The 57671-nt window shown below is 63.1% G+C and carries 52 protein-coding genes (2 of these 52 cut by a window edge); 26 read left to right on the forward strand and 26 right to left on the reverse strand.

All coding sequences use genetic code 11. The features are described from left to right. On the reverse strand, positions 1-1123 hold the 5' portion of the coding sequence (locus INT29_RS04910) for a siderophore-interacting protein (RefSeq protein ID WP_193070903.1). Its footprint begins 749 nt before the window's first position; 1123 of the gene's 1872 nt are visible here — the first part of the coding sequence; its start codon is at positions 1121-1123; the stop codon falls past the left edge of the window. Positions 1124-1288: 165 nt separating this feature from the next. After that, positions 1289-1939 (reverse strand): TetR/AcrR family transcriptional regulator, encoded by a 651-nt coding sequence (locus tag INT29_RS04915; protein WP_226841629.1) that lies wholly within the window; start codon positions 1937-1939, stop codon positions 1289-1291. A gap of 145 nt (positions 1940-2084) precedes the next feature. Here INT29_RS04915 and INT29_RS04920 point away from each other — a divergent pair, with 145 nt between their 5' ends. The 6 genes from INT29_RS04920 (at position 2085) to INT29_RS04945 (ending at position 8352) form a co-directional block, all read left to right on the forward strand. Continuing rightward, a complete protein-coding gene (locus tag INT29_RS04920; RefSeq protein WP_226830795.1) occupies positions 2085-2690 on the forward strand; it encodes a hypothetical protein in 606 nt (201 codons plus the stop codon). A 140-nt stretch (positions 2691-2830) separates the two neighbouring features. Further along, positions 2831-3937: a pyruvate dehydrogenase (acetyl-transferring) E1 component subunit alpha gene (gene pdhA, locus INT29_RS04925; protein ID WP_101570050.1), complete on the forward strand. Its 1107-nt coding sequence runs from the start codon at positions 2831-2833 to the stop codon at positions 3935-3937. Beyond that, positions 3934-4953: an alpha-ketoacid dehydrogenase subunit beta gene (locus INT29_RS04930; protein WP_101570049.1), complete on the forward strand. Its 1020-nt coding sequence runs from the start codon at positions 3934-3936 to the stop codon at positions 4951-4953. The genes pdhA and INT29_RS04930 overlap by 4 nt, the downstream gene beginning before the upstream one ends. Next, positions 4953-6356 carry a dihydrolipoamide acetyltransferase family protein gene (locus INT29_RS04935; protein ID WP_101570048.1) on the forward strand — a complete coding sequence of 468 codons (1404 nt, stop codon included), beginning with the start codon at positions 4953-4955 and terminating at the stop codon, positions 6354-6356. Before INT29_RS04930 ends, INT29_RS04935 begins: the two co-directional genes overlap by 1 nt. A 170-nt stretch (positions 6357-6526) precedes the next feature. After that, positions 6527-6853, forward strand: coding sequence for a DUF3311 domain-containing protein (locus INT29_RS04940; protein ID WP_193070904.1), 327 nt, complete (start codon positions 6527-6529; stop codon positions 6851-6853). Further along, positions 6850-8352, forward strand: a complete 1503-nt coding sequence (locus tag INT29_RS04945) for a sodium:solute symporter family protein (protein WP_193070905.1) — start codon at positions 6850-6852, stop codon at positions 8350-8352. Before INT29_RS04940 ends, INT29_RS04945 begins: the two co-directional genes overlap by 4 nt. Before the next feature lie 39 nt (positions 8353-8391). Here INT29_RS04945 and INT29_RS04950 read toward each other — a convergent pair whose 3' ends face one another. The 4 genes from INT29_RS04950 to INT29_RS04965 all read right to left on the reverse strand — a co-directional run bounded on the left by INT29_RS04950 (position 8392) and on the right by INT29_RS04965 (position 14253). Next, complete coding sequence (locus INT29_RS04950) at positions 8392-10020, reverse strand: amidohydrolase (RefSeq protein WP_193070906.1); 1629 nt, start codon at positions 10018-10020, stop codon at positions 8392-8394. Positions 10021-10126: 106 nt separating this feature from the next. Next, positions 10127-11332: an acyl-CoA dehydrogenase family protein gene (locus INT29_RS04955; protein ID WP_193070907.1), complete on the reverse strand. Its 1206-nt coding sequence runs from the start codon at positions 11330-11332 to the stop codon at positions 10127-10129. A 75-nt stretch (positions 11333-11407) separates the two neighbouring features. Further along, positions 11408-12733 carry a beta-ketoacyl-[acyl-carrier-protein] synthase family protein gene (locus INT29_RS04960; protein ID WP_193070908.1) on the reverse strand — a complete coding sequence of 442 codons (1326 nt, stop codon included), beginning with the start codon at positions 12731-12733 and terminating at the stop codon, positions 11408-11410. After that, positions 12730-14253, reverse strand: coding sequence for a class I adenylate-forming enzyme family protein (locus INT29_RS04965; RefSeq protein WP_193070909.1), 1524 nt, complete (start codon positions 14251-14253; stop codon positions 12730-12732). Before INT29_RS04965 ends, INT29_RS04960 begins: the two co-directional genes overlap by 4 nt. Before the next feature lie 733 nt (positions 14254-14986). On the opposite strand from INT29_RS04965, the gene INT29_RS04970 reads away from it, so the two are divergent. The 4 genes from INT29_RS04970 to INT29_RS04985 all read left to right on the forward strand — a co-directional run bounded on the left by INT29_RS04970 (position 14987) and on the right by INT29_RS04985 (position 17353). Further along, positions 14987-15736, forward strand: coding sequence for an MFS transporter (locus INT29_RS04970; RefSeq protein ID WP_193070910.1), 750 nt, complete (start codon positions 14987-14989; stop codon positions 15734-15736). 161 nt (positions 15737-15897) lie between these two features. Further along, entirely contained in the window at positions 15898-16566 is a 669-nt protein-coding gene (locus INT29_RS04975) for a TetR/AcrR family transcriptional regulator (RefSeq protein ID WP_193070911.1), read from the forward strand. Continuing rightward, positions 16563-16904, forward strand: coding sequence for a DUF6204 family protein (locus tag INT29_RS04980; protein ID WP_101570040.1), 342 nt, complete (start codon positions 16563-16565; stop codon positions 16902-16904). The genes INT29_RS04975 and INT29_RS04980 overlap by 4 nt, the downstream gene beginning before the upstream one ends. Beyond that, on the forward strand, positions 16901-17353 hold the full coding sequence (locus INT29_RS04985; RefSeq protein WP_101570039.1) for a hypothetical protein: 453 nt from the start codon (positions 16901-16903) through the stop codon (positions 17351-17353). The genes INT29_RS04980 and INT29_RS04985 overlap by 4 nt, the downstream gene beginning before the upstream one ends. On the opposite strand, the gene INT29_RS04990 is transcribed toward INT29_RS04985, so the two are convergent. From INT29_RS04990 to INT29_RS05010, 5 genes are all read right to left on the reverse strand, one after another. After that, positions 17328-18629 carry an MFS transporter gene (locus INT29_RS04990; protein ID WP_226830798.1) on the reverse strand — a complete coding sequence of 434 codons (1302 nt, stop codon included), beginning with the start codon at positions 18627-18629 and terminating at the stop codon, positions 17328-17330. The two genes, INT29_RS04985 and INT29_RS04990, sit on opposite strands and share 26 nt — an antisense overlap. A 200-nt stretch (positions 18630-18829) precedes the next feature. Continuing rightward, entirely contained in the window at positions 18830-20224 is a 1395-nt protein-coding gene (locus INT29_RS04995; protein ID WP_193070912.1) for an NAD-dependent succinate-semialdehyde dehydrogenase, read from the reverse strand. Positions 20225-20520: 296 nt separating this feature from the next. Beyond that, complete coding sequence (locus INT29_RS05000) at positions 20521-21999, reverse strand: alanine/glycine:cation symporter family protein (RefSeq protein WP_193070913.1); 1479 nt, start codon at positions 21997-21999, stop codon at positions 20521-20523. Between the two features lie 151 nt (positions 22000-22150). Beyond that, entirely contained in the window at positions 22151-24646 is a 2496-nt protein-coding gene (locus INT29_RS05005; protein WP_226830799.1) for a transketolase-like TK C-terminal-containing protein, read from the reverse strand. Positions 24647-24703: 57 nt separating this feature from the next. Continuing rightward, the gene (locus tag INT29_RS05010; protein WP_101570035.1) at positions 24704-25720 is read right to left on the reverse strand and encodes a 1-aminocyclopropane-1-carboxylate deaminase; all 1017 of its coding nucleotides are present in this window, start codon (positions 25718-25720) and stop codon (positions 24704-24706) included. Between the two features lie 103 nt (positions 25721-25823). On the opposite strand from INT29_RS05010, the gene INT29_RS05015 reads away from it, so the two are divergent. The 5 genes from INT29_RS05015 (at position 25824) to INT29_RS05035 (ending at position 31052) form a co-directional block, all read left to right on the forward strand. Then, positions 25824-26477: a GntR family transcriptional regulator gene (locus INT29_RS05015; protein ID WP_101570204.1), complete on the forward strand. Its 654-nt coding sequence runs from the start codon at positions 25824-25826 to the stop codon at positions 26475-26477. Positions 26478-26599: 122 nt separating this feature from the next. After that, entirely contained in the window at positions 26600-27640 is a 1041-nt protein-coding gene (locus tag INT29_RS05020; RefSeq protein WP_193070914.1) for an alpha/beta hydrolase family esterase, read from the forward strand. Positions 27641-27804: 164 nt separating this feature from the next. After that, positions 27805-28527, forward strand: a complete 723-nt coding sequence (locus tag INT29_RS05025) for a FadR/GntR family transcriptional regulator (RefSeq protein WP_101570033.1) — start codon at positions 27805-27807, stop codon at positions 28525-28527. Then, entirely contained in the window at positions 28524-29315 is a 792-nt protein-coding gene (locus tag INT29_RS05030) for a creatininase family protein (protein WP_193070915.1), read from the forward strand. Before INT29_RS05025 ends, INT29_RS05030 begins: the two co-directional genes overlap by 4 nt. Before the next feature lie 204 nt (positions 29316-29519). Continuing rightward, on the forward strand, positions 29520-31052 hold the full coding sequence (locus INT29_RS05035) for an AbgT family transporter (RefSeq protein ID WP_193070916.1): 1533 nt from the start codon (positions 29520-29522) through the stop codon (positions 31050-31052). Positions 31053-31198: 146 nt separating this feature from the next. Here the strand turns inward: INT29_RS05035 and INT29_RS05040 are convergent, their stop codons facing one another. The 5 genes from INT29_RS05040 to INT29_RS05060 all read right to left on the reverse strand — a co-directional run bounded on the left by INT29_RS05040 (position 31199) and on the right by INT29_RS05060 (position 36215). Continuing rightward, positions 31199-32002 (reverse strand): hypothetical protein, encoded by an 804-nt coding sequence (locus INT29_RS05040; RefSeq protein WP_193070917.1) that lies wholly within the window; start codon positions 32000-32002, stop codon positions 31199-31201. Beyond that, complete coding sequence (locus INT29_RS05045) at positions 31999-32667, reverse strand: DUF6114 domain-containing protein (protein WP_226841668.1); 669 nt, start codon at positions 32665-32667, stop codon at positions 31999-32001. Before INT29_RS05045 ends, INT29_RS05040 begins: the two co-directional genes overlap by 4 nt. Then, complete coding sequence (locus INT29_RS05050; RefSeq protein ID WP_101570029.1) at positions 32667-33281, reverse strand: DUF6230 family protein; 615 nt, start codon at positions 33279-33281, stop codon at positions 32667-32669. The genes INT29_RS05045 and INT29_RS05050 overlap by 1 nt, the downstream gene beginning before the upstream one ends. 294 nt (positions 33282-33575) lie before the next feature. Next, positions 33576-35357, reverse strand: a complete 1782-nt coding sequence (locus INT29_RS05055) for an alanine/glycine:cation symporter family protein (RefSeq protein ID WP_226841669.1) — start codon at positions 35355-35357, stop codon at positions 33576-33578. Between the two features lie 141 nt (positions 35358-35498). Then, positions 35499-36215, reverse strand: coding sequence for a type 1 glutamine amidotransferase (locus tag INT29_RS05060; protein ID WP_193070918.1), 717 nt, complete (start codon positions 36213-36215; stop codon positions 35499-35501). Between the two features lie 161 nt (positions 36216-36376). Here INT29_RS05060 and INT29_RS05065 point away from each other — a divergent pair, with 161 nt between their 5' ends. After that, complete coding sequence (locus INT29_RS05065) at positions 36377-36907, forward strand: MerR family transcriptional regulator (RefSeq protein ID WP_193070919.1); 531 nt, start codon at positions 36377-36379, stop codon at positions 36905-36907. A 219-nt stretch (positions 36908-37126) separates the two neighbouring features. On the opposite strand, the gene INT29_RS05070 is transcribed toward INT29_RS05065, so the two are convergent. Further along, the gene (locus INT29_RS05070) at positions 37127-37585 is read right to left on the reverse strand and encodes a DUF2871 domain-containing protein (RefSeq protein ID WP_193070920.1); all 459 of its coding nucleotides are present in this window, start codon (positions 37583-37585) and stop codon (positions 37127-37129) included. Positions 37586-37730: 145 nt separating this feature from the next. Between INT29_RS05070 and INT29_RS05075 the strand changes: the two genes are divergently transcribed. Further along, entirely contained in the window at positions 37731-38216 is a 486-nt protein-coding gene (locus tag INT29_RS05075; RefSeq protein ID WP_101570026.1) for a hypothetical protein, read from the forward strand. A 135-nt stretch (positions 38217-38351) separates the two neighbouring features. Continuing rightward, complete coding sequence (locus INT29_RS05080) at positions 38352-39776, forward strand: IS1380 family transposase (RefSeq protein ID WP_193070921.1); 1425 nt, start codon at positions 38352-38354, stop codon at positions 39774-39776. Positions 39777-40002: 226 nt separating this feature from the next. Here INT29_RS05080 and INT29_RS05085 read toward each other — a convergent pair whose 3' ends face one another. Then, entirely contained in the window at positions 40003-41382 is a 1380-nt protein-coding gene (locus INT29_RS05085; RefSeq protein ID WP_193071099.1) for an 8-oxoguanine deaminase, read from the reverse strand. A gap of 535 nt (positions 41383-41917) precedes the next feature. On the opposite strand from INT29_RS05085, the gene INT29_RS05090 reads away from it, so the two are divergent. Beyond that, positions 41918-43513: a nucleobase:cation symporter-2 family protein gene (locus INT29_RS05090; protein ID WP_101570025.1), complete on the forward strand. Its 1596-nt coding sequence runs from the start codon at positions 41918-41920 to the stop codon at positions 43511-43513. A gap of 121 nt (positions 43514-43634) precedes the next feature. Here the strand turns inward: INT29_RS05090 and INT29_RS05095 are convergent, their stop codons facing one another. From INT29_RS05095 to INT29_RS05105, 3 genes are all read right to left on the reverse strand, one after another. Next, positions 43635-45557 (reverse strand): HNH endonuclease signature motif containing protein, encoded by a 1923-nt coding sequence (locus tag INT29_RS05095; protein ID WP_101570024.1) that lies wholly within the window; start codon positions 45555-45557, stop codon positions 43635-43637. Between the two features lie 221 nt (positions 45558-45778). Next, entirely contained in the window at positions 45779-46456 is a 678-nt protein-coding gene (locus INT29_RS05100; RefSeq protein WP_193070922.1) for an HAD family hydrolase, read from the reverse strand. Between the two features lie 100 nt (positions 46457-46556). Next, positions 46557-47306 carry a M50 family metallopeptidase gene (locus INT29_RS05105; RefSeq protein WP_193070923.1) on the reverse strand — a complete coding sequence of 250 codons (750 nt, stop codon included), beginning with the start codon at positions 47304-47306 and terminating at the stop codon, positions 46557-46559. A gap of 229 nt (positions 47307-47535) precedes the next feature. On the opposite strand from INT29_RS05105, the gene INT29_RS05110 reads away from it, so the two are divergent. Further along, complete coding sequence (locus INT29_RS05110; RefSeq protein WP_193070924.1) at positions 47536-48216, forward strand: LysE family translocator; 681 nt, start codon at positions 47536-47538, stop codon at positions 48214-48216. 117 nt (positions 48217-48333) lie between these two features. On the opposite strand, the gene INT29_RS05115 is transcribed toward INT29_RS05110, so the two are convergent. Next, positions 48334-49428 carry an ABC transporter ATP-binding protein gene (locus tag INT29_RS05115; protein ID WP_193070925.1) on the reverse strand — a complete coding sequence of 365 codons (1095 nt, stop codon included), beginning with the start codon at positions 49426-49428 and terminating at the stop codon, positions 48334-48336. Positions 49429-49688: 260 nt separating this feature from the next. Here INT29_RS05115 and INT29_RS05120 point away from each other — a divergent pair, with 260 nt between their 5' ends. The 3 genes from INT29_RS05120 to INT29_RS05130 are packed head-to-tail and all read left to right on the forward strand — an operon-like array spanning position 49689 to position 52934. Continuing rightward, on the forward strand, positions 49689-50930 hold the full coding sequence (locus tag INT29_RS05120; protein ID WP_193070926.1) for an extracellular solute-binding protein: 1242 nt from the start codon (positions 49689-49691) through the stop codon (positions 50928-50930). Then, a complete protein-coding gene (locus INT29_RS05125; protein ID WP_319020839.1) occupies positions 50927-51994 on the forward strand; it encodes a sugar ABC transporter permease in 1068 nt (355 codons plus the stop codon). The genes INT29_RS05120 and INT29_RS05125 overlap by 4 nt, the downstream gene beginning before the upstream one ends. Before the next feature lies 1 nt (position 51995). Continuing rightward, the gene (locus INT29_RS05130) at positions 51996-52934 is read left to right on the forward strand and encodes a carbohydrate ABC transporter permease (RefSeq protein ID WP_193070927.1); all 939 of its coding nucleotides are present in this window, start codon (positions 51996-51998) and stop codon (positions 52932-52934) included. On the opposite strand, the gene INT29_RS05135 is transcribed toward INT29_RS05130, so the two are convergent. Next, entirely contained in the window at positions 52927-53076 is a 150-nt protein-coding gene (locus INT29_RS05135) for a hypothetical protein (RefSeq protein ID WP_193070928.1), read from the reverse strand. The two genes, INT29_RS05130 and INT29_RS05135, sit on opposite strands and share 8 nt — an antisense overlap. A gap of 254 nt (positions 53077-53330) precedes the next feature. On the opposite strand from INT29_RS05135, the gene INT29_RS05140 reads away from it, so the two are divergent. Together INT29_RS05140 and INT29_RS05145 are read left to right on the forward strand one after the other, a co-directional pair. After that, positions 53331-54170 (forward strand): PhzF family phenazine biosynthesis protein, encoded by an 840-nt coding sequence (locus tag INT29_RS05140; RefSeq protein ID WP_101570011.1) that lies wholly within the window; start codon positions 53331-53333, stop codon positions 54168-54170. Further along, positions 54167-55222, forward strand: a complete 1056-nt coding sequence (locus INT29_RS05145; protein ID WP_193070929.1) for a methyltransferase family protein — start codon at positions 54167-54169, stop codon at positions 55220-55222. Before INT29_RS05140 ends, INT29_RS05145 begins: the two co-directional genes overlap by 4 nt. A gap of 3 nt (positions 55223-55225) precedes the next feature. Here the strand turns inward: INT29_RS05145 and INT29_RS05150 are convergent, their stop codons facing one another. Then, positions 55226-55594 (reverse strand): VOC family protein, encoded by a 369-nt coding sequence (locus INT29_RS05150; protein WP_193070930.1) that lies wholly within the window; start codon positions 55592-55594, stop codon positions 55226-55228. A 73-nt stretch (positions 55595-55667) separates the two neighbouring features. Here INT29_RS05150 and INT29_RS05155 point away from each other — a divergent pair, with 73 nt between their 5' ends. Further along, positions 55668-56138 (forward strand): MarR family winged helix-turn-helix transcriptional regulator, encoded by a 471-nt coding sequence (locus tag INT29_RS05155; protein WP_193070931.1) that lies wholly within the window; start codon positions 55668-55670, stop codon positions 56136-56138. 47 nt (positions 56139-56185) lie between these two features. Here the strand turns inward: INT29_RS05155 and INT29_RS05160 are convergent, their stop codons facing one another. Next, entirely contained in the window at positions 56186-56653 is a 468-nt protein-coding gene (locus tag INT29_RS05160) for a VanZ family protein (protein WP_226841631.1), read from the reverse strand. A 116-nt stretch (positions 56654-56769) separates the two neighbouring features. After that, a protein-coding gene (locus INT29_RS05165; RefSeq protein WP_193070932.1) for an NAD(P)-dependent alcohol dehydrogenase crosses the window boundary here: on the reverse strand, positions 56770-57671 show its 3' portion. 184 nt of this gene lie beyond the right edge of the window; 902 of the gene's 1086 nt are visible here — the last part of the coding sequence; its start codon lies beyond the right edge, outside the window; its stop codon occupies positions 56770-56772.

Here is a 57671-nt window from a genome sequence, read left to right on the forward strand (position 1 = left end):
GCAGGCCGAGTGCACACAGGGCGGTGAGGACTACGCGTGCACCATCGGGATCGATGCCCGCCTGGGCGGCGATCGCCTCGGCGGTGGTGGCTCCCCCTGCGATGAGATCGCCGATGCCGAGGGTGACTGCGATACGGGTGATGATCGGGGGCAGGATCTCGGTCATCTCATGGACGTCACTGACGATGTTCTGGCTGCTATCGGAAGCCTCTGGGGAACCGACTGATTCGCCTGCGGCAACCTCGGCATTCTCGCCCTTCTCACCTGCGGCAGCCTCAGTGTTCTCGTGCGCTGCGGGCTCGGAGTCCTTCACCGTGGAGACCTTGCGCCAGTACCCGAGGACTTCGACGTCTTCCTTGGGCAGCCCGAGGTCACGTCGCAGGTGACGCCGGATGGGTGCAACGGTCAGCGCCTCACCCGCGCACCATGCGTAAGTTCGGCCTGGGGGCAGAGCGATGTTCTGCACGGCTTCGTACAAGAGGGTGGACTCCCCCGGCGCGGTGGAGCCTCGGACCAGCCAGTCGATTTCGACTTCGGCTTCCGTGCGGATCTCCTGAATATCAGTGGTGCTCGCGACCTCGACGATGATATGTCCCCTGGTGCCTGCGGGAGCGGTCTCGAGCCAGCGCCCCACTGCGGGCAGGGCGGTTTCGTCGGCGACGAGCAGGTGGAAATCGATTCCTTCGCTGATGCCGGAGCAGGTCTTGGGTCCGGCGAAATTGAGGCTGTCGCCGACAGCTGCGTCGAAGGCCCAATCAGAGGCGAGTCCCGAGTCGTGGCGGACGACGTCGAAGGTGAAAGAGCTGGAGTCCGCGGCGATGCTTCGAACCGTGTAGTCGCGGGTGAAGTTCAGAGCCTCGCGATTCCAGTTGAACCGGAATTCTCCCTGCTCACCGATGTCGATGGATTCGGTTTCGGGCGTCGGGATGACGAGTTTGACGTGATCGTCGAAGCCCTCGGAGCGGAATTGCGGCCGTGGCATCCCGTTCACCATGCACGCCGACAAGTCGTCGCCTGCCACTGTCAGGCGTCGCATGTTCGGCGTGATGTCCGTGATGTCCGTGACTTCCACCTCGCGCAGGACGATCGGCAATACCTGCATAGGCCTGGAAGTTCGCGGCATGGATTCAGCTCCGAGGGTCTCTTGACGGATGAAACGTCGAGACCAGGAGTTCGCCGCTTCGAGCAGGTGTGTCAACTGCCAGAGGCATACGAATGCTCCTTCTGTCTCAAAGGTCAGCCTAACCTAACCGATGGAAACCCTACAAGTGCCGACGCCGAGGTTGCCCTAGGTTGGGCTCAGAGTCTTCCTGATCGCTCGGATCGTCAGCTCCAGAGCGGCCGCGCGACCGCTCTGGTCGCGATCACCGGAGCGAGAGCTCACGTCGTAGAGGTGCCCCGATCCGATTGTCAGGAACACGTACATCGCCGCCCACTCGACAGGCACATCCCGGGCAATGGAGCCGTCGCCCTGGCCCCTCCGGATGATCACCTCAACGGGGTCGCCTTCCCCCGGGCCACCCTCGCCAGTCGCGTCGTCACCGCCCGTCGAGGCGGCTCCCGGCCCGGCACTCTGCTCACGCTCCACCTCGGCGAAGACATCGTCTGTGATGATCGGATTGTCGGCGAACATGAGCGTGAGGACATCCGGAACGGTGAACAGCTGCGCGCAGACTCTCTCGACGGCCTCGAGGCCGAGACCCGCGTGCAGGCGAGCGCCCTGCAATGCGTCGGTGAACATGCGCGCCCCCTGCCGAGCCACCTCGGCAATCAGGGCCTCACGGTCACCGAAGTGCCGGTAGAGAGTCGTCCGCCCAACACCGATGGAATTCGCGATATCCGCCATCGACGCCCCCGAATCCTCGGCGAGCACGGCCAGCGCCTCCGTGACCAGGGCGCCCTTCCCCAGCCGACGCATTCCGCCGTTCACCTCACCCATCAACGCCCTCATTCCTTCGGCCAGTCTCTTCCTTCCGTCAATCATGCCTGATCACATTTATGGTGGTACACCATTGTTCCAGTTTGGTACACTCATATACCACTTGGTTCGCTGACCCCTACGCGAACCATCGACATTGACGCGAATGCCCGACGATTCCCCACAGATCGTCGTCGCAGCAAGGCTCGGAGAGACCATGGCAGACAGGGAACCCCACACCAACCGCACACATTCGATCGAGACGTCCGAGCCAAACGGCACTTCAGGAAGTCCCGCACCCGACGACGCCTCGGTGTTCGCCCTCGGCTGGACCGAGGTCATCGTCATCGGCGCAGTCTGCGTGGGGGTCGGCATCGCCCTCGGATTCTTCCTTCCCGCGCTGGGTGCCTTCGCCGCGAGATTCCCGATCCCTTTCGGAGATGCCGTCGAAAAGCTCAGCCAATTCGACCAGGCCTGGGTCGTCATCGCCCGACCCATCATCGGTGCGGTAATCGGCGCGATCGCCACCGTTGTCATCACCGTCTCGACGACTCCCTTGCGCATCAGCGATGACGACATCCTCATCGGGCGCCCCGACGACCATCCGCTGCGGATCTCGCGAGCCTCTTTCTCCACTGCCTATTTCGACGGCGGCAAACTGACGGTCCTCACCGCAGGCGGTCACCAGGCGTACAAGGGAGACGTCGAAGGCAAGAAGGATGAGGTCGCCGAAGCGTTCACCTCGCGCGGCTATCGGTGGGGCGAAATCTGAGCTCCGCACCCCGGCCAAACGTCCCTCCGCCCACACGACAACCGAGCACTTCGTCCACACTTCTCAACACAATCGGCATCGGCGTCCGGGGCTGCTCGCAGACCCTGGATCGGTGACTCGGCTCACGCCACGATGGGGTCATGACCATTGACGTTCCCACCTCTCGCCGCGCACTGCCCCAGCTGCAGCCCGTCAGCTTCATCGGTGCAGACGGGCAGCCCGCCGATGTCCCTGCCGATGGGCTCACGATCCCCAGCGATCGCACCCTCTTGGGGCTCTATCAGAAGATGGTGCAGGTCCGTCGATTCGAGGCACAGGTTACGCATCTGACCAGACAGGGACGCCTGGCGACCTACCCCTCCGCCGCCGGCCAGGAAGCCATCGAGGTCGGTGCGACCACCGCACTGGCACCCAACGACTGGCTGTTCCCCACCTACCGCGACTCCGCGTCGCTGCTGACCCGCGGTGTTCCTGTGACAGAGATCCTCGCGGCCTTCCGCGGCGACTGGCATTGCGGGTTCGATCCGAACGAATATCACACCTCACCTGCGGCGACACCCCTGGCAACGCAGACCCTGCACGCGACCGGCTTCGCCATGGCCGCGAAGCTCAAGGGCGAAGACGCCTGCACCCTGACCTTCCTCGGCGATGGCGCCAGCAGCGAGGGCGACACCCATGAGGCCTTCAACTTCGCCTCGGTGTGGCAGACCCCGACCGTCTTCGTGCTGCAGAACAATCAGTATGCGATCTCGACTCCGCTGCGTGAGCAGTCGAACGCGACCATGCTCGCCGACCGCGCCGCCGGCTATGGAATGCCGGGACTGCGCGTTGATGGCAACGACATCGCCGCCGTGTTCGCCGCCGTTACGGCAGCCCTCGAACGCGCCCGCAACGGTGAGGGGCCGACCCTCATCGAGTGCCTGACCTACCGGATGGAGTCGCACACGAACTCCGACGATCCCACGAAGTACCGTGACGCCGAGGAGGTCGAGCATTGGAAGCAGTTCGATCCCATCGACCGCCTCGAGAAGCACCTGCGCACAGCCGGGGTCCTCGATGACGAGACCGCCGCTGAGATCACGGCGAGCGCAGAGGAGCTTGCCACCTCGGTCCGTGACGCCATGAACACCGAGGCCGAGGTCGATCCGAGCGAACTCTTCGCCTACGTCTATGCGAATCCGCGTGCGAACCTCATCGCCCAGCAGGGCAAGCTCGAAGCCGAGCTGGCAGCGGCGGCTCAGTCATGACCGTCACCGCGCTCACCACGGCAGAAGACGTTCCGGCACCGGCCTCGGTGACGATGACGAAGGCACTCAACCAGGCTCTGCGCGACAGTCTGGCCGAGGACGACACCGTCCTGGTCTTCGGTGAAGATGTCGGTCGCCTCGGCGGGGTATTCCGTGTCACCGAAGGTCTGCGGAAGGAATTCGGACCCGAACGGGTCTGGGACTCGCCGCTGGCGGAGTCCGGCATCGTCGGCACCGCGATCGGTATGGCGATGGCCGGGATGCGCCCGGTCATCGAGATGCAGTTCGATGCCTACGCCTATCCTGCCTTCGAGCAGATCGTGTCCCACGTGGCGAAGATGCGCAACCGCACGAAGGGCCATGTCAGCCTGCCGATCACCATCCGGATTCCCTACGCCGGTGACATCGGCGGCGTCGAGCATCACTCGGATTCCTCAGAGGCCTATTGGTGTTCGACTCCGGGCCTGACCGTCGTCACGCCCTCGAACCCAGCCGATGCCTACTCTCTGCTGCGCGAGTCAGTCGCCTCCGAGGATCCGGTCATCTTCATGGAGCCGAAGTCCCGGTACTGGATGAAGGACAAGCTCAGCCTGCCCGTGCAGACCGCACCGATGGATCGAGCGCAGGTTGTCCGCGAAGGCTCGGACGTGACCCTGCTGACCTACGGTCCCACCGTGCGCACCGCCCTGGCCGCGGCCGAGGACGGTGCAGAGCATGGACTGTCGATCGAGGTCATCGACCTGCGGTCGCTCTCGCCCTTCGACGATGAGACGGTGTCCGCGTCGGTGCGAAAGACGTCTCGTGCCGCGATCATCCATGAGGCTGCCCAGTTCGGTGGCTACGGCGCCGAGGTGGCTGCCCGGGTCACCGAGGCTAATTTCACCCACCTCTCGGCTCCGATCCTGCGGATCACCGGCTTCGATGTGCCCTATCCGTCGCCGAAGCTTGAGGAGTACTTCTTGCCGACCGCCGAACGCATTCTTGATGCCCTCGAATCCTGGGATTGGGAGCTGTGATGGGTGCCGAGACGAGTTCCGCGCGCGCGACGAACGCCCGCGATTTCATCCTCCCCGACCTGGGTGAGGGACTGACCGAGGCCGAGCTCATCAGCTGGCTGGTCAACGTCGGCGATGAGGTCCATGTCGATCAGATGGTCGTCGAGGTCGAGTCCGCCAAGTCCGTCGTCGAGTTGCCGTGCCCGTTTACGGGGCGAATCGAGGCGCTGCACGCGAACGCCGGTGACACCGTGTCCGCAGGTCAGCCCCTGCTTTCCGTCGCCGAGGCAGGTGCCGGTTCGAGTGCGAACGCGGACTCTGGTCCCGGTTCCAGTTCCGATTCCGGTGCCGGTTCAGATAGCAGCGGCGCGAACCTCATCGGATACGGCACGTCCGAGCCCAAGACGCGGTCGACGAAGAAACGGTCCTTCGGTGCGAAGACCGGCGGCTCAACGGCTGCTCACAGTGCAGTCCCGGCGGCCACTCCCCCGGCCGAACCTTCAGTCTCTCCGGTCTCCTCCCCGATCGTGCGCAAGCTCGCAAAAGACAACGGACTCAGCGCCAAACATCTCCCGGGTACCGGCGCTGGCGGTATCGTCACCAGGGCGGACGTGCTCAAGGCCATCGAGTCCGGCACGACGACCTCCGTCCCGAACAACACCGTTCTGGCCAGTGACGGCCACGTCGGCACTACCACCTCGGCGAACGTGGCCCCTTTCGGGTCACCCGCCGACCGCGATACCAGGACTCCGATCACGGGACTGCGCAAGGTCGTATCCGAGCGTCTGACGCGGTCGCGGCAGGAGATTCCCGAAGCCACGATCTGGCTCGACGTCGACGCCACCGAACTGCTCAATACCAAACGCGCCCTCGAGTCGAGGACCGGGGAGAAATACTCCCTGCTCTCACTCGTGTCCCGTTTCGTCGTCGCGGGGTTGAAGAAGCACCCGATCATCAACTCCTCGATCGACACCGAGAACAACGAGATCGTCACCCACGGGGACATCAACCTCGGCCTGGCCGCGCAAACGCCACGTGGCCTCATGGTTCCCGTCGTCCATGGCGCAGGCGAGATGAGCCTGCGGCAGCTGCGCGACTCGGTATCCGAGACCGTCGGCAAGGCCTCGACCGGCAAGTTCAGCACCCAGGAACTGACCGGCGGGACGTTCACGCTCAACAACTACGGCGTGTTCGGAGTCGACGGCTCTGCGCCGATCATCAACCTGCCCGAGGTTGCGATGCTCGGCCTCGGACGGATCAAGGATCGCCCCTGGGTCGTCGACGGCGAACTCACCGTCCGCAAGGTCATGTTCTTATCATTCGTCTTCGACCACCGCGCCTGCGACGGTGCCGAACCGAGCCAGTTCCTCACCTTCATCGCCGACTGCATCGAAAACCCGATCTCGCTGCTGCCGGAGCTGTAGTCGCCTGGGGCCAATTGAGGGAGCAGATCTTCAGCTCTCTCCTTTGAGGATTGTGCGCGGCGCACCCCGATTCCACATTTCGGACTGACTTTCACCTCCCGTGACGCGCAGCACTAACCTGGCGCAGTCCGCTCACCTGCGGTGTCCATTCGATGGGGAAGAGGTTGCGCATGTCGGGAGTTCACGATTCATCACCGCCGTCGAGGCCACCTCGGCGGCGGTTCTCGTTGCTTTTCCTCATCGTGCCGGTCGTTCTCTACCTGCTCACCCCGTTCGTGGCGAACACGATCGAACCGCGTATCTTCGGGATGCCGTTCATTCTCACCTACACAATCGTCGTCACGATCCTCACCTGGTTCTTCGTGTGGATGGCCGCACGCGGTGATCATTACTACCGCAGCGACAAGGCCGAATACGTCCCAGCCGACGTTGCCTTCGGTGAGGACTATGCGATCGATAGCACCCCCGCAGCCGGTGGAGAGGAGACCGAGAAATGAGCTCTTCAGCGATCATCGCCTGCATCATCTTCGGCCTCAGTATGCTCGCGACCATCGGCATCGGCATCTGGTCAGGCAGGGGCCGTGAGAAGTCACTCGACGAATGGTCGGTCTCCGGACGCGGCCTCGGATTCATCTTCATCCTCCTCCTCATGGCGGGCGAGACCTATACCTCGTTCTCGTTCCTCGGCACCGCCGGCTGGTCGTATTCCTACGGTGTGCCGATCCTCTACCTCATCGGCTACCTCAGCGTCGGGCTCGTTGTCGCCTACCTCGTCGGACCGCTGTTCTGGACCTATGCGGCCAGGCACAAACTCGTCAGCCTCTCCGACATCGTCGAGCACCGTTTCCGCTCGCGAGGTCTGGCGATCCTCGTGGCCGTGCTCGCGACCGTGTTCATCGTCCCCTACATCCAGCTGCAGATTCAGGGCATGGGCGCCGTCGTCAACGCCATGAGCTACGGGGCCATCGACCTCAATGTCGCCGCCATCATCTCCTTCATCGTCGCCGAGGCGTTCATCCTCTTCTCCGGTCTGCGCGGTTCCGCCTGGGTCAGTGCGCTCAAGGATGGGCTCGTCATCCTCGCCGTGGCCTTCCTCGCGATCTATGTTCCGTTGCACTACTTCGACGGTCTGGCCCCGCTGCTCGACCGGCTCGTGGTCGAGAAGTCACAGTGGCTGACCTTCCCGGGTGCGGGCGAGGGAACGTATGGAAGCGCCTGGTTCATCTCGACGATCATCCTCAACGGGATCACGATCACCGTCTTCCCCACGTCGATCGCTGGTTACCTCTCGGGCACCTCGGCGAACACTCTGCGCCGCAACTCCATCATCCTGCCCTGGTACCAGCTGCTGCTTCTCGTGCCGATGATGGTCGGTGTGGCAGCGCTCCTCGTCATTCCCGCTCTCAAGGATGCAGACTTGGCGCTGTTCTCCGTGGTCATCGACTCGCTGCCGGCCCCGCTCGTCGCTGTCATCGGCGTCGCCGGTGCACTCTCAGCCATCGTGCCGATGAGCGTGTACATGCTCTCGATCGGCTCGATGTGGGGACGCACGGTCCTCGGCGGAGGACTGTCTGGACCGAAGAACTCCGCGACGATGACGAAGGACCAGCTGGCTGCGCGGGGTCTGCGGCAGAAGACACTGTCCCAGTGGGTGTGTCTCATCGTCGGTGTGATTGCCCTGGTGATGAGCCTGCTCATGCCCGACGCACTGGTTGAGCTGTCCGTGCTCAGTTACGAAGGTCTGGCACAGGTCGTGCCCGCCGCGCTCCTCGCCCTCTATTGGCCGCGGATGAGCAAGCAGGCTGCTGCCGCCGGACTCATCGTCGGATCGGTGACCATGGTGGCCCTGCACTACACGGGCAACGATCCGCTGCTGGGCATCAACGGCGGCCTGTGGGCCGTCGCCGCCAACCTCATCGTCGTCGTGGTTGTCACTCTCGCTAAGCCGGACCCGCGTTGGGTTCCGGCGGCGGAGCGGGCGAAGGTGGGCACCTGAGGCACGGCAGCGGCACCTGCACGCACGGCGCCGGAGGCCTCAGCCCGCGTACACCTCGTCCCCACCGACATAGGTCGCTCGCACGTCGATGTCCGCGATTCCGTGCGGGTCGATGCTCAGTGGGTTGTCTCCGAGGACGGTGAAGTCGGCGAGGTAACCCGGCGCCAGCCTGCCTTTGTAAGACTCTTCCCCTGAGGCTTCGGCGGATCCGAGCGTGAAGATCGACAGCGCCTCGGTTGCTGTGACCTTCTGCGAAGCTCCGACGGTGGTCCCATCGTCGGCGCCGGTGCGGGTGATCAGTGACTGCAGTCCGAACAGCGGCTGGTAGGGCCCGCACGGATAGTCCGAGGAACCTGCCACCGTCACACCCTTGTCGAGGAACGAGCGGTGAGCGAACATCCTCTCCATCCTCTCCTCCCCGTACCAGGAGTTCAGCGCCCCGCCGTGATAGCCGGGATATCCGGCGAAGGGGACCGCAATGGCGCCGAGGCGGTTCATCCGCTCGAGGATGTCGTCGTCGATGAGGCTGCAGTGTTCGATCCGATGACGTAGGCCCGGGCGTGGAATGCGCTGGGCGACGTCTTCGAACGCGTCGAGGACGAGACGGATCGCGGCGTCCCCGTTGGCGTGGACGCCGATCCTGTTGCCGTCGGCATGGACGCGTTCGACGTTTGCCCGCAGCTCCTCGGTCGAGGTGGTCTGCACACCCTGATAGTTCGGGTCGGTGAAGGGTTCGGAGAGGAGGCAGGTTCGTCCCCCGATCGCTCCGTCGAGGAAGGCTTTGACGCCGATGAGCTTGAGCCGATCATCACCGAATCCACTGCCCACTCCGAGCTCGACGGCCTTGTCATAGTGGTCGATGGACAGGAGCATTCCGATGCGCAGGTTCAGCGCATCGGCATCGCGCACGGCGGAGAGGATCCCGATGTCCTGGGGGCTGATGAGTGCGTCGCAAATCGAGGTCAGGCCCGCGGCGCTCCACTTCGCGATCGTCCGCGCGGCACCGAGCTGCAGATCTTCAACCGTGTCACCGGGGATGAAACGGTCACCGCGGGCAGTGGCCGGCATCAGCACGTTCATCAGCGCCCGCTCGATGAGCTTCCCGTTGAGTCGACCGTCGGAGTAGCGGTCGAAGCGGCCACCGTCAGGGTCGGGAGAGGACTCCTCGATCCCGAGGAATCGCAGTCCGGCAGAGTTGAGAACGCCCCAGTGCCCGGCGACGTGGTTGACGATCACCGGGGTCTCGGGCGCGATCCGGTCGAGTTCGTCGCGGAGGACGATCCCGGTCTTTTCGTCGTCATAGCGACTGCCTTTGACCCATTCCCCCGGCGAGGTGGTGCTGACCTCAGCGGCGATCGTGTCCAGAAGCGTGGGAACATTTCCCACCGCTTCATGGGACAGGTCGAGGTGAAGGGCATCACCGGCGGTCATGGCGAGGTGGATGTGGGCGTCGTTGAGGCCCGGGATGATGGTCGAGTCACCGAAGTCGAGCACCTCGGCGGCGGGGAACCGCTCCCGCAGTTCGGCCAGCGTCCCGCTCGCGCTGATGGTCTCGCCGGTGATCGCGAGCGCTTCGGGTTCGGGGGCGCCTGCTTGAGTCCCTGCTGGGGTCCCTGCCTGCGACACGATCGAATCCGCGCGCACGATCGTCGGTGTTCTCTCCTCCATGGGGTGCTCCGTCTCTGCAGCTGGTGTGAGTTGCTCACCATCGTGCCACGTCACAACCTTCAGCGGTCGGACGTCTTTCGCCGCTGAGACCAGCAGACAATTCTCCTCAGCCGTCGAGCAGTGCCGCCGCATACATCGGGCGGGCGGCATCGGCGCTCGGCGGATGGAACAGGCCGGCGGTCGCATCCCGGTAGAGGCGGGAGAGTTCGTGACTGTTGTCGAAGCCGCTGCCACCGCTGCACATGAGTGCTGTCTCGGCCGCGTTCCGGGCCGCATCGGAAGCCTTGATCCGGGCTCCGACCAGGCGCAATGGCCAGCCTGCCCCGTGGTCGACGAGGGCGTCGAAGTCCCTGGTGTAGGCATCGAGCATGGCGGGCACGGCGAGGTAGTCCAGGTGCGCGTCTGCGAGGCGAGCGCGAGTCTCGGGCACCTCGGCGAAAGTGGTTCCGGCCTTCGCAGACTTGCGCTTCTTCAGACCAGCCGCGCCGAGTTCGAGCGCTCGGGCGGCGACACCGGCGTAGACGGAGGCGATGAGCAGCTGGAAATTGCTGGTGATGGCAAAGGTCAGCGGGTCGGGGTGTTTGCCGGCCGGGATGATGCGCGAGACCCGTTCGGGTCGCATGAACACCTCATTGAGGATCGTCGCACGCGACTGCGAGGCCCGCATCCCCATGACGTCCCAATGATCGGAGATCGTGATGCCCTCGGTGCCGCGTTCGATGAAGCCATAGACCAACTGGCCTTCGGCCGGCTGCTCCGCATTGGGGCCTGCGATTCCCTCCTCATCGGTAGCGATCTCTCCGTGGACGATGAGTCGGGTCCACACCGGGGACAAGGAGGTGAAGATCTTCACTCCGGTGAGCAGGTAGCCGCCGTCGGAGGTCGGCTGGGCCACCGTGTCCGACCCCTGCATCACCCAGTCGTTGGAGGGTTCGGAGATGCCGAAGGCGAAGATCTCTCCGGCCATCACCTCCTCGAACACCCAGTTCAGGGAGGCATCGCCGCGATCGTTGAGGGCCTTGACGACACCTGTGCACATGAGGTGCATGTTGATCGCCAAGGCCGTGGCCGGGGCCGCTGCAGCCAATCGCTGCTGCAGGAGCGAGACCTCGTGCAGGCTCAGTCCGGGACCGCCGTAGGCGTCTGGAACGAACAGCGTGAGGTAGCCCAGCGACTTCAGCTCGGCGAGGTCCTCGTCGAAGAAGCGATTCTCGCGGTCATAGACGCCAGCGCGTTCGCGGAAGCGCTCGAGCACCTCGTCGGGGAGGTATTTTTCGGCAAGTTCGCCGAGGTGGGTCTCACGGTCAGACATTATGTCTCCTTGTTCACGGGGTCCGTTGCTCATGGAGTCGATTGCTCATTGGGTCGGTCTCACCACAGCGGGCGATCAGTCGGTGCGGACTCGGCGCAGGATGATTGCACCGTTGTGTCCGCCGAATCCGAACGACGTCGACAAGACGGTGTCGATCGGCTTCTCAGAATGGTCAACTGCACGGGCCTGATCAGTGACGATGTCCCAGCCGTCGAATTCGCAGTTCTTGAGATTGAGTGTCGGCGGAAGCCTCTGATCTGCCATCGCACGAATGGCGATGATGGCTTCGACGACACCGGAGGCACCAAGGAGGTGGCCCGTGGACGACTTCGTGGCGCTGATCGGAATCGAGTGCGCGGTCTTTCCAAGCGCCGCGTCGAAGGCCTTGAGCTCGGCCGCATCGCCGGCGGGGGTACCGGTGGCATGGGCGTTGATGTGATCGATATCGGCGGCCCTCAGGTCCGCGTCGGCCAGGGCTTCTCGCATCGCCGAGGCAGCACCGCGACCATCGGGGTGCGGATTCGTCGGGTGGTGGGCGTCGCTGGCAGCACCGAATCCTGCGAGTTCGGCGAGCACGGTGGCCCCGCGGGCTGCGGCGCCGGTCTCGGACTCGAGAAGGATCGCGCCGGCACCTTGGCTCATGACGAACCCGGTCCGCGCACTGTCGAAGGGCCTGCTGGCCGAACTCGGGTCGTCTTCGAAGCCGGCGGCCAGGGCCCTCATGTTCGCGTTCGAGGCCAGGTTGATCGCGTTGAGGCAGTCCTCCATCCCGACGACGAGCACCGCGTCGGCGTATCCGTGACGGATGCGCCGCAGTGCTTCGCCGACGCCGATCGCTCCGCTGGCGCAGGTGGCCGAGACTCCCTGCCCGGGCCCGCGGAAGTCGAAGCGTTGGCTCAGCAGCGCCGCGGCCGAGTCGGGTGCGCCGTGAATCGCCAGTGTCAGGGGAACCGAGCGGGGGCCGCCGTCGAGCAGCGAGCGTGTAGCGTTCTGCATGGCGTCGACAGGTCCGGAGCCGGTGGCCGCGATGACGGCGACGCGGGATCGGCCCCAGGGGAGTTCGTCGGCGTCTCCACCACGCGATGTCTCCCTCTGAGCCGTCTTCGCGCCAGCTGTCGGGCTCGCGATCCCCGCCTGGGCCAGGGCCTGGTCGGCCGCGGCGACGGCCCAGTGCTGGACCGGGCTGAGACGTCGGGCAAGCGTTCGGGGCAGGACTGCCTCGGCGTCGAAATCTCTCACCTGGCCTCCGATGCGAACAGCCAGGTCCGCGAACTGCTCCCCCTCGAGCACGCCGATCGCGCTGCGGCCGGTGACCACCGAGTCCCAGAGGGAGTCGACGTCATTGCCGCTCGGCGTGATCGCGCCCATCCCGGTGATGACGACGCGGCGTTCTTCTCTCACAGTCTCTGTCCTTGTCCGTCCATGATGAGGTCAACGGTTTCGGTCCGCCGAACCTTCCCGCCGACCGTCCTGGGTAGGCGATCGAGCCGATAGATGCGACGCGGAACGAACTGCGGTGCCAGGCGGGCGCGTGCGTGATTCAGCAGGGCAGCCTTGCCTGCGTTGTCTGCGTTGTCTGTGCTCGCTTCGATGACGAGTACGATGATGCTGCCCAACGCAGGGTCGTCGAGGGCGATAGCGCAGACCTCGCCGAGGTTGTCGTACGTTTCGAATGCGCGCTCGACCTCCGGCAGTGAGACCTTGTGACCTCCGGTGATCGCGATGTCCCCGGCCCGACCGGCCAGCTGCAGCATGCCGTTGACAATCCGCCCCTGGTCATCGACGGTGGCCCAACCGTCCGCGCCGCGCAGCACCGCCTCAGTGGTGCCCGTGACGTAGCCATAGGAACAGGCGGCGGCTCGAATCCACAGAGTGCCGAGCTCGCCCTCGGGAAGCTCTGCACCGGAGTCGTCACGGATCTGGGCACCGATGCTCGGATAGACCTGGATCCAGGTGCCGTCACCGTCTCGACTGTCACCGATGAATCCAATCTCGGCAGCACCGTAGTAGCTGATGAGGCGAGCTGTGGGGAGGATCTCGCCGAGGCGGTCCCGGATGCTCGCGGGCAGATTGGCTCCCCCGGTGACGACGAGGTCGACAAAGGCGAAGCGCTCGGAGTCACGGCGGGCAGCCTCGGCGAGGGCACGGACCACTGCGGGGACCGCAACGACACGGGTGATCTCCTCCGCGGCAATGCGGCTGCCCATCGTAATCGGATCGAATTCATCGGCGAGATGCACGCTGCCGCCAGTCGCCAGACTTTCGATGACGGCGTAGAGCGTGAGGCTGTAGGACACCGGCCCTGGTGCCAAGGTCGCGACACCGGGCAAGGGCCCCAGGTGGGCCGAAGAGACGGCCACGTTCTCCCGATACTGCTGACGGGTTTTGATGAAGGCCTTCGGATTGCTCGTCGTGCCCGAGGAGAAGAGCATGAGGAACGGCTCATTCCCGTCCCGAACGGCAGGTGCGGGAGCGGGGAGCGCGGCTGCTTGACGAGCCCGGAAGTCGGTGAGGCTGATGACCGTGCCTGTCCACCCGGAGGCGGCGAGCGCCTCGGCAAGGGCGGGCGAGTCGCTGATCACGACGCCGATCCCGGTGGTTCGGATAACGCCGAGCTGGTGGTTCAGCGGCCACCGCGGGTCGATCGTCGCGGACACGGCACGGTAGCCGGCGAGTCCGGCGATGATGCGTGAGGTGTCGTACGCCGAGGTGGTGCTGATCGCCGTAATCGGTATGTTGTCGGTCTCCGGCGCAGGCGTGGGAGGCAGTGGCTGCGTCCGATGCAGTTCGTCGACGATGGCGAACATGGACCGTGAGTCCTCGACAAGCCCGCTGTAGGTCAGGCGATCTCGGGCACCGACAAGTGCGAGCTGCTCTGGATCGGACTGCGCAACGTTGAGGATCATCGCGGTGATCGGCAAGTGCAGCCTCCTGGATTCGCTGGATCGACGAGTGTTCATCGCGTCCACGGGCAGTCATTACGCCTGCGGGACTCGCCTTCTCAGTATAGGAGCGCACACGACTCGATGCAGTTCTGCTCTCACTCAGCCCGGTAGTCGATACGGTTTCCTGAGTCGCATTTTCGCAGTTTGCCTATTGTGGAATGATTCGATTCTCGCTAACGGTGATCTGAGCACAGAATGACCATGGAGTTCATTTGAGTCATTCCAATATACCGAGGGGCGAATCAAGCCAGGAGCCTCGATTACCTGGGATGATGATTTATCACAGGACTTAATGCGCGCCGGAAAACACCCCAAACGACACCCGGGGTAGATCTTCGCTTCGACACTCGACTAATCGCCGCTATACATTGACTTCGATCCAGCGAAATCATGTTTCTATAGCGTGGAAGTTCTGGGGAGTTCGCCGCGGAGTCCACTACGCCACACGCTCACTGACGAGCGAGACACCAACGAAGGGACTCACCGTGGAGCCTCTCCTGCTTTCTCACTGCCATCATCAGCGGAACCGGGCTGCTCATCCTCGCTCGCATCATCCTGGGCCTGCCGAGTCACCGATCTTCCCGGGCGCAATGAAGGCCACCGGCTATTGGTTCCCGCGATCTGAGCGCGGGACAGCGACCGCCATCTTCGACTCCGGGCAGCGTCTGTCCAATGTCGTCGGGTTCCCCCTGGTGGCAATGGCGGTGCAATGAACCGCCTCGGCAAACTCAAGGACACCGAGCTCGACTACATCCGGGAGGGCGGTGCACAGGACGAGGACGCGCCTCGCCCCAACCCCCTGGCGAACCTGGGATACATCCTCAAACAACGCAAGGTCTGGGGGATGTCACTGGGCCTGGGCTGCGCCGGTTACACGCAGTGGATGCTGCTGACCTGGCTGCCCGGATATCTGCAGTCGGAGATGGGGATGAGCATCATGTCTTCAGGCATCTTCACCGCACTGCCCTGGCTCGTCGCAGTGGCCGTGGAGTTCATCTTCCCCGGCTGGCTGCTCGACCACCTCATGCGCATCGGCAAGTCCGGCACCGCGGTTCGCAAGGTCTTCATCATCTCGGGCATGCTCATCGCCATGACGGTCATGGGTGCGGCATTCACGCACGATCCGGCGTGGGCCCTGTTCTGGATCACTCTGGGAACAAGCGGAATCACGATCACCTTCTGCGTAACGAACTCACTGCCCGCGCTCATCGCCCCCGAGGGCGGAGTCGGGGCCACCGGATCGATCATGAACTCAGTGAATAACCTCATCGGCGTTTCGGCACCGATCGTCACCGGTTTCGTCGTGCAGGCGACCGGCGGCTTCAGCGCCGCCTTCATCGTCTGCGCGGTCATACTGGCCATCGGAATCTTCTTCTTCACCGTGGTGCTCGGCCCCATCGTCCAGATTCCCACCGCCGTAGAGCGCGCCGCCGCGAAGGCAGCTGAACTCCAGGGCTGAACCGCGTTTGAAACTGTACCGCGCCAGAGCTGAACTGCGCGCGCTGCCTCCACCCGCCCGTGCCCCTGACACAGGCGTGCGGCCGAACCCGGATCGGCAGCCGTCGACATCGCCTAAAGATACATTTAAGTATTCGGATACCCTCATGTATCCTTATATTTATGACATCACCAACCGACTCCGAGCACCGCCCGGTTCGCCTCACACGCAAGGAGAGTCGCGAGAGAACTCGGCGAGACCTCGTCGCTGCGGCGATCGAACTCTTCGCCGCTCAGGGGGTGTCAGGCTCCCCGCTCAATGCTGTGGCCGAGCACGCGGGGTTCAGCAGGGGTGCAGTGCATGGGAACTTCTCCGGCAAGGACGAGCTTGCCCGCGCCGTGGTCCACTCAGTCTCGAATGACCTCGGCGCACAGCTGGCTGAAGCTCTCTCCCGCGCCGCCTCAAGCAGAACACGGCTGGCAGACTACATCACCACCTCGATGGACTACTCCCGTGCCAAGCCGGCCTCGGCCGCAGCCATCGTCGCCGCCGTCGGCTACCTCAGCCGCAACGGCACCGAGTCCTACGAAGATCGCGCCAGGGACTCCGTCGGCGATCTGATCGCACTGTTCGAGGACGGACAGCGGCTGGGGGAGATGCGGAGGTTCGACCCGCTCACGATGGCACTGGCACTCCGCTCGGTCCTCGACACGGCGGCCGCGAGCCTGAGCAGCAGCAGAGCACCTGTTGGTGCCTCCCGCACAGAAGCCATGACAGCTGAGTTCGTGTCGCTCTTCGACCATGCCACCCGCAGCACCACCAACGCAGCTCCAGAAGGAACACATCTATGATTCGCACCTACCGCACCACGGTCCGAGGCCGCTTCATCGACCTCGATGACTCCCAGCGCACGTCCCTGCGAGAAGCACAGGAGGACCACGATATGTTCGCCGCGCGCTTCACACCGGAGGGGACGTTCCTCTACACACCCGAACTCGTGAACTATCAGCACCGATTTCTGCTCTCCATCGACGAAGCAAATCCCGATGACGCCGATGTGGCGGCGAGCATCCGAGCTCAGGAACTCTCCGAAGCCGACCTCAAGAATCGGGGTCTCGACGGCAGGACCGTCGATGTCTCCCCCGTGTGCGTCGAGGATGTCAAAGTGCGCTCGGGGCCACGCCGATGAATTCTGAGCATCCGACGCTCGAGACCGCGGATGCAGCACCGAACCTGGATGCTGCACTGCTCCTGGCCGGGGCGAAGAGTTCACTGGACACTGTGATCGGCACTGCGCTCTCTCGCGTGGGCCTGTCACTCGACGATCTCCGCCGGCTGCGGATCATCGGCGCGCGCCCGCAGGGACTGACCCGGGAGAATCTCGCCGAGGCGATGGGCGAGACCCGGTCGTCTACGGTGCGTTCCAGCCTTCCTCTGGTCAAGCTCGGCTGGCTTTCACGTTCGGAGTCCGGCGACTTCACCCTCACCGACAGCGGCCGAGTACTCATCGACCAGGCTGAGGGCATTGCCGAGAACGCGGCAAGCCGCTGGTTCACTGACACCGCACTCAGTCCGGCAGAGGTGATCTCGACCCTGACATCGGGTTCCGGTGTCAATGCCGCCGATTCTCGGAGATGACGTGCCCCGGAGGCCCAGAGTGACCGCTTCCCTCACGGCCGACTGATGCGCGGTTGGCGCTCGAGACTTGAGCTCTCCCACGCTGCTGCACCTTCATGCAGAGGAATGCGGCGGCGACCATGGCGACGCCGGCCCCTGCCATCAGGATACCGGTCTCCACCTCGTGCAGAGCGGCGAAGACCGCCACGCCCAGGGCTCCTCCAACGTTGCGCGCAGTGCTTCCAGCACCCGAGGCCAATCCTGGCCTCTGCGGCAGGGCATGCATGGCCGCCGCCACGATCGCAGGCATCAGGATCCCGACACCGATCGCCCACACGACGAGGGCGCACGACAGGAGCCACAGACGTGCCCCCGAGATCGTCAGCCCCATGAGCCCCAGGCCCACTCCAGCCACGATGAGCCCCACTGCGCTTGTCTTCCAGACGCCGAGCCGGTTGCTGATCACCCCTGACAACGCCCCGAAGAACGGCAGCGGCAGCAGGGCAGGCAGTGTGGCCAGCCCTGCCTGGAACGGAGACAGCCCTCGTTCGTCCTGGAAGTACTGGGTAAGGAGGAACAGTGAGCCGAGGACACAGAAGTTCAGCAGTCCCGCAATGACGCAGGCGATGGCGAACCTCGCTCGCATTGGGTGCGAGGACTCGGACGGCCCGGCATCCTCGATCAGGTCACCGCCTCCTCGGCCGAGTCTTCTCGACGGGACCGATGTTCTCGACGGTGAGGACTGCACAAGGATCGGGATGAGCGCCAGCAGAATGACCGGCAGATTCAGCCAGAAGACCGCCCTCCAGTTGCCGACGTCGACGAGCAGTCCTCCCAGCAGAGGCCCGATCGGCAGAGCGATCCCGCCCAGAGCCGCCCAGAGTCCGACGAGCTTGCTTCGCTCGCGCTCGTCCGCGGCCGATTCGGAGAGCATCGCCAGGGTCCCAGCCATCGTTGCGGCAGCCCCCACGCCCTGGAGGGCGCGCGAGGCGACGAGCAGATCGATCGTCGGCGACAGCGAGCAGGCCAGCGAACCGAGGAAGAAGCAGAGGTAACCGAGAACCACGACACGACGGTGGCCCCATCTGTCCCCGATTGCGCCGAACGCGAGCAGCAGCGCTGCCAGGACGAAGGTATAGGCATTGACGACCCCGGCCATCCCCGTCTGACCTGCCTGGAGGTCAGCATTGATCTGCGGCAGCGCAACATTGACCACTGTCACATCGAGGAGAACGAGGAAGTGTCCGGCACACAGGCCGAGGATGAGCATTCTGGGCATCCGTCTCGCCTCATTCATGGGTTCGCTCATCGGTCAGGGACGTCACAGACGCTACCGAGTGCCTCCCCGAGTGTCGAGGTTCCGACGAACCTCACCCACGGTGCCCGTCATAGGGTGAAGTCTTGATCCCACCGTGACAGCACAACGCGGGCGCTGCGCTGAGAAACGGGTGCGCACCCGCGTCTCAGTTCAGCGCCCGCGTCTGGAATCGGTGACGGTCAGCCAGCGACGTAGTACATGCGCTTGTTGACGAACTCGTCCATGCCGTAGGGGCCGAGCTCGCGGCCGAAGCCCGAGCGCTTGGTGCCGCCGAAGGGGATCTCGGCGCCTTCCCCGGCGGGGGTGTTGACGTTCGACATGCCGACCTCGAGGCGCTGGGCGAGCTTCGCGGCACGCTCCTCGTCCTTGGCGAACACCGCGCCGCCGAGGCCGAAGCGCGTGTCGTTGGCCAGCTTGAGGGCCTCATCGTCGCTGGTCACCTTGTACACCGTGGCCACCGGCCCGAAGAGCTCTTCGCGGTAGGCGTCCATGTCAGAGGTGACTCCGGTCAGCACGGCTGGCGAGACGTAAGCCGAGCCGTCCGATGCCAGCTCGCCGCCGACGAGTGTCGCACCCTGCTCGACAGCGCGGTCGAGCTGCTTGCGCAGGTTCTCTGCGGCTCCACGGGAGGACAGCGGCGAGTACTTGCCGTCGCCCGCCTCGGCGGGAGTCCCCTTCGTCCAATCCTGGGCGCGCTTGGTCAGTCCGGTGACGAAGTCGTCGTAGATGTCGTCCATGACGATCATGCGCTTGTTCGCGTTGCAGACCTGGCCGGTGTTGTAGAGACGAGTGCCCCAAGCAGTGTCGACGGCTTCGTCCATATTGTCCGTGTCGAGGACGATGTAGGGATCGGAGCCGCCGAGTTCGAGTACGGCCTTCTTCAGGTGCTTGCCCGCTGTGGCCGCGACGGCCGAACCGGCGCGCTCGGAACCGGTCAGCGAGACGCCTTCGAGCCGATCGTCGGCAATGATGGTCTCGATCTGATCGTGGGTGGCGTAGATGTTGTTGTACACACCTTCAGGAACGCCGGCCTCCTTCATGATCTCGGCGATCTTCGCCGACGAACGAGGGCAGATCTCAGCGTGCTTGAGGATGATCGTGTTGCCGAGGACGAGGTTCGGTGCTGCGAAGCGGGCGACCTGATAATACGGGAAGTTCCACGGCATGATGCCCAGCAGCGCGCCCACGGGGCGGCGCTGGATGAAAGCCTTGCCGCCCGACATCGACTTGATGGGTTCGTCGGCGGCGAAATCCGGTCCGTTGTCCGCGTAGTAGTTGAAGATCTCCTCGCAGAATTCGGCCTCCTCGATGCCTTCCGCGACGGGCTTTCCCATCTCTTCTGCGATGATCTTCGCGAGTTCTTCCTTGTGCTCCCCGAAGAGCGAGGCAACCTTATTGACGATCTTTCCGCGTTCTTCGGTGGTCTTCTCCCGCCAGCTCAGGAAGCCCTGGTGAGCGCCCTCAAGGACCTCCTCGACCTGTGAGTCGGTGGCGTTCTCGAAGCGTTCGACGACTTCGCCCGTGGCCGGATTCTCGACGCGGTAACCGCCTGCAGCACTGCCTACATTGCTCATTCCAGACTCCTTTGACTTGTGTGGCGCCCGGGTGGCGCCGGAAAAGGCGTTTGCCTACCTGATCACCGTCGAAATCGACGGATTGCGTAGGCCCACCTCTCACGCTATCAACACGTGACGTGCGCAACAAGTGAGGGAACCTGGGGGAATCATCAGTTCCACACACAGCCCTGGCGTATTGCTACATTGCTGCGAATTCCGCAGTTTATGCGACGGTTTCCGCGCGAACTACTAGCTCGACGAAACCAGCGTTCGGCCGCACGAGCGATCAGACAGACTGTCGACCGGACGGTCGCTCAGTCAAACCGTCGTGAGGAACCGACCACGTCGCCCGCCTTCCACTGACTCCAGCCCGGCTGACCGACCATGAACGCCTCGATCGTGGACTTGTCCGCGGTGAGATTCGGGTCGTTCTTGAGATAGTGCTTGGTCTCGCGAGAGATGAGACCCGACAAGATGAGTATGCCCAGCAGGTTCGGCAGGGCCATCAGACCGTTCATCACATCGGAGAAGTTCCAGATCGGCTCGAGTTCGGTGGTACAGCCGACGAACACGACGAGTGAGAAGAAGATCCGGAACGGCAGGACACCGCGGCGGCCGACGAGCCTTTCGACATTGCGGTCGCCGTAGTACGACCAACCGAGCAGAGTAGAAAAGGCGAAGAGAACGATGCCCATGGTCACGATCCAATGGCCCCATTGCCCGGGCAGCCCATTGGAGAAGGCCTCTCCGGTCATGAGTGCGGCACTGATCTGTTCCCCGGTCTCGGGGTCGACCTGATTCCAGGTGCCGGTGGCGATGATCGTCAGTCCGGTGAAGCTGACGACGATGATGGTGTCGATGAATGTCTGGGTCATCGAGACCAGCCCCTGGCGGACAGGGTGCGTGGTCTGCGCGGCAGCAGCGGCGATCGGCGCCGAGCCGAGGCCCGACTCATTGGAGAACAGACCACGGGCCACGCCCATCTGCACCACGATGATGATCGCCGACCCCGCGAATCCGCCGACCGCCGAGGTGCCTGTGAAGGCTTCGGTGAAGATCGCAGCGAAGGCGCCGGGCACCTTGTCGATGTTGGCGAGGAGGATGAACAGGGCCCCAAGGACGTAGAAGACGATCATCACCGGCACAAGTCCGGCAGTGACCCGGCCGATGGACTTGATGCCGCCGACGAGCACCACCAGGGTGAGGACGGTGAGGACGGCACCGGTGATCCAGGCGGGGATCGACCAGCTGGATTCGACATTGGCCGCGATCGAGTTGCCCTGGGTCATGTTGCCGATGCCGAAGCAGGCGAAAACGGCGAATACAGCGAACATCAGTCCCAGGACCTTGCCCAACGGCCCCTTGATACCGCGTTCGAGATAGTACTGGGGGCCGCCCGACTTCTCCCCCGCATCATCTGTACCGCGGAAGCGCACCGCCAGGAACCCCTCTGCGTATTTGGTGACCATGCCCAGGAGCCCCGTCATCCACATCCAGAACAGCGCGCCGGGGCCGCCGACGCCGATCGCTGTGGCCACGCCGACGATGTTGCCGGTGCCCACGGTGGCGGCCAGAGCCGTTGTCAGCGCCTGGAATTGGGTGATGTCGCCTTCGGAGCCGGCATCTTTGCGTTTGAGTATCCCCAGGGACAGAGCCGGCAGCAGCTTGGTGAACTGCAGTCCACCCAGACGGATCGTCAGGTACAGGCCTGTCCCCAGCAGCAGGGGGATGAGGAGGAACGGACCCCAGACGAATCCGCTGATCGTGTCGAAAAATTCTGCAACGGCATCCATGACGTCGGTTGTCCTTTCACCATTTGAGTTTGTGTTCAACAGCGAACACAACAGAAGCAGTCGCCTGTGAGTCTAGCGATGATCGGTGGGCAATGACAGAGGCGTCGGACATCGGCGCCCCCACCTTGTCCCCGAACACCGCAGAAGCGCCTCACACGCCAAGCAGATCCAAGGCATGTGAGGCGATCGAGGCCGTGTCGATCCCGTGGATCTCGTAGGCCTCGCTGACAGAGGAGGCCTGACCGAATTCGGTGACACCGAGGTTGCGGGTGCGATCCCCGCGCACACCGGCGAGGAAGGCCAGCGTGTGCGGGTGTCCATCGAGGACGGTCACCAGCGGTGCCGGATGCGCGGCCGGGAAGAGTTCGTCGGCGATCGCCGAGCGCGGCGTCGAGTTCACGCGTGAGCGCTCCTGGACAGCACGGAAGAGCTTCGATGGCGAAGTCAAGCACACGATACCTGCCCGCACCCCCAGCGATTCGAGCCTGGCTGCGGCCTCGATCACCTCGGTCATGATCGCCCCAGCACCCACCAACGTCACCTGGTCCTGGCTGGCCGGATGCGCGCTGAGGCGGTAACCGCCGGCGATGACCTGTTCGCGTCTGCGCTGCCGCAGCAGGGGGTCCCCGGGCACGGCGGCCAAGTCCTGACTCACCGGTCGTGTGGTGAGCCGGAAGTAGGCGGAGTCACCTTCGGGATCGGCGAGTTCGCGCAGCGCTTCGAGCAGCGTCCACTCGAGATCCTGCGCGAACGCCGGCTCCCAGCTGGTCAGGCCAGGAATCTCGAGGGTCACCGAGGGGGTGTTGAACGATTGGTGTGCCCCGCCCTCCGGCGCCAGGCTCACCCCAGAGGGCGTGCCGACCATGATCGAGCGCCCGCCCGCGTAGAGGCTGAACGTCCACGGCTCGAGCGCGCGGTTGATGAATGGATCGTAGATCGTCGCGATCGGCAGCAGCGGCTGTCCCCAGCGGGATCCTGTCGAGCCCAGCTCCCCGGCCAGGGACACGAGGTTGACCTCGGCGATGCCCATTTCGATGTGCTGTCCGCGCGAGCCTTCTTGCCATTTGAGGACCCGTTCCCGATCGTCGGAGAACCAGTCCTCGCGCCCGGCCGGTGACCAGATCCCCGTCTTGTTGATCCACCCGCCGAGGTTGGTCGACGTGGCCACATCGGGTGAGACGGTCACGACCCGGCGGGCAACCTCGGGAGCGACGTGTTTGAGGTCGGAGAGGAAACGACCGAGCGCGGCCTGGGTCGAGATCACGGGCCGCGGGGTGAAGCCCAACTCTGCAGGCACCTCGGCGACGGCATGGGTTTGGTGGCCCTCCCGCTCCAGTGAAGCAGCGGTCTTCGCGCACAGCCGTCCGGCCGAGGTGTCCGGGTCGAAGGTGACCCAGGGATTGTCGAGATCCATCCCCGAGGCGGTCGCGAGGTCGCGCATCTGCGCCTCGGTCAGCTGCGCGGCATGGTTGCCGGGGTGGCCCTCCGTGGCCAGCCCCTTGCCCTTGATCGTGTAGGCGAAGACGACGGTGGGCCGTGCGTCATCGATGGCCTCGAAGGTCTCGACGAGCTGACCCAGATCGTGTCCTCCCAGGTCACGGATGAGGGAGGCGAGGGAATCGGCGTCGAAACGGTCGATCACGGCCCTCAGGGACGAAGCGGCCGCCTCGGCGAGGCCGGCGAGCAGCCGATCATGGACCTCCGTCGGATGGGCGCGCAGGAGCCGCTGGTATTCAGGGTTGGGCATCGACACCAGGCGGTCCTTGAGCGCCTGACCGCCGGGCCCGGCGAACACGGCCTCGAGTCTGCGCCCCCAGGGGCAGGTGAGGACCTGCCAGCCGGCTGCGGCGAACATGCCCTGCAGCCGTTTGATCTGCACGTCGGGGATGACACGGTCGAGGGACTGCCGGTTGAGGTCGACGATCCACACGATTTCGCCCAGCGTGCGCACCTCGGGATCGATGATCGCCTCCCACACCGCGCCCTCGTCCATCTCCGCATCCCCGAGCAGCGAGTAGAAGCGACCCGCGCTCGGGGTCTCCGGGAACCGATCGGAGACATAGCGGTGGGACAGCGCCGCCCAGATCGGTGCGGTCGCGCCGATTCCCACGGACCCGGTCGAGAAATCGACCGTGTCGGGGTCCTTCGTCCGCGACGGATAGGGCTGCAGACCCCCGCGCGATCGCAGCGAGTCAAGGTGCCTCTCCTCGAGATCGCCGAGGAGGTAGTTGATCGCGTGGAGGACCGGCGAGGCGTGCGGCTTGACCGAGACCCGATCGATCGAGCTCAGCTGGGTGAACCACAGCGCGGTCATGATGCCGGTCATCGACGCCGAGGACGACTGATGCCCGCCGACCTTGACGCCGTCGCTGTTGACCCGCCCCCGATTGGCCCGGTCGATGATCGATGTCGCCAGCCACAGCACCCGCTGCGCGATCTCGTCGAGCACCGTGTCCTCCCCCGAGACCGACGCCCGCAGCGGACGGTCATTCGTCCCGGGCGGACTGACCTGCAGGGACGTTTCGAACTGGTGGAGTTCTTCGTCCGGGACCTGGATATGGTCCCGGTCCTGGACGTGATCCGGGTCCGGGGCGCGGTCCGGGTCGAGGTCACTTGAGTGCTGGGCGGCCGGCGTGTTCATCGTCATTGATCCTTCGTTGGCGGGCGGGGTGGTTGACGGCGCGGTCAGAAGATCGAAGCGCGGTCAGAAGATCGAGCTGTAGGCGTTGAGCGCCAGCTGACCGCCGAGGTGGGCGTAGAGCACCGTCGAATCCTTGCCGACCGTACCCTCTCCGACGAGATCGATCAGACCCGCCATCGACTTGCCCTCGTAGACAGGGTCGAGGATGACGCCTTCAAGCTGCGCGGTGGTTCGAATGGCGTTGACGGTGGACTCATCGGGGATGCCGTAGGCGGGACCTTCCCAACCCGAGCGGATGTCGACATCAGCATCGGTGATCTCACGGCCGAGACCGATGAGCTGTGCCGCGTTGTTCGCGATTCGCTTCACCTGGTCGTGGGTCTTCTCCAAGGTCGCGGAGGCGTCGATGCCGATCACCTGGCGTGGGCGTCCCCCGGCGGCTTCGAGGGCCGCGAATCCGGCGATCATTCCCGCGTGGGTCGACCCGGTGACGGTGCAGACGATGATGGTGTCGAAGAAGACGCCCAGTTCCTTCTCCTGTTCGGCGACCTCGTAGGCCCAGTTGACGAACCCGAGGGCGCCGAACTTGTGCTCGGAGGCACCCGCCGGGATCGGGTAGGGCTTGCCGCCTGCGGCCTCGACCTCGGCGATCGCGTGCTCCCAGCTCGAGCGGATGCCGATGTCGAAACCGGCCGAATCCAGATGGACGTCGGCGCCCATGATCCGGGAGAGCTCGATGTTGCCGACCTTGTCATTGACCGGATCGTCCCAATCGACCCAGCGTTCCTGCACGAGTCGGGCCCCCAGCCCGAGGTGGGCGGCGACCGCCGCGACCTGCCGGGTGTGGTTGGACTGGTAGCCGCCGATCGACACGAGGGTGTCGGCCCCGGAGGCGAGAATGTCGGGAACGATGTATTCGAGCTTGCGGGTCTTATTGCCGCCGAAGGCGAGCCCCGAGTTGACGTCTTCACGCTTGGCCCAGACCCTGGCCCCGCCGAGGTGGTCGCCGAGTCGGTCGAGCGTGTGGACCGGGCTCGGCCCGAATGTGAGCGGATAGCGTTCGAAATCAGTGATGGCCATGACGTCCTCTTCGTGTGGTGGGGTGACCTGCCGCAGAGTGTGATCTGGTTCGCACCCTGCAATATGCAATATATTGCATTTCGGCTTCGACTACAATGGGCGCGTGCCTATTCCAGAGAATTCGCCCGCGCCGCATCGCACCCTGCTGCGCGATGACGTCTACCGCTCGATCCGCGATGCCATCGTACGCGGACAGCTCGCGCCCGGTGAGCAGCTGCGTGACCAAGAGCTCGGCGCCTGGCTGCAGGTCTCCCGCACACCCGTGCGCGAGGCCCTTCAGCGCCTGGCCCAAGCCGGACTCGTCGTCGCCCAGCCGGGAAGGATGACCCGGGTCGCACCGGAGAATCCCGAAGCCATCATCAACGCGCGCCAGATCGCGGCCGAGCTTCATGCCCTGGCGATGACACTCGCTTTCGCCGCCCTCACCGAGGCGGACCTCGCAGAGATGGCCGAGGCGAATGAACGGCTGCGCACGGCTCTCGCCAAGGGCGACATCGACGCGGCCATCACCGCCGATGACGACTTCCACGAGGTGGCCCTCGCACGCAGCGAGAATCCGCTCATCCCCGATCACCTCGAGGTCGTCACGGCCACCCTGCGCCGCGCGGAGTATCTGCATTTCGACTCCGTGAAGGGCTCCGCCTCCCCCGAGCAGCACACCGAGATCATCGCCGCGATCCGCCGCGGCGACCAGAGCCGAGCCGTGGAGCTGACCAGGGAGAACTGGTCCGTCCTCACCGGGCAGACCGCTCCCTGAGCGATCCCGTTCGCCACGTAACGACACTCGACATCCGGGCAGCCTGGAATCGCGTGAGTCATATAGTCATCTAATGACATGTGCTAGAGTCCTGTCCACGATCACCGACGATCAAAGGACTCATGATGCAATCGAGAACGAAATGCACCCTGACCACCATCCTCGCGGCAAGCTCCGCCGCGGTACTCACCTCAAGCCTTCTTGCTTTGGGCCCGGCCTTGGGACCAGCCCAGGCCTCGAACCCGAGTGAGGCAGCCGACACCTCTGCGACGGTCAAGCCCATTCCCTCCGCGGGCTGCGGCACCGAGCAGACTCCGGGCAATGACGAACGGACGATCACCTCGGCGGGTCAGGAGCGGACCTTTCGAATCAACATTCCTCGGGACTACGAGGCATCGACGCCCCTGCCGCTGGTGATCGGGTTCCACGGAAACGGCTCCGATGGCGCCGAGTTCCAGAACTACACGGGCCTGCCCGCACTGCCTGCGATCACCATCTTCCCCGATGGGGCGCTCAAGGACGGCAAGAGATCGTGGCAGGGCGCCCCCTATGCCAGCGGTGCCGACGACGTCCGATTCGTCTCCGATCTGCTCGATTCGATCGAGGACGAGCACTGCATCGATCTCAGCCGTGTCTATGCCACCGGCAAGTCCAACGGCGGCGGCTTCGTCTCGGTGCTGGCCTGCAATCTGCGCGAGCGATTCTCGGCCTTCGGCATCGTCGCCGGAGCCTATTATCCGCAGTCGACGCAGGGCTGCGACTACACGGAGCCGACGCCGATGCTCGCCATCCACGGCACCGGCGACGCGACGATGGACTACGACGGAGGCGAGCGTCAGGGCGAGACCTATCCGGGCGTGCGCGAATGGATCGAACCCTGGGTCGAGGCCTCGAACTGCACGGTGAAGACAGAGCGCGACATCGGCAAGAAGGGCGAGCACGTCCTGCGCACGAGCTGGAAGAAGTGTTCGTCCGGCACGTCGAAGCAGGACGCGAAAGGCTCGCGCACGGGCGATGTCGAGCTCTATTCCGTCACCGACGGCGGGCACGTCTGGCCTGGTGAAGTGGTCTACAGCGGCGGCGGGTACGTGACGAAGAGCTTCTCGGCGACCGACACCCTGTGGGAGTTCTTCAAGAAACACCCCGGACCGACGAGCCGCTGAGGGCCCCGGCCGACGCGGGCGCGCCGAGCCAGCGCAGGCGCACTGAAGCGGCGCAGGCGCGTCGAGCCGGCGCAGTCGCGCCCGCCGGCAGCGGATCGGCACGTGACCGTTGACACACACATATCAAAGTGATTTGATGACTTAAACACTTGAAGGAGAGTGGCATGACATCAACTATCGGACTCGTCGAACGTCTCACTCGCGAAATCGTTCACACGATTCGAACCGAGAATCTTCAGCCCGGCCAGTCGCTGCCCTCGGCGAAGGTCCTCGCCGAACGCTTCGAGGTCACCGTCCCCACCGTCCGCGAGGCGCTGCGCCGGCTCGAAGCCACGGGCTCGGTCGAGCTCATGCACGGCTCGGGAACCTATGTGCGGGAAGCGATCAACCGCCGCATCCTCGACAACCCGCACTATGTGCCCGTCGACCTTGCTGCGGCGATCGAGCTCCTCGATGCCCGCATCGCCATCGAGCCGGGCATCGCCGATCTGGCGGCTCAGGTCCAAGACGTCGAGGCTGTCGCCTCGATGGAGTCTGCACTCGACAATGCTCTGCAGGTCGAGACAGCGGTGCCGGCCGGACACTTCCACGTCGAACTCGCCAGAGCCTCGGGAAACCGTGCCCTGCACGAGATGCTCGTCTCCCTGCTCGCGATCCACTCGCGGACTCAGCAGGCGGCCCGGACCACCTATGACCGACTGCGCGATCACGATGAGCACGCGGACATCCTCGACGCGATCAAACGCGGGGATGGATTCGAAGCCGCACATCGGACCCGCAAGCACCTCGAGGCGATCAAGACCGTCGTCCTCGCAGACTGGACGAACGACGAAGGCTCCGAGGGCACCTCACCGCTGGCCGCCCCACAGAACGGAGCCGAGGGATGACACGACCAACGCCAGGCGAGATCCGACCGGCGATCCACTCCTACGGGGAGCTGACCTCGCTCGAGGTCGAACTTGCCAAGGACAGCGGCAGCCTTCTCATCCTCCCGGTGGGAGCCTGCGAACAGCACGGCGATGGGCTGCCGCTGAGCACGGACAGTATCCGCGCCGACCATGTGGCTCTCACGGTGGCCGAAGAGCTGGCAGGAAGAGCCTTCGTCCTCCCGAGCATCGACTACGGAGTGTCTCCGCACCATAAGTTCCTCCCTGGCACGATCAGCCTCGACCCTCGGACCTTCATCGACATCGTCACCACGGTCGCCGGCAGACTCGCCGATTCGGGATTCGCCAAGATCCTCGTCATCACCGGCCACGGCGGCAACCTGGCAGCACTCGGCGTGGCCCAGCAGGCGCTTCTCGACTCCCATCCGGACCTGGTCTTCGCCTACTCGCCCGTCAGTGCCCTAGCGACGGAGACGACCTCCGCTCTGCCGCGCACCGAGGTCAGCGGCCATTGCGGGGAGTCAGAGACCGCGCAGATCCTCGCCATCGATGACCGCCTCGTCGACTCTCCGCGACTGACGCCCGGGGCCACGACGCTCGATGAGCTCGGCCCCCGGGCACGACTGAGCCGGACCAGGTCGCCATCGAGCGCGGTCACCTTCGACCAGTACGCCGAAAACGGGGTCCTCGGGGATCCCCGTACCGCAACTGCCGAGGCCGGGCGGGACATCCTCGGCGAGATCACCGGCAAGCTCACCGCCTACGCCCGGGAGATGCTGCGCCTATGACAGCAACCACCGCCTGAGCCGACCTGCAGGACTCCCCCTCCCCCGCTCGCAGCCGAGCGCGAGCCAGCCGCTGCAGGGCCACCACGCACCAGACCATCACCTACCGCCAGCCTTCCTTCCCACCACTTTGACCGATGGAGTTCACGGGCATCGCCGAGTCGTGCCTTGTCACTCCTTCACTCACCTGGATTTCAGGAGTAAGACATGGAAACGACCACCACCGACAAACCCACTCAGGAACGACTCCCGGCAGTCATCCGGTTCCTCAATGTCATCGAGAACGTCGGCAACAGACTGCCGCATCCGTTCTGGCTGTTCTGGATCCTCGCAGGGATCCTCGCCGTCCTCAGCCTCGTCCTCTCTGTCATGGGAGTCGGGGTGAACGATCCCGGCAGCGGGGAATGGACCCCGGTGAACAACCTGCTCAGCGGCGACGGGATCGCGATGGCCGTGAGCACCTCGCTCGATGCCTACCAGTCGTTCCCTCCGCTGATCACGATCATGGTCGTCATCATGGGTGTGGCACTGGCCGAGCGCACCGGGCTGCTGTCGACGGCCATGAAGGTCTCGATCGCCCGAGTCCCGGCGTCTCTCGTCGTCTTCACCGTCGCCTTCATGGGAACGGTCTCACACGTCGCCTCGGCTGCGGCCTATGTCATCCTCGTCCCGCTCGGCGGCATGGTGTTCAAGGCGGTCGGGCGGTCCCCCGTCCTCGGCGTCATCGTCGCCTACACCTCGATCGCATCGGGCTACGACGCCAGCCCCATCCCGACGCCGAATGACGCGATCTTCGCGGGAATCACCTCGGCGGCGGCGAACATCATCGATCCCGACTACATCGTGACTCCGATCGGCAACTGGTATTTCAACATCGCCAGCTCCATCCTTCTGGCCATCGTGATCACCATCGTCACCGAACTTGTGCTCACGAAGCGGCAGAACCTCGACGCCGATGAAGACGCCGAGCACGAGGACCTCATCATCAGCGACAAGGAACGTTCGGCTCTCAAGCTCGCGATGGTCGCCGTGCTCGCGATGGTCATCTTCATCGTCGTCCTCATCGTGCCGGACAATGCGCCGCTGCGCGGGGACGGCCCTATCGGCGAGTCCCCGTTCCTCACCGGCATCGCCTTCATCATCGCCATGCTCTTCGGCGTCGGCGGAATCGTCTACGGCTTCCGTGAGGGCACGGTCGAGAAGTTCGCCGATGTCCCCAAGCTCATGAGCCAGGGCATCGCGTCTATGGCACCAGTCCTCGTTCTCTTCTTCGCGATCGCCCAGTTTCTCGAATACTTCGAGTGGACGAACATCGGCATGCTCGTCTCGGTGTCGACCTCGGAGCTGTTTATGGGACTCGGCCTGCCCACCTGGGTGGTCTTCGTCCTCGTCCTGCTCGTTCTCTCGGTCGTCAATGTCCTCATTACCTCCGGATCTGCGATGTGGGCGATCATGGCCCCGGTCATCGTGCCGATGCTCATGCTCCTCGAGGTTCCGCCCGAGACCTCGCAGGCGATCTTCCGCATCGCCGATTCGGGCTCGACTGCGATCACCCCGATGAGCCCCTACTTCATCCTTGCACTTGGCTTCATGCAGCGTTATCAGAAGTCCGCCGGCATCGGCACACTCGCCTCCCACACCCTGCCGCTTGCGGTGTGCATGACGATCATGTGGAGCCTGCTCTTCTTCCTCTGGTGGGGCCTGGGCATCCCGCTGGGCCCCGATGCACCGGTTCGGTGATCGGTCGAGACCGACGAGGATCACCCGGTTCTGTTCGCCAGGTCCTCGCAGCCAGGAGCCAAGTCAGGCCCCGTCTCCCAGCACTGTGACGTGGTGGGAGACGGGGCCTGAACGATGGGCAGCGTACGAACGCAGCCCGAGGCGGGTCAGGGTTCGACGATCGCCTGGTCGGTGTTCGTGTACTCAATAGAATCCGCAGTGGAGCCGACCAGCCCCATCGTGACTCGAAGCAACCCGGGCTCCACGTCATCCAGTGGCGGCGGCGTGTCGGTGCCGATCGTCAACGAGGAACCATCCTTCGTCGTCGCGGTGATCGACCCGATGTACACCTCAACGTCTCCCTTGAGCGTCATCGTGTCGGCCTTGGTCACCAGTCCGCCCTCTCCAGCCTGCTCGGGAGGGCTGACCGTGAGCGAGAACCCTTCGATCTTGATCTCATCCGCCGAGATCTTCAGCGCACGGGTGGACCCTCCATCAGCCGTAGGAACTTTCACGATGGCGATTCCGCTGAGTCCCTTGAACGACAGCGACTCAGAACCCATTGCCGCCGGAGTCTTCGTGAAGATCGGTGCGTCGTCATCTTTCTGCGCCTTGACAGGCTCACTCGGCTCTTCACTCGGCTCTTCGGTCGGTTCCTTGGTCGGAATTCCAGATTCGGTGGGATCAGGTGTCGCTGGATCCGTCGGCTCATCTTTCGGAGCAGGCGACTCGCTGGGTCCCGGAGTTGATGGGTCCGTCGGTGATGTCGTCGGGGCACCAGGCGAGCTCGGAACCTTCGGCTTCGAACTCTCTCCGGGTCCGGATGCGTCAGGACTTTCACACCCGGTCTGTGAGTTGCACAGCGGGGCGGCGGGGTCGGCCGTGGCCGCCGCCGTCGCACTGAGCGTCGAAGCGACACTCAGAGCGAGTACCGCAACGAGTGACGCCGTGCGGCGATTGGGCACCTTCATAAATCTCCCTCTTCGCCGACGGAATCCTGGCTTCCCCTCCGCTCAGCCGCTGGCGCCTCGGCGTCCAGTTCCGCTTTACGGGACTTCTTCAGCTTCTTGGCTTTCTTGGCCTTTGGCTCACGTGGACCCATCCAGGCGACCACGAGAACCGAACCGATGCTCGCCAGCAGCATGCCGACGATGAACCCACCGAGGTTCACCCCGATCAGCGAGTAGACCGCAAGAACGAGCGCAATGATTCCGTAGAACACGTGATGCGTCGGCTTGAAGATCGCAAGGGCGCCCAGCACAACGAGCACGATCGGAATGACTGTGGCCTGCAGACCCTCGATTCCGAACTGAATCTGCAGATTCCCCAGATCAAGCTGGCCGGAGAAGAAGAGCTCAACTCCACCGACCACGACCAGCAGTCCACTGATGAACGGCCGCTGCCGACACCAATGCCGAAAACCGGCGTCCTCCTGGGACCCCTCCCGAGCCGAACCGTCGTTCTCCTGTTCGGAGCGTTCCATCTCGATCGTGTCCTGTTCAGTACCTGTTTCCTGCTCAGCGACGCGACGACTTCGCCGGGACAAGGCGAGCAGGCTGGTCCGCTGTTCATTGGTCTTCTGCACACCTGCCTCCTGTTCACTGAGCTGCTGGGCGCTTGTACCCGCTTCTTTCATCAGAAGCACGTCTCGGTTCCGTCGGTGAGCTTCAACTTCATGTCCTTGAGGGTGAAGACCGATGCCGTGGTGCTCCACGAGTCCTGCTTCAGGTCCTTGATCGACACCGTGTCGGAGTCCTGAGCGAAGTCACCCTTGGAGCCCTTTTCCTTGGTGTTGACGTCTGATGCGTCGACGCCGATCCGAATGTTCTTGAACTCAGCGTCGCCCCTAAGTCCTGTCATGCCGATCTGCAGGTTCTTCGCAGATGCTGGCTCCTTGCCGCCGCCTGCACTGATGAGGACGCCCACCTTGCCCATCGGTGTCTTCGTGACGGCCGACTGGCAGAGGTCTTTGAGCGTGGCGTCCTTCATGTTGGCGGTCACGACCGAGTGCTCAACGCCCTCGGCGTCCTTTGCGGTGCCGCTGTACTGGGAGAACCCAGTTCCCTCAAGCTGCGAGGACGAAATCTTGAACTGGGTGCCCGAGATGGCGAATGAAACCGGTACGGCACCCTGTGCGACTCCTCCCAGCAGGGCTGCGGAGACGATGCCGGCAGGTATTCCGACAAGGGCGATCCGTCCTGTGTGGGACGAGCCGATCTTGCGAAGACTGTTGAACTTCGGGAACTTCATTGATCCTCCTGTCGACACCGACTGCTATGTCGGAGCCGCTATTGTGACGTAAGTTACTAGCAGGTGTTACCGACGAGTATATCGGTCCTGGACTTCGAGTCAACACTTCGAGACGACTCTCTTTTCAGCCGATGCACACCAAGAGGTCTTGTCTCCCAGGATAAATCCCCACAACCTTTTCCCGCCAGTTCGCGGACCGAAAACTACTGCAAATGTTCTCACCAGGGAAGTTTCCCGGGTCACCGGGATCTGCGACGCGCTCACACCTATTGCGGCCATCGGTTCAGCGACGGGTCAGCCGCTCCTCTTCGTACGCTCCAATTTTTTTGCTCGGAGGGAATCCCGCACCTCACGCAACTTGTCCCGCTTGCGACGACGGCCCGCCTCGGCGGCTTTGATCTGCTCGGCGGTCGGCTCATGGTCACCCATGCCCACCTGCAGTTCGGCGGGCGTGATCTCCCGCATCACTCCGACATCGATGCGCTTGCGCAGGCGCAGGATCTCCAGCCGCAAGATCCTCGACAGGAAGTAGAGTCCCAGAAGGTTGGGGAATGCCATGAGGAAGAAGATCGCATCGGAGAACGCGATGACCGAATCCAGCGACATGGACGCGCCGATGATGACGGCCAGGATCCAGAAGATCTGATAGGCCTTGTCTGCCTTCTTCGAGTTCCCGGTCAGGTATCCCAGGGCCTGCTGACCGTAGTAGCCGTAGGCGAGGATCGTCGAGAATGCGAAGAGGACGACGCAGACCGTCAGCAGCAGCGGGAACCAACCGGCGACGGTCGCGAAGGCCTCCGACGTCAAACCGATTCCGTCTTCGGTCGTCGATCCGTAAAGGCCTGTGGTAATGATTGCCAGTGAGGTCAGGGTGCAGATGATGACGGAGTCGATGAGAGGTTCCCACATCGCTACGAACCCCTCGGTCGCTGGCTTCGTCGTCTTCGACGCGGCATGGGCCATACCGGCCGAGCCGACGCCTGCGGCATTGGAGAACAGGGCACGCTGGATCCCGACGATCGCAACGCCGATGATTCCGCCAGTCACCCCGTCGGGGCTGAAGGCGCCGGTGAACATGAGGGCAAAGGCGTGCGGAATCTCTCCGACGTTCACGGCGAGGATGACGAGGACGCTGAAGAAGTAGAGGATCGCCATCAGCGGAGTCAGCTTCGACGTCCATTGCCCGATCTTCTTGATTCCGCCGAGGATGACCAACGCGGTCAGCGCTGCGAACACAACACCGATGAGCCAGGATTTCCCATCGAGGAAGCTGCCCTCACCACCGGAGGCCTTGACGAGGATCGAGGCCGCCTGATTGGCCTGGAACAGATTGCCTGCACCGATCACGCCGATGACTGTGGTGACTGCGTAGAAGACTGCGAGGAACTTACCCAACTTCGGGCGCCCGATTTCAGCCAGCCCGTCACGCAGGTAATACATGGGCCCGCCGGAGACTGTCCCATCAGCATGGACCTTGCGATACTTCACGCCCAAAGTAGCCTCGGCCATCTTCACCGTCATGGCAAAGAAGCCGAACATGATGATCCACAGGGCAGCACCGGGCCCGCCGATCGTGATGGCGACCGCGACACCGGCGATATTACCCAGTCCCACCGTGCCGGAGAGTTCGGTGGCGAGCGCTTGGAAGCTCGAGACCTGCCCGGGGTCGGTCTTGCGGGTGAAGCGTCCGCGGATGATTCCGACTGAGTACTTCAGTCCTGTGACCGGCTGGAATCTCAGATAGATGGTGAGGAAGACGGCTGCTGCCATGAGCCAGACGACGATGAGCGGGATGCCCAGTCCGCCGATGTTGAGTTCGAAGAAGACGATCTCGCTGAAGGTCTGAGCGATCGGACCGAAGAACGACTCGATCGCCTGGTCGACGCCTGCCGCTGTGACGTCTGTACCTGCTGTAATGCCTGTGTCTGCTGTGATGCCCGTGCTTGCTATGACGTCTCCGCCTGCTGATACGTCAACGGATTGGGAAACGGTGGTCATCCGGTCTGCACTGATCGGAGTGGAATCCACGACGGCAATGTCGTGGATCTGGCCAAAATTTTCAATTATAGGTTTCATCTTCACGGGCGCTTGGTTGCGATTCGTCCGGAGGATCGGTCCGGGACCGGCGCCTGAGATCAACCTAGCAAGAACGCCACCGGCTGTCAGCTGACATTCAGCTTTCAACAAACCCTGAGGTCACCGGGGCTCTTCCAGAATTCACTCGCGTCCGCGCAGGAAGTCGACGAAGCTGTGCGCGAGTGCCCGGTTGATCCTGATCAGATCGGAGTCCGCCTCGGCGACTTCGGCCGTGATGGACTCATTGGTTTTGCCCGCAGGCAGTTGGAGGGGATCCGAACTCAGCCACAGCTGAACCTGCGCGGCGTCGGACTCGGGATGGAACTGGGTGCCCCACGCGAATTCGCCGACGCGGTAGCCCTGGATCGGTGCGTCGGATCCCGTCAGCAGGAGTTCGGCACCGCCGGGCAGCTCCATCTCCTCCTGGTGGAAGAGGACCGCCGGAATCGTCTCCCCCGCGATGGCGGAGAACACGGGATCTGCTTCTCCCGCCGAGGTGGTGTGCAGGTCGTAGATCCCGATCTGCGGGTGCTCACGGCGGATGATCTTCGCCGAGGTGGCAGCGGCCAAGAGCTCACCGCCGAGGCAGATGTTGAAGCTCGGGAACTCCCCGGCCGCCGATCGCCGCAACAGGTCCCTGACCTCGGGCAGCCATGGATTGACCGTGTCCTCGAGTGGCCCGGCAGACCCACCGAGAACGAGAAGAGCGGCATAGCCGTCCAGAGCGGTAGGAATCTCATCGCCGAGGTAGGGGCGAAGGACAACCACCTCGGCGCCGGCCTCGGTCAGCCATTCGCCGAATCTCTTCGGTCCCGCGCCGGCCTCATGTTCGATGACCAGGATCCTCATATCGCTCATGCCGACCATTGTCACTGATGTCGAACACGAACGTCGACATAGTCTTGAACCTGACACGGGGTTGTGTCTGACAGAGGGTTGAATCTGACACTGTGGCAGGTGAGTCAATGGCAATGACGACACGAACAGCTCAAGAATCTGAGTGATGCGGAGGGCAACTCATGAAGATCGGTGAATTCGCCCGGCTCGGCCAGGTCTCCGTCCGGATGCTCCGGCACTACGAGACACTTGGCCTGCTGCAGCCGTACGAGGTCGACCACTTCAGCGGCCATCGCAGTTATTCGGTGGCTCAGCTGACCCGATTGAACCGAATCATGGCGCTGAATTCTCTGGGCATCCCGCTCAGGAAAGTCGCCGAGGCAGGAACCGAAGTCGCGTGCGGCTACCGTGCGACCGCGTCCGACGGTCAGAACAGCGCCTCGCTACACGCCGTTGAATTCCACGCTGATGACCTCCGCGTCACCGAGCTGCCGTCGTGCACTGCGGGCACACTCGTTCACGAAGGGTCGATGAGTCGGATCGGCGCGAGCTGGCAGCACCTCTCGGAGTGGTGCGTTACTCAGGGATACTCTCTCATCGGTCCGTGCCGAGAGGTCTACTTGGAAGTCGGCGACGACAGTGCCGACTCCAGCAACAGCGACTCAGACCGCTCCGGCTGGGTGGTCGAACTTCAGCAGCCGATCACGAGCTGAATCGCGCGCCCTCGCCGAGCCGCAGGCTGTCGATGAATCGTAGAGCGACGATGAGTCGCGCGCCTTCGACGAATCGCTGAGTGTCGAACAGGGGCCCGCACCGAACGATGACGTCGTTCGGTGCGGGCCCCTGAGCCACCTCGGCGGCGGTGATCAGTTGATCGGGCTTGGCCTGCTGCTGGTCGTGATCAGTAGGTGACGATCATTTGGTGGTCGTGATCAGTTGGTGATCGACGGTGCGACCGGATCGGTTCCGGTGACCTTATTGGAACCGGTGACGATCGCCTTCCGCAGTGACAGGAACAGAAGGACCATGCCCACGGAGAGCGCGATGTGGCCGAGTCCGGCGATGCCCGCGATCATGGCGTTGGATTCCTGGCCGAGGACAGTCAGCGATCCATGCCAAACCATCATGCCGACAGTGAGGATGATGCCTGCGTTGTAGGTCCAGAAGAACCAGGAGAACATCTTCGTGCCCGAGAGTGCGAAGACCTTGTCGAGGACGAGGACGATGAGCAGGACGATGAAGCCGAGCGTCAGCAGGTGCGTGTGAACCACGCTCAGTTGGGTGAAGTCTCCTTCAGGGAAGTCGTTGGCTTTGGTGAACTCACGGTAGAACAGGCCGGCGAGGACACCGATGATCATGTATGCGAATGCCGCGTTGAATATTTTCTTCATGCTTATACTTCATCAAGATTCGGCCCCAGTATCCTGACCCAGAGGATTGAACTCTATTCCCAACTTTTGATTGATGTTCGTCCTCACACGGTCAAAATCCCTTGATTCGCGGAGAACCAGCGTGTTCGGAGGCTAGCCTGAAGTCATGGCCTTCGAAAATGTGTTCGCAAAGATCGACCGTATCGCGGGTGGCAGCAAGGCCGGGCTCATCGTTCCGGCCGAAGGTCTTACTCACCCGAAGACGAAGCGCGCGTTCGCGTGGATCACGGGGCTGCTCATCTTCGAGTTGGTCCTCGGGTTCGGTGCCGTCGTCTTCGCCATCATCATCGCTCGCGCCGGCGAACCTGTGCCGTTCGCGGTCTGGATGCGCACCGTCGTCGTCCTCGGCATGACCGCGACACTGTTCTACTTCTTCTGGCGCTCAACAAAGGGCTTCTACTGGGGCTACCAGCGGCTGCGCCTGTTTGCCCAGATCTTCCCGGTGATCACCCTGGTCATGGCCGCCATTCCCGGCCTCTATCCCGTGTGGATGATCACCGAGCAGATCGTCTTCAGCCTCATCATGATCGGCGTCGGCGACTTCCTCACCAGCGATCACATGCGCGAAGTATTCCGGAAACCCGAGAACTGAGCCTGGGCTTAGCCTTGATCCACCGATGCGGGTGGCTGCTCAAAGCCGCGTGTGAAATGGAAATGCCCCTCCTGAACTGGGAAAATGATGATGTCTAACGTCAACATTCCCGTTCAAGAAAGGGGCACCTCTCAGGTGCTATTCAATCACACACCCGCAACTGTGGCCTACTCCTTCGACGACACGAACCTCGTCAGTCCTACCGGCCTGGTCCCGATCATGGCCCTGGCCCACCAGGCGGGCCTGCTCGACCTCACCGAGCAGCGTCTGACCGTGATGACGACCGGAGCCGATAAGGGCGCGAACCCGGGCGCGAAACTGTCTACCCTGATCGCGGGCATGGCCGCCGGTGCCGACTCGATCGATGACATGAACATCCTGCGCCACGGCGGCATGAACAGACTCTTCGACCGTGTTTACGCCCCATCGACTCTGGGATCGTTTCTGCGCTCGTTCACCTTCGGCCACGTCAGACAGCTCGATGCCATCAGTACCCGTCTCCTGATCAACTTGGACCAGCACACGCGCCTGCTGACCACCAGTGCGACAACACCACAGTCGTCGATGATCTTCGTTGACATCGACGACACCGTCATCGACGTCCATTCCGCAAGGAAACAAGGAGCCGGGTTCGGGTATCAAGGCAGTCGGGGGCTCAACGCGCTCTTGGCGACTGCATCGACAAGCGCCTCCGGGCAGGTCATCGTCGGTCAACGTCTCCGGAAAGGCTCCACCTCATCAGCTCGGGGTGCCGACAAGTTCGTCTCTGACGCCCTGGCCACCGCTCGGCGCATCAATTCCGGTCAGGTCCCGGTTCTGGTGCGTGCTGATTCCGCCTACTACTCGTCGACGATGACCAAAGCCGCCCGCGATGCCGGGGCCGAGGTGTCGGTGACGGTGCGCATGGACAAGAAGGTCAAAGCCGCGATCACCACCATCGACGATGATGCGTGGACCGGCATCCAGTACCCGGAAGCGATCTTCGACGAAGAAGCTGGGGCCTGGATCTCAAACGCCGAAGTCGCTGAAGTCGCCTTTACCGCGTTCACGTCGAAGAAGAAGGCTCTGCAGGTGCCGGGCCGGTTGATCGTGCGACGAGTCCCCGAGCTCAATGAGAAGAAGCGCACTGCCGGGCAGGATCCGTTGTTCGACTTGTACCGATACCACGCCTTCTTCACCACCCTCGACAAGGATCGCTTCGACACTGTTCTGGCGGACCAGATCCACCGGAAGCATGCGATTATCGAGCAGATCAATGCGGAATTGAAAAACGGTGCACTGGCCCATATGCCCTCAGGGATCTTCGATGCCAACGCCGCATGGGTGACGATCGCGGCGATGACTCATAACCTACTGCGGGCAGCTGCAGGAGTCATGGGTGGCCGAATGAGCAAGGCTCGTGCACAAACACTGAGGACGCGCATCATCCTCGTCCCTGCCCGGATTGCCCGCCGAGCGAGGAGATTGATCCTGAATCTGCCCAGAGACTGGCCGTGGGCCGAGGAATTCGCCCGATTGTGGCAGGCCGCGTTGCCTCCTCCCCGGACTGCGTTGACATGACCGATCAGCCCAACCGGGCGTGAAGACTGGGGCCAGGGAGGAAGCCCGCAGGAACTGAAAAGTGGAATCAGACTGGTGAGAGACCCGGGCGATGTCCCCTGCCCATTTTTCGACATTTTGCGAGAACCGGATTCACAACACTGCGTCCAGGCCGATCGGTGGATCAAGGCTTAGGTACGGCTGGGTTGGACTCAGGTAGGGCTGGACTCAGCTCGGGGACTGCAGCTCAGCCTGCCAGGAGCTTCCGGGCCTCTTCCTGGTGGGCTGCGATGAGTGCTTCCTTGTCCAGCTGTACACCGTTGCTGCCGATGGCATTGCCGTCGAGGACGCGCCAGTGGCCGGCGACCATGACCCGATCCGCCTTCTCCGCCCCACAGAGAACGAGCGCAGGAATCGGGTCGTGTGAGCCGGAGAAGGCCAGTCCGTCGAGGCGGAACATCGCCAGATCCGCTTGCTTGCCGACCTCGATGCGACCGATGTCATCACGGCCCAGCGCCGCAGCGGATCCACGGGTGGCCCAGTCGAGGACGCGAGCGCAGGTGACGTCTTCCGAGCCGTAGCGCAGACGCTGAATGTACAGGGCCTGGCGGACCTCACGAATAAGATTCGAGGCATCGTTCGACGCCGAACCGTCGACCCCGAGGCCCACGTTGACGCCCGCATCCTCGAGTTCAACGGCCCGAGCGATTCCCGAGGCCAGTCGCATGTTCGAGGTCGGGCAATGTGCCACGGAGGCACCGGCCTCGCCGAGGCGGGTGATCTCATCACTGTCGAAGTGCACACCGTGGGCCAGCCAGGATCGATCGGTGAGCCAACCCACCGACTCGAGGTAGTCGACGGTGCGCAGTCCGAATCGTTCCCGGCAGAACTCCTCCTCGTCGAGGGTCTCCGCCAAGTGAGTATGAAGCCGGACGTCGAGCTCCTCGGCAAGGATCGCGCTATCGCGCATGAGTTCGGTGGTCACGGAGAAGGGCGAGCATGGGGCGAAGCCGATCTGGATCTGCGCCCCGGCGCCGCGTTCGTGATAGGCCTCGACGAGGCGGCGGGAATCGGCGAGGATCACGTCCGCATCCTGCACGGTCTGCTGCGGCGGCAGTCCGCCGTCCTTCTCTCCCAGGGACATCGATCCGCGGGTGAGCATGGCGCGCATGCCGAGCATTCTGGTCACGTCGACCTGAATGTCGATCGCCTCATCCATGCCGGTCGGGAACAGGTAGTGGTGGTCGGCGGCCGTCGTGCATCCCGATTCAAGCAGTTCCGCCATGGCCACCGTGGTGGCCAGCTCGAGGGCCTTCGGTGTCAGACGGGCCCACACCGGGTAGAGATTGGTCAGCCAGCCGAAGAGCGGCAAATCCGCCACGGGAGCCCAGGCCCGAGTCAAGGTCTGGTAGAAGTGATGATGGGTGTTGATGAGTCCCGGAGTGATCACGTGCGCACTCGCATCGACCACCTCGGCGACGGACTGTGCTCCCCCACTGGGCTCACCACCTGCGGGAACAAGCTCGACAATCGTTCCGGACGTCGTGTCCACGACGATTCCGCCCGAGGCCTGAGCCGGATCGATACCACGGCCGAGGTGGACGGCCATAGGATTGCGCAGCCACATTGTGGAGCCTGCCGAGGTATTGGCTGCCCGGGTGCGAGCTGCTGGAGTTGGGGTGTTGGCTGCTGGAGTTTCGATTCCCGTGTTCATGGTGCCGCCTTTCAGTGCTGAATCGGTCAAATCATCAGTTCGACCGTTGTGCGGCGACACGACTGGGGGCGAATCGCCGCCAGCTCAGGTTTCTCGGCGTCTGCTGCTCCGCCGTCCGGTGTGATGGTGCGGGTCGCAGGATGCGAGTGCTTTCCGCACTCGCAGCAATACCGCGCTATACCGCTTACCTTCGGGTAATGCACCTCAGGGGGCACTTATTTGTCCCCCGTGGCGCCACCGGCAAGACTGAACTCTAGCATGTGTGGCAGGTCACCAAATGAAGTTGCCATCCACTGACCATTCACCTAGCATTTTGCGATAAGGAAATATACTTTCACATCTCGGAAGTAGTGAAACCGATCCCTCACGTTCAGTCGACCACCCGAATCGCCCATCGCGGCAACGGGCCCGAGGCTGTCACTCAGGGAGGAACTCAACGGAGAGATAGATGTCGGCATCTCAGCAGGCTCCTAAGAACACGCGAACGGAATCGACTCGTCCGGAGGATGAGAGACTTCCGGTCGGCACCTCATTCGCCTACGGTCTACAGCACGTACTGACCATGTACGGCGGCATCATCGCCGTCCCCCTCATTATCGGCAAAGCAGCCGGCCTCGATGGCGGCGGGATCAGCGTACTCATCGCCTCCTGCCTGTTCGTCGGCGGCTTGGCCACCATTCTGCAGTCATTCGGCGTTCCCTTCTTCGGCTCACAGCTGCCTCTCGTCCAGGGAGTGTCCTTCGCCGGAGTCGCCACAATGACGTCGATCCTCGCTGGAGGTGACGGACTGCCGGAGGTCTTCGGTGCAGTCCTTGTCGCCTCGGTGATCGGCCTCATCGTCGCACCAGGTTTCGCGCTCATTGTGAAGTTCTTCCCACCTGTCGTCACAGGCACCGTCATCACGACGATCGGCTTGTCCCTCATGCCGGTGGCCGCCGGTTGGGCAATGGGCGGAAACGCCGAGGCCCCCGATTACGGCAGTGGCCGCAACATCCTCATCGCCGTCGGCACACTCGCGATCGTCCTCGTGCTCAGCCGAATTCCCGTGGCGATGGTTTCTCGACTCTCGATCCTCTTGGCCATCGTCGTCGGGACGGTCGTCTGCGCGATCTTCGGCTGGGCCGACTTCTCCCAGGTCCTCGATCGCGGAATCTTCGCATTCCCGGAGCCCTTCGCCTTCGGTATGCCGACATTCTCAGCGGCCGCCATCGTCTCGATGTTCATCGTCATCATCGTGACCTTTGCAGAGACCACCGCTGACATCATCGCTGTCGGCGAGGTCGTGAAGACCAAGGTCGACTCCAAGCGCATCGCCTCGGGCCTGCGCGCAGACATGCTGTCCTCGGCAGTGTCACCGATCTTCAACTCCTTCACCCAGTCAGCCTTTGCTCAGAACGTCGGACTTGTGGCGATCACCGGGGTGAAGTCCCGCTTCGTCGTCACTGCCGGCGGTGCCATCCTCGTCGTCCTCGGCCTGCTCCCGGTCATGGGCGGAGTCGTCGCCGCGGTTCCTTCTCCGGTACTCGGCGGCGCTGGCATCGTCCTCTTCGGCACCGTGGCAGCCTCGGGCATCCGCACCTTGTCCAAGGTCGAATACGAGGGCAACCTCAACATGATCCTCGTCGCCGTCGCCCTGGCGTTCGGCATCATCCCGGTCGTCGAGCCCGAGTTCTACAGCTCGTTCCCATCCTGGGTCGGCATCATCCTCCAGTCCGGCATCTCCTCGGCCACTCTGATGGCTGTGCTGCTCAATCTGGTGTTCAACCACATCGGTGTGAAGAACAAGGACCGCACGGATCGTTCGGTGTTCGTCGCAGGCACCGGCCGAGCAATCCGCAAGGACGAACTCGAACGACTCATCAACCGCGAGGCTCTTCTCGCGGAGGGCGACACCGTAAAGGACGGAAAGATCGTCGACTGCAACGGTGAGGAGATTCCTGTCGTCACCGACCATCAGCACGAGAAGGTTGTGGAGGCGATCAACAAGGGCGAGGCGCAGACTCAAGATGACGTGCGCCGAGTGATCAGAGAGACCGAAGACTGACACCTGTCCAACTGAACGGACGACCCAGCTCCATAGACTCGTCGTCCCGCAGCTCAGTCATAGCCGCCGGTGGTGGTGCATACGCACCCAGCACTGGCGGCTTTCTGCTGGAACCTGAGGCTCAGAAGGGCGGCGGGCCACCGGAATCCCAAATCCACTCGTCTTCGCTCGCGTGATCGCTGAGCATCGGGCTGTTCTTCACCCATCCGGCTTGCCCATTGGCAGCCGCCGGCCCTGGACATTCCTGAGACGTTCGCTTCTCCCCGTGCCACGGCTCGCCTGCGGGCCGGCTTTCCGGTTTCGGTGGATCAGACGTGGTGACGGGCTGCTGCAACTCAGCGAATATCTTCGCGTGAGCGGCATTGATCGGATGGTCTCCGGCCGCAACTTCGGCGCTCATGCCGTGTCGGAAGACGTACTGCACGAAACCCGATCTATTCATCCGTACCGAGTACTTACGATCTGTCTTCGCCTGATGGTGCAGCTTGCACAGCGGGTGGAGATTACCGAATCGAGTAAGTCCACCGGCGGCCGGATGATCGTGGTCGAAGGGGACGATGTGGTCGATCTCAGTGGTCTCCGCTCTGCGCGTGCAACCGGGAATCGTGCATGACTGCCATTTCGCAATCAGAGTCTGGCGAACATTTGCGGGTATTTGGTAGGTCGTAGCCTTGGCGTCGACCGGTGTACCGCTGGCCGGGTCTGTGAGAATCCGAGTCCAGGACTTCGCGTGTTGGGCGACGCGTCGCGCGGTATCCGCTGGAATCGGAGAACCATCAGAGAACGTTCCGGGGAGTTCGGCAGAGCCTGCGAGGGTGAGGAAAGGGACCGTCGTGATCATCTTTGCCTGCGAGTCCAGCCACTGCTCGTGAGTAGGCATCGTGAGAACGACTTCCGCTCCTCTCGCAGCTTCACCAGCGTCTGCGCCACCTCTGCTGTCTGATTCGCAACCGCTGGCGTTGTCAGCAGAAGCCCCGGTGACACTCTTATTCACGGCATTGACGACGGACGCCGGAGTCGGAGGCTGCTCAGCAGACAGATCAAGGGGAATGTCGCGTGTCGACGTCTCCCCCGTCGTCGTATCGGTCGAGGTGACTTGAATGCTGAGCTGGGGAACGGTTCGAGTGAGGATGTCGAACATCAGCGCATCAATTCCCCGGTCATCGTCAATCGCGGTGCCCGGCTCAAATTGGTCGCTGAATGCTGCGATATTCCCGGAGCGTATCGCTCGTGCGAAAGCTGCTATCCGCAGATAGCACGCCTGGAGTTCGGGAGCCGGTCCAGCCAAGGTGAGGAACGCGGTCCCATCGGCAGTGGTCGTGATGGAGACTCGGCGACGCTTGCTCGCCTCTTCCATACGCTCTTCGAGGGGCTCGAGGACGGCGATCTTCATGCCCAAGGATTTCTTGAAGGTTTCAATGGTGATGTCGGGGCGACGCTGCGCAAGGTAGTCATCGATGAGAGGAAGATTCTCGAACTTCACGTCCCGGCAGGCATGAGCAGTGGCGTGGACGTGCTCGATGGTGAAGTCACCGGCGAGGCAGCGCGCAAAGAATTTGGGCAGTCCGTGCAGGAGAATCATCGCTGAAGTTATCTGCGCAAATGCTCGTGCGGTCGTCGTGCCCAAAACTGTAGTGAACTCCGCGATGTCTTCAGCTTGGGAAAGGTCGTGCACCCAGCCGTAGAAGGTCTGGTCCAGCCTGAAGCGAGGAAAGGACGGAAGTTGCTTCTTCCGATTCTTGGCCTTCGAAACTTTGGACGAACGACGGTCATGTTGGAACCTGCGGACGGTCTCGGCGATCGTCGCGTGTGCATATGGCTGGCCGGGCCGAGGGTTGTAGAGGCGCAGATTCTCTACGGTTTCGTTGAAGAACAGTTCGGCAGAGACATCCAGTGCCGACAGCTGCGCCTGGTCGCTTGCGGCAAATATCTGAGCGGCATCGGCGAAAGGAGAATCCGCATCGATGCGGAGGCGACGAGGATTTCCAACGAAGTCACGTGCAGGTTCGGATTCGGTTCTGTCGGAATCGGAAGGAAGCTTCACGGGTGGTCACCTGATCTTCACGTCGCTGTGTGTGCCTACCTCAATTCTAGTCGCAGTCATCGGTGGTTAACATCACAATATGATCACAAACAGTGGTTTAGTTCGAGAATGATTCGATCACATCGCTTTATTGACCTGGATGTCTGAGCGACTTTCACTGAGCAACCTATCCGGGCGCACCTCCCAGCAGGCCCGGCGAACTCCGTCCAGATCCAGCAATATCAGCGCAGGAGCAACCCCGGCAGCTGCTGCATCTCGGTGAAGATCTCATGGACTCCCACGTCTTCGAGCACTTCGGGCCGTTGGTGGACTGGTGAGTCAGGGCAGAACCCGAGCACGTGTGCGCCCGCCGCCACTCCCGCTTTCACACCGGTCGGTGAATCCTCAATCACTGCTGTCTCGGCAGGATCGACGCCGAGAGCATCGGCGGCCGCCAGATACACATCCGGAGCCGGCTTCGACTGCGGCAGCTCCATACCGGAGAAGATCCGGCCGTCGAAGACGCCGAAAAGTCCAATCTTCTGCAGCTGCAGGTTGATCTTGGGACGGTCAGCGCTCGATGCAACCGCGAGCCGGCCGGGGTAGGCGGCGTCAAGGGCACGAACCGCCTCGGCGACTCCCGGAATTGCTTCCAATGAAGCCTCGAGAGCGTCATTGCGACGCTCACGGAACTCGCTGAGCCACTGCGCGTCGATGCGGACTCCGGAATGTTCCTCGATGACGTCGGCCTCATCGCGGAGCATCTTCCCGACGAACCGGGAAATGCACTCCTCCCGCGAGATCTGCCACCCCATTTCATTGAGCATTTCCCACAGAACCGTGTTCGTGAGGCGCTCAGAGTCGACGAGCACTCCGTCGCAGTCGAACAACACAGCGGCATACTTCGGGCTCAGATTCATACTCCGATTCTGCCATTCGGCACTGACCCAGCTGCCACCGCCCTCGGTCTCGAGCCGCCCCGAGTGACCTCAGATCGGTCGTGGAACACCCAGCCTCAGATCAGCCGAGCGAAAGCGTGGATGCCGAATACAGGATGGAGGTGGAGGCGAGCGCGCAGACGATGATAACCAGCGCGAACAGACTCAGCCAGGCGCCCGCGGGCAGGCTGGAGCCCTGGGCGAGGATGTAGGCGTCGGACTGCTGGATATGGCGCCTGCGGGTGTGGACTCTGATGACCTTGACGAGGTCCTTGAGCGAGCCGATAGCCAGAGCTGCTCCCAGGCCGGCGACGAACACGGAGATCCATTCGATCGGCAGGAACACGACGACGAGCTGCGCGGCCACAGCCGTGACCACCGCGATCAAGGCGCCCGCGAGGTTCCGGATGAAGATGAGCGCAACCAGCAGGATGAGGGCACCGACCGACAGCGCCAGAGGAGCCCAGCCCTGAGTCGCCGAGGTGATGAGGACCAATCCGAGGACGCCGGGTGCCGGATATCCCCAGAAGCCCGACCAGGTCGCGGAGAAGCCGACCTTGCCGAAGGAGTTCATCTGTCCGGAGTGGTCGAAATTCAGGGAGATTCCCTTCACGACTCGACCGGTCATCAGCGCGGCGAAGGCGTGGCCGAGTTCGTGCACGAAGGTGACGAACATGCCGAAGAAGCGCCAGATTCCGGGCGTCAGCGTGACGAGAAGAGGAATGCCGATGACGAGGAGCAGCTGCACGGCATCGGGCTCAAGGCCGTCCTGGCGCCCGAATCCGGACGTGATGGCGTCCCACCATGTCGATAGGCCTTGATTCAGATCCACGCGGGCACCGCCGACATCGTCCGCACCACAGACAACTGCTGCTCATTCATAGCGGCCCAGTCTATGAATTGAGTCTGAGTGGAGTCTTCAGGGTCCCCTCCGCTCCGCCCGACGTCTCTCCGCCCGACGTCTCCCCGCCCGACATCTCCCCACCCGGCACCCTTCACGTGATCGAAATCTCCGCGTCAGCCCCTTACCTGCGGTTCAGTCGCGACCATAGAATTCTTCTGTGCCGACCACCGACGCTCTTCTCGCTTTTCTCGCCGCCGCCCTCATCATCATCGTGATCCCGGGGCCCACAGTGCTCTTCGTGGTCGGCCAATCACTGTCTCATGGACGACGGTCGGGCCTGACGAGCGTACTCGGCGGCAGCGTCGGCATCATCCCGCTCATTGTGGCCGTGGCTTTCGGAGTGGGCACGGTCGTCGCCCAGTCGGTCGTGATCTTCACGATCGTCAAGATCCTCGGCGCCGGCTACCTCGTGTACTTGGGTGTTCAGGGCATCCGTCATCGCAAGATCGGCAACGAAGTGCCCGAGGACCCGACACTCGCCACAAGCGGCGACTGCGAGGTGGATTCCTTTGTCCCTGCCGGACGCGAACTCAGCTACCGCTCAATGTTCATGCAGGGCTTCATCGTGGGCATCTCGAACCCGAAGACCATCATCTTCTTCGTCGCGGCCCTCCCGCAATTCGTCTCGATCGAAGCCGGACATGTGCCGCTGCAGATGATCATCCTCGGTCTCTTCTTCCAAGCCCTCGCCCTGTTCTCCGACGGCTCCTGGGCATTCATCGCCGGAACGGCGAGAAACTGGTTCGCTCGCTCGCCGAGGCGGATGTCGCGTATCCGTGGAATCGGCGGCGGCATGCTCATCGGCTTAGGCGGAACCCTGGCCTTCGCCAGCCAGTGAAAGTGTTCGGTGCCAGCCCGGTGACACCGTTCGGATCCAGCCGGTGACACCGTTCAGTTCCAGCCAGTGACACCGTTCAGTTCCAGCTGCTGACGCTGTTCGGCGTCAGTCACCGACTCAGCCGACCAGCTGCTGCGTCTGGGAATCGAAGACTCGGACCTGAGTGGGGTCGATATGGACGGTCAGCCGCTCACCCCGGCGGGGCACTCCGCCCTTGCTCAGGCGTGCAACGAAAGGTTTGTCCCGCAATCGCAGGGGATCCTGATTCGGGGTGGTGCCGTAGACAAAGGTGTCGGAGCCGAGCTCCTCGACGAGGGAGATCTCGAGGTCGAGTGGGCTGGTGCCCTCACCCGGGGTCACGGAGAAGTCCTCAGGACGGACTCCGAGCACGATCTCGTCACTCGAGTCTGGAAGATCCGAGCGCAGAGGCACAGTGATTCCAGAACCGCTCGCACTGCCATCTGCGTTCCGCGTTGCGGAGATGAGATTCATCGTCGGGGATCCGATGAATGCGGCGACGAAGAGAGTAGCCGGAGAGTTGTAGAGTTCCCGCGGGGTACCGATCTGTTCGATGCGCCCCTCGTTCATCACCACGACCCGATCGCCCATCGTCATCGCCTCGGTCTGATCATGCGTGACGTAGACCGTGGTGACACCGAGCTTGCTCTGCAGCGCCGAGATCTGCGCGCGCGTCTGCACTCGCAGCTTCGCATCGAGGTTCGACAGGGGCTCGTCCATGAGAAACACCTTGGGGCGTCGGACAATTGCGCGCCCCATCGCCACCCGCTGACGTTGACCGCCGGAGAGAGCCTTGGGCTTGCGCTCGAGCAGATCTTCCAACTCCAACATCGCCGCAGCCTCGGCGACCAGGTCCCGTCGTTGCGCCTTGGGCATACCGGCATTCTTAAGAGCGAACTCCATATTCTCCGAGACAGTCATATGGGGATAGAGGGCATAGGACTGGAACACCATCGCCACGTCCCTCACCTTGGCGGAGACATCGGTGACGTCTTCACCGTCGAAGAGAATACTGCCGACGCTCGGAAATTCGAGTCCTGCCAGCATGCGCAGCGTTGTCGACTTGCCACATCCCGACGGTCCGACAAGGACGAGGAACTCACCGTCGACGACGTCGAGATCGACATCTGAGACAGCAGGACGGTCCGTGCCCGGATAATTCAGCCCCACACCGCTCAATGAAACGTTGACCATAGACTTCCTTCACTCGCCTCACCGTTGAGAACTGCTTCCTTAGAGAACCAAACTTAGAGCATAGTCTTGCACGAAAGTATGATAAACAATACGCGAAAATGCTCGATTTGGCCTCAATTACATCACTGATGCGATTATATACTTGACCTGTGACCCTACTCACTACATACTTTCATTCATTGCATCTGTTCTGGTCAATGTGACGAGTCGACGGCGACTGGGACATCGGATACACCAATTCTGGTCACGGAGAACAGCATATGAAGAGAACACGCAGCCTTGGCATCCTCGCCGCCGCTGCAGCCCTGTCGATGTCGATATCTGGCTGCGGTTTCGGAGGATCCAGTTCCGACGGCGATACAGACAAGACCACCTTGGACTTCCTCGTACCCACGTATTCCGACGCAACGAAGGGACTGTGGGAGGACGTCATCAAGGGATTCGAGAAAGAGAACGACGACATCAAGGTCAATCTCGAGGTGCAGTCCTGGGACAACCTCGAAAAGGTCGTGTCAACGAAGATCCAGGCCGGCGAGGCTCCCGACATCTACAACGGCGGCCCCTTCACCGGCTTCGCCTCTGACGACCTGCTCTACAAGGCCGAAGAGGTCACGAGCCCCGAGACCATATCGGACTTCGACGAGGGATTCCTCAAGAATGAGACTCTAGACGGCACGGCCTACGCCGTCCCCCTCATCGCCTCGGTGAGGGCACTGTTCGTCAACAACGAACTGCTCGACAAGGCCGGCGTGAAAGAGGCACCCAAAGATTGGGACGAGCTCCTCTCCGCGTCCAAGAAGGTCTCCAAACTCGGTGATGGGGTCGCCGGATACGGCATGCCGCTGGGATCCGAGGAGGCTCAGGCCGAAGCCGCAATCTGGCTGTGGGGCGGAGGAGGCACCTTCGGCGACGAAAAGAAGATCACGATCGATTCCCCGGAGAACAAGGCGGGTGCCGAGCAGATCAAGAAGATGATCGATGCCGGTGCAACGCAGGATGACCCGGGATCCTCTCAGCGCACGCCGCTCCTCGACATCTTCGTCCAGGGAAAGATCGGCATGCAGGTCGGCCTTCCCCCTACAGTCGGCCAGATCGAGGAGTCCAACCCTGACCTCGACTACTCGGTCGTCCCGATCCCCACGAAGGACGGATCGGCGATGACCCTCGGCGTCGGTGACCAGCTCATGGCGTTCAAGAACGACGACGACAAGGCCGAGGCGATCACCAAGTTCTTCGACTACTTCTACACCACCGACAACTATCTCCCCTGGGTCGAGGCTGAGGGCTTCCTGCCCGTGACGAAGTCCGGTTCGAAGAAGCTTGAGTCCGATGAGGACCTCAAACCCTTCCTCGACCTGCTGCCCGATGCGAAGTTCTACCCGTCGACCAACTCGAAGTGGTCTGCCGCGGACGGTGCGTTCAAGTCACTCTTCGGTGAACTCGAATCCAAGCCGGCCGCTGATGTCCTCAAGCAGATCCAGGATCAGGTCGACGAAGGGTGAGTCGCGCGACCTCCGACTCGCAGTCGGGTTCAGACGTCGGCACCATCGGCGGCCGGGACACCGCTGATGGTGGCGTCACTGAACGTGGCGCTGCAAACCGCGGCACCGCTGATCACGCCGCCAAGCGCGGCACCAGCAAAATCGGTGCAGCTCGTGGGGGCAGAGGTGTCGTGCGTGGTCAGGTCGGCTGGAAGGACACGCTGCGGGCCCTGCCTTGGCTGGCCCCCGCGCTCATCCTCATTGTCGGGGTCGTGTTCTTCCCCGCCGGGCTGATGTTCTTCAACTCAACCAGGGACCTCGCGATTTCTGGTCTCGACAAAGGCTCGGTGGGCTTCGCCAACTACGCCGAGGTGTTCGGCTTCTCTCAGTTCTGGCCGATCATCTTCCGAACCTTCGTGTGGGTCGTGGCCGCTGTCGGTCTCACCGTCGTGATCTCCCTGGGTCTTGCACAGGTGCTCAACAAGGCATTCCCAGGTCGCCAGCTGGTCCGCATGGCCGTGATCATCCCGTGGGCCGCCTCGGTGGTGATGACGACCATGGTCTTCTACTACGGCCTCGAACCGTATTTCGGAGTGATCAACAAGTTCCTCGTCGATGTCGGCTTCATCGAAAATTCGACCGGATACGGATGGACGAAGAACCCGACGACTGGATTCATCTGGTCAATCGTCATTGCGATCTTCGTGTCTCTCCCGTTCACGACATATACCCTGCTGGCGGGGTTGGCCACGGTGCCCGTCGATACGGTCGAGGCTGCGAAGATGGACGGCGCCGGCCCCATCCGCACGTATTTCGCGGTGGTCCTGCCGCAGCTGCGTGGCGCACTCAGCGTCGCTGTGCTCATCAACATCATCAACGTCTTCAATTCGCTGCCGATCCTCAAAGTGATGACCGGGTCGATCCCCGGGTACGGCGCGGACACGATCATGACGCTCATCTTCAAGTACATCGAGCTGCACAGAAAGGTCGATGTGGCCAGTGCTCTGTCCGTCATCGCCTTCCTCATCGTGATCGTCGTCGTCATCGTCTACGTCAAAGTCGTCAAACCCATGCGAGAGGTCTGATATGGAAGCTGCACCGACTTCTCCTGCCACCACCTCGGCGGTGGACAATAACGGCGGATCAGGATCCGGATCTGGACCGGTTCCGCGCACCCGCCGCTACACCGCCGACAAGGTCCCCCTGGGCACCGTGATTCTGCGCATGGCCGTCGGGTTCTTCATCCTCGCGGTCTTCGTCCTGCCCTACATCATCATGTTCTTCGGTTCGGTGAAGACGAAGTCGCAGATCAGGTCCGTCGATCCGACGTATTTCCCGCAGGAATGGCGCTGGGAGAACTTCGTCGACATGTGGTCGACTCCGGAGACTCCGCTCGTGCAGAACATGATCTCGACGGTCATCATCGCGGTGTGTGCGACATTGCTCGTCCTCGCTGTCGCCCTGCCAGCGGCCTATTACACAGCCCGGTTCAAGTTCCCCGGACGGATGGTCTTCCTCTTCCTCGTCATCGTCACGCAGATGCTGCAGCCGGCGGTGCTCACCTCGGGTCTGTTCCGCCAGTTCTCGATGCTGGGAATGAATGACACATGGGCGGCGATGATCGTGGTCAACGCCGCATTCAACCTGTCGTTCGCGACCTGGATCATGCACTCGTTCTTCGCCGGGATTCCGAAGGAAATCGACGAGGCTGCTCGCATGGACGGTGCCTCGCAGATGTCCGTTCTGTTCCGGATCAATCTGCCCCTCGTGTGGCCGGGCATCGTCACGGCGATCATCTTCACCTTCGTGGCGTGCTGGAACGAGTTCGCCGCATCACTTGTCATTCTCTCGACCGCGGGCAATCAGCCGATCTCCGTGGCGCTGACGAAGTTCGTCGGGCAGTACGAGACGAGCTGGCAGTATGTCTTCGGAGTCTCGATCATCGGCATCCTGCCGGTCGTGCTGCTGTTCATGCTCATCGAAAAGCGCCTCGTCGGCGGGCTCACCACCGGCGGCGTCAAATAGGCAGCACCACCGCCTCGGCGGCACCGTAGAACTGATCTATTCCCGCGTCGTCCCCCTCGATTGAGATCGGCATGCTGTCGCCGATCGACCTCGGCACTCGGAACGCGTCCTCCCGGTGAACGTCCCCATGTCCGGTCGACACGAAATCCCACCCTCGCCGAGGTTGGCTCCAGGAAGATGAGAGCCGGAGATGCCGCGATCCTGGGTGCAGCTCATCTGGCCATCGACGCGGCTTTGTCGCCCGACCGGATCGCCGCCGCGCTCAGCCGATAGCCGCAGTGAGGAAGGTCCCACACGCCCCACTCCTCCTCAGTGCCTGTTCCACGAGGTCGCACCCTTACCATAGGAAGTGCGCACCCCCAAGAAACAGCGCCCTTTCAACAAAGGAGTCCCCTCTTGCCCCATAATCGAGCTTTCGCCCAAGTCGATGTCTTCTCCAGCGAGCCCTATCGCGGCAACCCTGTGGCTGTGATCCTCGATGCTGACGGGCTGACCGATGAGGACATGGCTCGGATCGCGAATTGGACGAACCTCTCGGAGACCACCTTCGTCCTCCCACCCAGTGACCCTCGCGCCGATTACCGCCTGCGAATCTTCACACCTGCCCGTGAGCTCCCCTTCGCAGGCCACCCCACCCTCGGCTCGGCGGCCGCATGGCTCGAGGCCGGAGGCATTCCTCGCAACGAGGGAACAGTGGTCCAGGAGTGCGGTGCCGGGCTCGTCAACCTTCGCCGAGGTGGCCAGACCTTATCTTTCGCCGCTCCCGACCCGATTCGCACCGGCGACCTCGACGAAGGCTTAGTCGAGCAGATCGCCGCAGCACTCCACATCGAGCGCGCCGAGATCCTCGGTCACCAATGGGTCGACAACGGACCCGGCTGGGCAGCGGTGAGACTGACGAGTGCGCAGCAGGTCCTGGGCCTCAAGCCCGACTTCTCGCAGATTCCCGACATCAAACTCGGCGTGCTGGGCTCCCACCCCGACGACAGCGACCATGAGTACGAGATCCGTGCATTCGTCCCCGGCGCAGGGGTCGCCGAAGATCCTGTGACGGGCAGCCTCAACGCTTCGGTCGCGCAATGGCTCATCGGTTCGAGCCTGGCACCGTCGAAGTACACCGTCACCCAGGGCACAGTGCTGGGACGAGCCGGAGTCATCTCGATCTCCCAGGAAGACGGTGAAGTCTGGGTCGGCGGACCCACGTCCGTGTGCTTCCGAGGGACGGCGTTCGCATGAGCCCTACCGACAAGAAGCCGGTCACCGGGATCAGGCACAACAAACGCCATACGCCGGACAAGCCGCTGCGAATCTTCCACGGCAGAATGTACTTCGCCCTCCAGGCCCTTGCAGGAGCCGCCTGGTGGCTCGGAGTCATCACTCTGCCTGCACTGTGCGATGCGACACTGGGCGGCCTCGACCCGCTGCTCGTCTCCATCATCGACATCCCGCTCTTCGTCATCGGCTCTGCCCTGGCAGCCCTCAACTTCCGCTGGGCCGTGTGGATCGCCGCCTCCTGGACCACCCTCGTCGCGGTCTTCATGGTCATCTATGCCACCGTGACCACCGAGGCGGGACTGGGCGCAGTCCTCATGGTGACCGCCGCACTCGGCAGCGTCATCGCCGGGACACTCATGATCCTCGGCAAGATTCCGTCTGATCGGCTCATTGCCGGTCCGTTCGCCTTCCGCAGCTCGCACACCCGCATCCGCGGCCAGCTGCTGGTGCGGACCACGATCCAACTGGTGATCTTCTGGGGTGTGTTCCTCGTGGTCCTGCCCGCGATCATCAATTCCTTCGAAGACCGCTGGAACCTGGCGGTGAAGTTCCCGATCCTCGTGCTCGTGGCCGGCTTCGCCCTTCTTGCCCTCTTCAGCGTCCTGGGCGTGTGGTCGGCGCGGGCCGTGGCGAACTTCGGTTCGGGTACGCCGTTGCCTGCCGCGATGGCGAACCACCTCGTCGTCCGTGGCCCCTACGCCTTCGTCCGGAACCCGATGGCGATCGCCGGCATCGGCCAGGGTGTGGCGATCGGCATCTTCATCGGCTCCTGGATGGTCATCGTCTACGCCCTGGTCGGATCCCTGCTGTGGAACTGGCTGATCCGACCGCACGAGGAAGCCGACCTGCGTCAGCGCTTCGGCGCCGAGTACGACGACTACGCTGCACGTGTCTCCTGCTGGATTCCGCACTTCTCCAGTTCGGACGACGACTCCGACGACACCACGGACGACAATTCAGACGATGGTGCCGACGATGACTTCGGCGACAGCTTGGGCGATCGCGAGAAGTAGAGCTCAGCTCGCGTTGTGGACCGTCACCGCATAACCTTCAGGATCGACGAAGGTGAAGGTCAGCCCGAAGGGGCTCGGCGCGGGCGCACGCAGAATCTCGATGCCTGAGGCGGCGAGACTATCGTGCAGTGCCTGTGAGTCATCGCAGCTGAACCACAGTGCGACTCCGGTGCCTGGTCGCTCGACCGAGTCGAGATCAACATCGGGCAGAGGCTCACGGACGGCGAATGGTATCGGTGAGGTGGCGAAGAGAACTGCACCGGGAGGCGCTGTCGGCGCCCGCTTGAGTCCGATCTGCGTTTCGTAGAATTCGGCCGCCTTCTCAAGGTCTCGTACTTGAAGTGCAAGGAAATCCGGTCCTGTCACTGTCATGATCGCTCCAATCTCCTGTTCCTGCTTCCAATGTCAGTGTGCTGACATAATCAATGTATGTCAGAATACTTACATGAGTCAAGAGTCAATTGCTCCCGGCGCCCTCGAAGCGATGATCGGCTACCAGCTCAAGCACCTGCAGTCGGTCCTGCGCTCACGCATGGACGAGACACTGCGGCCTTTGGGCCTCTCAACCCCGCAGTATGCCTGCCTCGAGCTGCTGCGTCGGTCCCCGGGAGCGTCGAACTCCGAACTCGCCCGCGGGGCATTCGTCACCCGACAGACGATGAACACCCTGTTGAGAAGTTTGCAGGACCGTGGTCTCGTGACGCGTGCAACGAAGGCCGAAACAGGCAGGGCCCTGCCGACGACCCTGACCACCGAGGGAGGCGAGGCCCTCGATCAGGCCGTCGAACGGGTCGAGAGGATCTCCGCACTCATGGTCTCCACACTCGCTCCCGAACTGAAGGCCCACCTCGGCGAGGCTCTCGACCTGTGCATCGGCGCCCTCGAAAACGAGGATCCGAAGAGCACACCTACGTGAGCTGAGATCGTCGAGCTTGAGGATTGAGGCCGCCGAGACGCCCGTCTTCAACGCACCACGCGGTCGGTCTCGTCCGGGTCGCCTCGCGAGGGCAGCAGGATCATGAGGACCAGCGCGAGGACAGCACCGATTCCGGCCCCGAGCGTATTCGTGATGAGGTCGCTGATCGTGGCGTAGCGGGTGGGTGAGAGCAGTGTCGCCTGGGTTCCCTCGATCAGGCAGGTGAACGCCGCGCCGGCCACCCAGCCGACCCACCAGAGCCTGCGGCCCTTGTGCAGTGCGATCAGGAACCCGAACGGAACGAACATGGCGACATTCGCCAACTTTTCGACGAGCGTATAGGTCAGCCACGATGTCACCTGATGATCGGCGAAGAACTGGAGCAGCCTGCCGATCGGGCCAGCAGTGCCGGTGTCGAGCTGCATCGGGGTCAAGGTCACGAAGCCGATGAACAGGGTATAGAGGATCAGCAGCACAAGGGGCGCATCGCCCATCCGCCCACGCCTGCCTGTCATGCGATTCAGACTACCCGTGCATCTTTAAGGCAGCACATGCATTGCGGTCTCCCGCAGTCCTCGTATTCTGCGCACCCGTCGACCCCCGGCCAACGGTGACCGCCTAGGTGAGACGATCAGGCGTTCGCGACCACCTCGGCGCCCTCGAAGTCCGCGGTGTCGATGACGGCGCGGAAGTACACGTCGCCGGCGACGACGCGCTCGTAGGTCGCATCCGCCTCGTCGATGCCGACGGTCTCGATCTTCGCCGCAATGTCGTGCTTCGCGCAGAAGTCGAGCATCTCCTGGGTCTCGGCGATGCCGCCGATCATCGATCCGGCCAGCACCTTGGAGCCGCCGATGACGGAGGCGAAGGACAGCTGCTGCTTCTCCGGAGGCAGGCCGACGACGGTCATGACTCCGCGCGGCTTGAGCAGGCTCAGGTATTTGTCGACGGGAATGCCGGCGCTGATCGTGTTGAGGATGAGGTCGAACTCTCCACGGTGCTGACTGAAGAAGTCATCGTCTGTCGTGGCGAGCATCTGCTTCGCGCCGAGCTCGAGCGCCGCCTTCTCCTTATTCAGGGTGCGGGAAAGGACGGTGACCTCGGCCCCCATAGCGACAGCGATCTGGACACCCATGTGGCCGAGTCCGCCGAGACCCAGAACGGCGACCTTCTTGGGTGCACCGTCCTTGCTTTCGCCTGCACCCCAACGGTTGAGCGGAGCGTAAGTGGTGATGCCGGCGCAGAGCAGTGGGGCTGCGACGTCGAAATCGAGGGCGTCGGGAATGCGGCACACGAAGCGCTCGTTGACGACGACTTTCTCGGCGTAGCCGCCTTGGGTGATGGTGCCGTCGACGTCAGGGGCGTTGTAGGTTCCGACGCTGCCGTTGAGGCAGTTCTGCTCCTGTCCGGCGCGGCATTCTTCACATTCGCCACAGGAATCGACCATGCAGCCTACGCCCACCCGGTCGCCGACCTTCCAACCGGTGACATCACTGCCGACGGCTTCGACGACGCCGGCAATCTCGTGGCCGA

Origin of the sequence: Brevibacterium sp. FME37 (genome assembly GCF_014897485.1) — a bacterium.
Lineage (GTDB): Bacteria > Actinomycetota > Actinomycetes > Actinomycetales > Brevibacteriaceae > Brevibacterium.

Coding starts and splice junctions, on each gene's coding strand:
- INT29_RS04955 (WP_193070907.1), bottom strand. CDS start 11,332: ATGTCTGACCGTGAGACCCACCTCGGCGAACTTGCCGAAAAATACCTC.
- INT29_RS05085 (WP_193071099.1), bottom strand. CDS start 41,382: ATGTGGCTGCGCAATCCTATGGCCGTCCACCTCGGCCGTGGTATCGAT.
- INT29_RS04995 (WP_193070912.1), bottom strand. CDS start 20,224: ATGAGCAATGTAGGCAGTGCTGCAGGCGGTTACCGCGTCGAGAATCCG.
- INT29_RS05055 (WP_226841669.1), bottom strand. CDS start 35,357: ATGAAACCTATAATTGAAAATTTTGGCCAGATCCACGACATTGCCGTC.
- INT29_RS05100 (WP_193070922.1), bottom strand. CDS start 46,456: ATGAATCTGAGCCCGAAGTATGCCGCTGTGTTGTTCGACTGCGACGGA.
- INT29_RS05045 (WP_226841668.1), bottom strand. CDS start 32,667: ATGAAAGAAGCGGGTACAAGCGCCCAGCAGCTCAGTGAACAGGAGGCA.
- INT29_RS05070 (WP_193070920.1), bottom strand. CDS start 37,585: ATGAAGAAAATATTCAACGCGGCATTCGCATACATGATCATCGGTGTC.
- INT29_RS04935 (WP_101570048.1), top strand. CDS start 4,953: ATGGGTGCCGAGACGAGTTCCGCGCGCGCGACGAACGCCCGCGATTTC.
- INT29_RS04970 (WP_193070910.1), top strand. CDS start 14,987: ATGAACCGCCTCGGCAAACTCAAGGACACCGAGCTCGACTACATCCGG.
- INT29_RS05020 (WP_193070914.1), top strand. CDS start 26,600: ATGATGCAATCGAGAACGAAATGCACCCTGACCACCATCCTCGCGGCA.
- INT29_RS04990 (WP_226830798.1), bottom strand. CDS start 18,629: ATGAATGAGGCGAGACGGATGCCCAGAATGCTCATCCTCGGCCTGTGT.
- INT29_RS05155 (WP_193070931.1), top strand. CDS start 55,668: ATGAGTCAAGAGTCAATTGCTCCCGGCGCCCTCGAAGCGATGATCGGC.
- INT29_RS04980 (WP_101570040.1), top strand. CDS start 16,563: ATGATTCGCACCTACCGCACCACGGTCCGAGGCCGCTTCATCGACCTC.
- INT29_RS05160 (WP_226841631.1), bottom strand. CDS start 56,653: ATGACAGGCAGGCGTGGGCGGATGGGCGATGCGCCCCTTGTGCTGCTG.
- INT29_RS05000 (WP_193070913.1), bottom strand. CDS start 21,999: ATGGATGCCGTTGCAGAATTTTTCGACACGATCAGCGGATTCGTCTGG.
- INT29_RS04915 (WP_226841629.1), bottom strand. CDS start 1,939: ATGGGTGAGGTGAACGGCGGAATGCGTCGGCTGGGGAAGGGCGCCCTG.
- INT29_RS05120 (WP_193070926.1), top strand. CDS start 49,689: ATGAAGAGAACACGCAGCCTTGGCATCCTCGCCGCCGCTGCAGCCCTG.
- INT29_RS05090 (WP_101570025.1), top strand. CDS start 41,918: ATGTCGGCATCTCAGCAGGCTCCTAAGAACACGCGAACGGAATCGACT.
- INT29_RS04930 (WP_101570049.1), top strand. CDS start 3,934: ATGACCGTCACCGCGCTCACCACGGCAGAAGACGTTCCGGCACCGGCC.
- INT29_RS05060 (WP_193070918.1), bottom strand. CDS start 36,215: ATGAGCGATATGAGGATCCTGGTCATCGAACATGAGGCCGGCGCGGGA.
- INT29_RS04940 (WP_193070904.1), top strand. CDS start 6,527: ATGTCGGGAGTTCACGATTCATCACCGCCGTCGAGGCCACCTCGGCGG.
- INT29_RS05035 (WP_193070916.1), top strand. CDS start 29,520: ATGGAAACGACCACCACCGACAAACCCACTCAGGAACGACTCCCGGCA.
- INT29_RS05075 (WP_101570026.1), top strand. CDS start 37,731: ATGGCCTTCGAAAATGTGTTCGCAAAGATCGACCGTATCGCGGGTGGC.
- INT29_RS05005 (WP_226830799.1), bottom strand. CDS start 24,646: ATGACGATGAACACGCCGGCCGCCCAGCACTCAAGTGACCTCGACCCG.
- INT29_RS05145 (WP_193070929.1), top strand. CDS start 54,167: ATGAGCCCTACCGACAAGAAGCCGGTCACCGGGATCAGGCACAACAAA.
- INT29_RS04975 (WP_193070911.1), top strand. CDS start 15,898: ATGACATCACCAACCGACTCCGAGCACCGCCCGGTTCGCCTCACACGC.
- INT29_RS04950 (WP_193070906.1), bottom strand. CDS start 10,020: ATGGAGGAGAGAACACCGACGATCGTGCGCGCGGATTCGATCGTGTCG.
- INT29_RS05130 (WP_193070927.1), top strand. CDS start 51,996: ATGGAAGCTGCACCGACTTCTCCTGCCACCACCTCGGCGGTGGACAAT.
- INT29_RS04920 (WP_226830795.1), top strand. CDS start 2,085: ATGCCCGACGATTCCCCACAGATCGTCGTCGCAGCAAGGCTCGGAGAG.
- pdhA (WP_101570050.1), top strand. CDS start 2,831: ATGACCATTGACGTTCCCACCTCTCGCCGCGCACTGCCCCAGCTGCAG.
- INT29_RS04945 (WP_193070905.1), top strand. CDS start 6,850: ATGAGCTCTTCAGCGATCATCGCCTGCATCATCTTCGGCCTCAGTATG.
- INT29_RS04985 (WP_101570039.1), top strand. CDS start 16,901: ATGAATTCTGAGCATCCGACGCTCGAGACCGCGGATGCAGCACCGAAC.
- INT29_RS05065 (WP_193070919.1), top strand. CDS start 36,377: ATGAAGATCGGTGAATTCGCCCGGCTCGGCCAGGTCTCCGTCCGGATG.
- INT29_RS05150 (WP_193070930.1), bottom strand. CDS start 55,594: ATGACAGTGACAGGACCGGATTTCCTTGCACTTCAAGTACGAGACCTT.
- INT29_RS05025 (WP_101570033.1), top strand. CDS start 27,805: ATGACATCAACTATCGGACTCGTCGAACGTCTCACTCGCGAAATCGTT.
- INT29_RS05030 (WP_193070915.1), top strand. CDS start 28,524: ATGACACGACCAACGCCAGGCGAGATCCGACCGGCGATCCACTCCTAC.
- INT29_RS05010 (WP_101570035.1), bottom strand. CDS start 25,720: ATGGCCATCACTGATTTCGAACGCTATCCGCTCACATTCGGGCCGAGC.
- INT29_RS05040 (WP_193070917.1), bottom strand. CDS start 32,002: ATGAAGGTGCCCAATCGCCGCACGGCGTCACTCGTTGCGGTACTCGCT.
- INT29_RS05050 (WP_101570029.1), bottom strand. CDS start 33,281: ATGAAGTTCCCGAAGTTCAACAGTCTTCGCAAGATCGGCTCGTCCCAC.
- INT29_RS05115 (WP_193070925.1), bottom strand. CDS start 49,428: ATGGTCAACGTTTCATTGAGCGGTGTGGGGCTGAATTATCCGGGCACG.